Origin of the sequence: Nocardia jiangsuensis (genome assembly GCF_042650385.1) — a bacterium.
Classification (GTDB): Bacteria; Actinomycetota; Actinomycetes; order Mycobacteriales; family Mycobacteriaceae; genus Nocardia; species Nocardia jiangsuensis.
In genome coordinates, this window is record NZ_JBHSAX010000004.1 from 146482 (window position 1) to 203272 (window position 56791).

51 protein-coding genes (1 of these 51 cut by a window edge) are annotated in these 56791 nt (G+C 72.3%); 20 read left to right on the plus strand and 31 right to left on the minus strand.

The genetic code is table 11. The annotated features are described in order from the left end of the window. Window positions 1-20: 20 nt before the first annotated feature. The 10 genes from gatB to ACFO0B_RS04525 form a co-directional block, all read right to left on the minus strand. Window positions 21-1526: an Asp-tRNA(Asn)/Glu-tRNA(Gln) amidotransferase subunit GatB gene (gene gatB, locus ACFO0B_RS04480; protein WP_378610994.1), complete on the minus strand. Its 1506-nt coding sequence runs from the start codon at window positions 1524-1526 to the stop codon at window positions 21-23. A 20-nt stretch (window positions 1527-1546) separates the two neighbouring features. Next, window positions 1547-2917: an alpha/beta hydrolase family protein gene (locus tag ACFO0B_RS04485; RefSeq protein ID WP_378610995.1), complete on the minus strand. Its 1371-nt coding sequence runs from the start codon at window positions 2915-2917 to the stop codon at window positions 1547-1549. Window positions 2918-3053: 136 nt separating this feature from the next. Further along, complete coding sequence (locus tag ACFO0B_RS04490; RefSeq protein ID WP_378610996.1) at window positions 3054-3497, minus strand: hypothetical protein; 444 nt, start codon at window positions 3495-3497, stop codon at window positions 3054-3056. Window positions 3498-3561: 64 nt separating this feature from the next. After that, entirely contained in the window at window positions 3562-4596 is a 1035-nt protein-coding gene (locus tag ACFO0B_RS04495; RefSeq protein ID WP_378611132.1) for an ATP-dependent 6-phosphofructokinase, read from the minus strand. 68 nt (window positions 4597-4664) lie between these two features. Continuing rightward, entirely contained in the window at window positions 4665-5552 is an 888-nt protein-coding gene (locus ACFO0B_RS04500; protein ID WP_378610997.1) for a serine hydrolase, read from the minus strand. A gap of 117 nt (window positions 5553-5669) precedes the next feature. Beyond that, window positions 5670-6092: a DUF7144 family membrane protein gene (locus ACFO0B_RS04505; protein WP_378610998.1), complete on the minus strand. Its 423-nt coding sequence runs from the start codon at window positions 6090-6092 to the stop codon at window positions 5670-5672. A 30-nt stretch (window positions 6093-6122) separates the two neighbouring features. Continuing rightward, entirely contained in the window at window positions 6123-7226 is a 1104-nt protein-coding gene (locus ACFO0B_RS04510) for an AI-2E family transporter (RefSeq protein WP_378610999.1), read from the minus strand. A gap of 184 nt (window positions 7227-7410) precedes the next feature. Then, on the minus strand, window positions 7411-10110 hold the full coding sequence (locus tag ACFO0B_RS04515; RefSeq protein WP_378611000.1) for a serine/threonine-protein kinase: 2700 nt from the start codon (window positions 10108-10110) through the stop codon (window positions 7411-7413). Between the two features lie 56 nt (window positions 10111-10166). Next, window positions 10167-10853, minus strand: coding sequence for a response regulator (locus tag ACFO0B_RS04520; RefSeq protein ID WP_378611001.1), 687 nt, complete (start codon window positions 10851-10853; stop codon window positions 10167-10169). Between the two features lie 28 nt (window positions 10854-10881). After that, window positions 10882-12162, minus strand: coding sequence for a sensor histidine kinase (locus ACFO0B_RS04525; RefSeq protein WP_378611002.1), 1281 nt, complete (start codon window positions 12160-12162; stop codon window positions 10882-10884). Window positions 12163-12415: 253 nt separating this feature from the next. Here ACFO0B_RS04525 and ACFO0B_RS04530 point away from each other — a divergent pair, with 253 nt between their 5' ends. Then, a complete protein-coding gene (locus ACFO0B_RS04530; RefSeq protein ID WP_233019843.1) occupies window positions 12416-13120 on the plus strand; it encodes an ABC transporter ATP-binding protein in 705 nt (234 codons plus the stop codon). 70 nt (window positions 13121-13190) lie between these two features. Continuing rightward, entirely contained in the window at window positions 13191-15683 is a 2493-nt protein-coding gene (locus ACFO0B_RS04535) for an FtsX-like permease family protein (RefSeq protein WP_378611003.1), read from the plus strand. Between the two features lie 3 nt (window positions 15684-15686). On the opposite strand, the gene ACFO0B_RS04540 is transcribed toward ACFO0B_RS04535, so the two are convergent. Then, window positions 15687-17906 carry a serine/threonine-protein kinase gene (locus ACFO0B_RS04540; protein WP_378611004.1) on the minus strand — a complete coding sequence of 740 codons (2220 nt, stop codon included), beginning with the start codon at window positions 17904-17906 and terminating at the stop codon, window positions 15687-15689. 265 nt (window positions 17907-18171) lie between these two features. Here ACFO0B_RS04540 and ACFO0B_RS04545 point away from each other — a divergent pair, with 265 nt between their 5' ends. Then, window positions 18172-19014: a hypothetical protein gene (locus tag ACFO0B_RS04545; protein ID WP_378611005.1), complete on the plus strand. Its 843-nt coding sequence runs from the start codon at window positions 18172-18174 to the stop codon at window positions 19012-19014. Between the two features lie 4 nt (window positions 19015-19018). Here the strand turns inward: ACFO0B_RS04545 and ACFO0B_RS04550 are convergent, their stop codons facing one another. Continuing rightward, complete coding sequence (locus tag ACFO0B_RS04550) at window positions 19019-19681, minus strand: response regulator (RefSeq protein ID WP_233019847.1); 663 nt, start codon at window positions 19679-19681, stop codon at window positions 19019-19021. A 53-nt stretch (window positions 19682-19734) separates the two neighbouring features. Then, complete coding sequence (locus tag ACFO0B_RS04555) at window positions 19735-20916, minus strand: sensor histidine kinase (protein WP_378611006.1); 1182 nt, start codon at window positions 20914-20916, stop codon at window positions 19735-19737. 204 nt (window positions 20917-21120) lie between these two features. Between ACFO0B_RS04555 and ACFO0B_RS04560 the strand changes: the two genes are divergently transcribed. Genes ACFO0B_RS04560 through ACFO0B_RS04570 form a run of 3 tightly spaced genes read left to right on the plus strand, consistent with a single transcriptional unit; the run spans window position 21121 to window position 23615 of the window. Further along, a complete protein-coding gene (locus ACFO0B_RS04560) occupies window positions 21121-21807 on the plus strand; it encodes a hypothetical protein (RefSeq protein ID WP_378611007.1) in 687 nt (228 codons plus the stop codon). After that, the gene (locus tag ACFO0B_RS04565) at window positions 21804-23147 is read left to right on the plus strand and encodes an alpha/beta-hydrolase family protein (protein ID WP_378611008.1); all 1344 of its coding nucleotides are present in this window, start codon (window positions 21804-21806) and stop codon (window positions 23145-23147) included. The genes ACFO0B_RS04560 and ACFO0B_RS04565 overlap by 4 nt, the downstream gene beginning before the upstream one ends. 21 nt (window positions 23148-23168) lie before the next feature. Continuing rightward, the gene (locus ACFO0B_RS04570; RefSeq protein ID WP_378611009.1) at window positions 23169-23615 is read left to right on the plus strand and encodes an SRPBCC family protein; all 447 of its coding nucleotides are present in this window, start codon (window positions 23169-23171) and stop codon (window positions 23613-23615) included. An 80-nt stretch (window positions 23616-23695) separates the two neighbouring features. On the opposite strand, the gene gatA is transcribed toward ACFO0B_RS04570, so the two are convergent. Then, window positions 23696-25168: an Asp-tRNA(Asn)/Glu-tRNA(Gln) amidotransferase subunit GatA gene (gene gatA / locus ACFO0B_RS04575; protein WP_378611010.1), complete on the minus strand. Its 1473-nt coding sequence runs from the start codon at window positions 25166-25168 to the stop codon at window positions 23696-23698. Next, window positions 25165-25464, minus strand: a complete 300-nt coding sequence (gatC, locus tag ACFO0B_RS04580) for an Asp-tRNA(Asn)/Glu-tRNA(Gln) amidotransferase subunit GatC (protein WP_378611011.1) — start codon at window positions 25462-25464, stop codon at window positions 25165-25167. The genes gatA and gatC overlap by 4 nt, the downstream gene beginning before the upstream one ends. A 263-nt stretch (window positions 25465-25727) precedes the next feature. Between gatC and ACFO0B_RS04585 the strand changes: the two genes are divergently transcribed. Further along, entirely contained in the window at window positions 25728-26375 is a 648-nt protein-coding gene (locus ACFO0B_RS04585) for an amino acid-binding protein (protein ID WP_378611012.1), read from the plus strand. Here ACFO0B_RS04585 and ACFO0B_RS04590 read toward each other — a convergent pair. Beyond that, on the minus strand, window positions 26372-26695 hold the full coding sequence (locus ACFO0B_RS04590; protein ID WP_378611013.1) for a hypothetical protein: 324 nt from the start codon (window positions 26693-26695) through the stop codon (window positions 26372-26374). The genes ACFO0B_RS04585 and ACFO0B_RS04590 overlap by 4 nt on opposite strands. 31 nt (window positions 26696-26726) lie before the next feature. Next, window positions 26727-27938: an AAA family ATPase gene (locus tag ACFO0B_RS04595; protein ID WP_378611014.1), complete on the minus strand. Its 1212-nt coding sequence runs from the start codon at window positions 27936-27938 to the stop codon at window positions 26727-26729. Between the two features lie 125 nt (window positions 27939-28063). Between ACFO0B_RS04595 and ACFO0B_RS04600 the strand changes: the two genes are divergently transcribed. Then, entirely contained in the window at window positions 28064-28447 is a 384-nt protein-coding gene (locus ACFO0B_RS04600; RefSeq protein ID WP_378611015.1) for a hypothetical protein, read from the plus strand. Here the strand turns inward: ACFO0B_RS04600 and ligA are convergent. The 4 genes from ligA to ACFO0B_RS04620 all read right to left on the minus strand — a co-directional run bounded on the left by ligA (window position 28444) and on the right by ACFO0B_RS04620 (window position 34069). Then, complete coding sequence (gene ligA / locus ACFO0B_RS04605) at window positions 28444-30534, minus strand: NAD-dependent DNA ligase LigA (RefSeq protein WP_378611016.1); 2091 nt, start codon at window positions 30532-30534, stop codon at window positions 28444-28446. The genes ACFO0B_RS04600 and ligA overlap by 4 nt on opposite strands. A gap of 171 nt (window positions 30535-30705) precedes the next feature. Continuing rightward, a complete protein-coding gene (locus ACFO0B_RS04610; RefSeq protein WP_378611017.1) occupies window positions 30706-31743 on the minus strand; it encodes a methionine synthase in 1038 nt (345 codons plus the stop codon). Beyond that, window positions 31740-32840 (minus strand): tRNA 2-thiouridine(34) synthase MnmA, encoded by a 1101-nt coding sequence (mnmA, locus tag ACFO0B_RS04615; RefSeq protein ID WP_378611018.1) that lies wholly within the window; start codon window positions 32838-32840, stop codon window positions 31740-31742. The genes ACFO0B_RS04610 and mnmA overlap by 4 nt, the downstream gene beginning before the upstream one ends. After that, window positions 32840-34069 carry a cysteine desulfurase family protein gene (locus tag ACFO0B_RS04620; RefSeq protein ID WP_378611019.1) on the minus strand — a complete coding sequence of 410 codons (1230 nt, stop codon included), beginning with the start codon at window positions 34067-34069 and terminating at the stop codon, window positions 32840-32842. The genes mnmA and ACFO0B_RS04620 overlap by 1 nt, the downstream gene beginning before the upstream one ends. A 1024-nt stretch (window positions 34070-35093) precedes the next feature. On the opposite strand from ACFO0B_RS04620, the gene ACFO0B_RS04625 reads away from it, so the two are divergent. After that, on the plus strand, window positions 35094-36362 hold the full coding sequence (locus tag ACFO0B_RS04625) for a cytochrome P450 family protein (protein WP_378611020.1): 1269 nt from the start codon (window positions 35094-35096) through the stop codon (window positions 36360-36362). A gap of 119 nt (window positions 36363-36481) precedes the next feature. On the opposite strand, the gene ACFO0B_RS04630 is transcribed toward ACFO0B_RS04625, so the two are convergent. Together ACFO0B_RS04630 and ACFO0B_RS04635 are read right to left on the minus strand one after the other, a co-directional pair. After that, entirely contained in the window at window positions 36482-36796 is a 315-nt protein-coding gene (locus ACFO0B_RS04630) for a DUF5994 family protein (protein ID WP_378611021.1), read from the minus strand. Between the two features lie 265 nt (window positions 36797-37061). Continuing rightward, on the minus strand, window positions 37062-37901 hold the full coding sequence (locus tag ACFO0B_RS04635) for a SigB/SigF/SigG family RNA polymerase sigma factor (protein ID WP_378611022.1): 840 nt from the start codon (window positions 37899-37901) through the stop codon (window positions 37062-37064). A 568-nt stretch (window positions 37902-38469) separates the two neighbouring features. Between ACFO0B_RS04635 and ACFO0B_RS04640 the strand changes: the two genes are divergently transcribed. Beyond that, entirely contained in the window at window positions 38470-39192 is a 723-nt protein-coding gene (locus ACFO0B_RS04640) for a GAF and ANTAR domain-containing protein (RefSeq protein ID WP_378611023.1), read from the plus strand. 79 nt (window positions 39193-39271) lie between these two features. Beyond that, complete coding sequence (locus ACFO0B_RS04645; protein ID WP_378611024.1) at window positions 39272-40021, plus strand: GAF and ANTAR domain-containing protein; 750 nt, start codon at window positions 39272-39274, stop codon at window positions 40019-40021. A 32-nt stretch (window positions 40022-40053) separates the two neighbouring features. Here the strand turns inward: ACFO0B_RS04645 and ACFO0B_RS04650 are convergent, their stop codons facing one another. Further along, the gene (locus tag ACFO0B_RS04650) at window positions 40054-40449 is read right to left on the minus strand and encodes a hypothetical protein (RefSeq protein WP_378611025.1); all 396 of its coding nucleotides are present in this window, start codon (window positions 40447-40449) and stop codon (window positions 40054-40056) included. A gap of 223 nt (window positions 40450-40672) precedes the next feature. Here ACFO0B_RS04650 and ACFO0B_RS04655 point away from each other — a divergent pair, with 223 nt between their 5' ends. Together ACFO0B_RS04655 and ACFO0B_RS04660 are read left to right on the plus strand one after the other, a co-directional pair. Then, window positions 40673-41815, plus strand: a complete 1143-nt coding sequence (locus ACFO0B_RS04655; protein WP_378611026.1) for a N(5)-(carboxyethyl)ornithine synthase — start codon at window positions 40673-40675, stop codon at window positions 41813-41815. 44 nt (window positions 41816-41859) lie between these two features. Beyond that, complete coding sequence (locus tag ACFO0B_RS04660) at window positions 41860-42552, plus strand: SanA/YdcF family protein (protein ID WP_378611027.1); 693 nt, start codon at window positions 41860-41862, stop codon at window positions 42550-42552. Between the two features lie 20 nt (window positions 42553-42572). Here ACFO0B_RS04660 and ACFO0B_RS04665 read toward each other — a convergent pair whose 3' ends face one another. Beyond that, window positions 42573-43334, minus strand: a complete 762-nt coding sequence (locus ACFO0B_RS04665) for a GAF and ANTAR domain-containing protein (RefSeq protein ID WP_378611028.1) — start codon at window positions 43332-43334, stop codon at window positions 42573-42575. Between the two features lie 374 nt (window positions 43335-43708). Here ACFO0B_RS04665 and ACFO0B_RS04670 point away from each other — a divergent pair, with 374 nt between their 5' ends. The 3 genes from ACFO0B_RS04670 (at window position 43709) to ACFO0B_RS04680 (ending at window position 46636) form a co-directional block, all read left to right on the plus strand. Further along, window positions 43709-44407, plus strand: a complete 699-nt coding sequence (locus tag ACFO0B_RS04670; RefSeq protein ID WP_378611029.1) for a DUF998 domain-containing protein — start codon at window positions 43709-43711, stop codon at window positions 44405-44407. 232 nt (window positions 44408-44639) lie between these two features. Beyond that, complete coding sequence (locus ACFO0B_RS04675; RefSeq protein WP_378611030.1) at window positions 44640-46010, plus strand: ice-binding family protein; 1371 nt, start codon at window positions 44640-44642, stop codon at window positions 46008-46010. Beyond that, window positions 46007-46636 (plus strand): class F sortase, encoded by a 630-nt coding sequence (locus ACFO0B_RS04680; RefSeq protein ID WP_378611031.1) that lies wholly within the window; start codon window positions 46007-46009, stop codon window positions 46634-46636. Before ACFO0B_RS04675 ends, ACFO0B_RS04680 begins: the two co-directional genes overlap by 4 nt. Here the strand turns inward: ACFO0B_RS04680 and ACFO0B_RS04685 are convergent. The 3 genes from ACFO0B_RS04685 to ACFO0B_RS04695 form a co-directional block, all read right to left on the minus strand. Further along, window positions 46600-47610, minus strand: a complete 1011-nt coding sequence (locus tag ACFO0B_RS04685; RefSeq protein WP_378611032.1) for a lysophospholipid acyltransferase family protein — start codon at window positions 47608-47610, stop codon at window positions 46600-46602. The genes ACFO0B_RS04680 and ACFO0B_RS04685 overlap by 37 nt on opposite strands. 5 nt (window positions 47611-47615) lie before the next feature. Beyond that, window positions 47616-48431 carry a GNAT family N-acetyltransferase gene (locus tag ACFO0B_RS04690; protein ID WP_378611033.1) on the minus strand — a complete coding sequence of 272 codons (816 nt, stop codon included), beginning with the start codon at window positions 48429-48431 and terminating at the stop codon, window positions 47616-47618. A gap of 203 nt (window positions 48432-48634) precedes the next feature. Beyond that, window positions 48635-49984, minus strand: coding sequence for an NAD(P)/FAD-dependent oxidoreductase (locus tag ACFO0B_RS04695; protein WP_378611034.1), 1350 nt, complete (start codon window positions 49982-49984; stop codon window positions 48635-48637). Between the two features lie 140 nt (window positions 49985-50124). Between ACFO0B_RS04695 and ACFO0B_RS04700 the strand changes: the two genes are divergently transcribed. Continuing rightward, entirely contained in the window at window positions 50125-50982 is an 858-nt protein-coding gene (locus tag ACFO0B_RS04700; protein WP_378611035.1) for a LysR family transcriptional regulator, read from the plus strand. A gap of 99 nt (window positions 50983-51081) precedes the next feature. Here ACFO0B_RS04700 and ACFO0B_RS04705 read toward each other — a convergent pair whose 3' ends face one another. After that, entirely contained in the window at window positions 51082-52038 is a 957-nt protein-coding gene (locus ACFO0B_RS04705) for an electron transfer flavoprotein subunit alpha/FixB family protein (RefSeq protein WP_378611036.1), read from the minus strand. 45 nt (window positions 52039-52083) lie between these two features. Continuing rightward, on the minus strand, window positions 52084-52869 hold the full coding sequence (locus ACFO0B_RS04710) for an electron transfer flavoprotein subunit beta/FixA family protein (protein ID WP_233019882.1): 786 nt from the start codon (window positions 52867-52869) through the stop codon (window positions 52084-52086). A 160-nt stretch (window positions 52870-53029) separates the two neighbouring features. Between ACFO0B_RS04710 and ACFO0B_RS04715 the strand changes: the two genes are divergently transcribed. Genes ACFO0B_RS04715 through ACFO0B_RS04725 form a run of 3 tightly spaced genes read left to right on the plus strand, consistent with a single transcriptional unit; the run spans window position 53030 to window position 56584 of the window. After that, a complete protein-coding gene (locus ACFO0B_RS04715; RefSeq protein ID WP_378611037.1) occupies window positions 53030-53806 on the plus strand; it encodes a class I SAM-dependent methyltransferase in 777 nt (258 codons plus the stop codon). Next, entirely contained in the window at window positions 53803-55320 is a 1518-nt protein-coding gene (locus ACFO0B_RS04720) for a 1,4-alpha-glucan branching protein domain-containing protein (protein WP_378611038.1), read from the plus strand. Before ACFO0B_RS04715 ends, ACFO0B_RS04720 begins: the two co-directional genes overlap by 4 nt. A 10-nt stretch (window positions 55321-55330) precedes the next feature. Then, a complete protein-coding gene (locus tag ACFO0B_RS04725; protein WP_378611039.1) occupies window positions 55331-56584 on the plus strand; it encodes a glycosyltransferase family 4 protein in 1254 nt (417 codons plus the stop codon). A 3-nt stretch (window positions 56585-56587) separates the two neighbouring features. Here the strand turns inward: ACFO0B_RS04725 and ACFO0B_RS04730 are convergent, their stop codons facing one another. Further along, on the minus strand, window positions 56588-56791 hold the end of the coding sequence (locus ACFO0B_RS04730) for a DUF1697 domain-containing protein (protein ID WP_378611040.1). The gene runs 336 nt beyond the window's last position; the window shows 204 of its 540 coding nt (coding positions 337-540); the start codon falls outside the window, past its right edge — the gene reads right to left on this strand; the stop codon is at window positions 56588-56590.

A 56791-nucleotide genomic window follows, 5' to 3' on the forward strand; every position in this document is an offset into this window, starting at 1 on the left:
TACCGGGGCAGCGAACTACCTCAGGCGCAGGCGGCGAGGACGAGTTCGCGGACTCGGGCGGCGTCGGCCTGGCCGCGCGTCGCCTTCATGACGTCGCCGACGATCTTGCCCGCCGCCTGCACCTTGCCGGAGCGGATCTTGTCGGCGATGTCGGGGTTCGCGGCGAGCGCCTTCTCCACCTCGGCCCGCAGCGCGCTCTCGTCGCTGACCATGCCGAGCCCCCTGGCCTCGACGATGGCGGCGGGCTCGCCCTCGCCGTCGATGACCAGGTCGACGACCTGCTTGGCCACCTTGTTGTTCACCGTCTTCGCCTCGACCAGCCCGATCACGGCGGCCACCTGGGCCGGGGTGATGGGCAGCTCGTCCAGCGCGACCCCGCGTTCCTTCGCCTTCTCGGTGAGGTAGGCGACCCACCAGGAGCGCGCCTCGTTGGCGGGGGCGCCCGCGTCGACGGTGGCGATGACGAGGTCGAGCGCGCCCGCGTTCACCAGGTCGCGCATGACCTCGTCGGAGAGCCCCCAGTCGGACTGGATGCGGGCCCGGCGCAGCCACGGGTACTCCGGGATGGTGCCGCGCAGCCGCTCGACCCACTCCGCGTCCGGCGCGATCGGCTCGAGATCCGGCTCGGGGAAGTAGCGGTAGTCCTCGGCGGTCTCCTTGCGGCGCCCCGGCGAGGTGGAGCCGTCGGCCTCCAGGAAGTGCCTGGTCTCCTGCACGATCTCGCCGCCGTCGGTGAGCACGGCGGCCTGCCTGCGCATCTCGTAGCGGACGGCGACCTCGACGCTGCGCAGCGAGTTCACGTTCTTGGTCTCGGTGCGGGTGCCGAAGACGTCGGCGCCGATCGGCATGAGCGAGACGTTGGCGTCGCAGCGCAGCGAGCCCTGGTCCATCCGCACATCGGAGACGTCCAGCGATTTCAGCAGGTCGCGCAGCGCGGTGACGTAGGCGCGGGCCACCTCGGGGGCGCGCTCCCCCGCCCCGGTGATCGGCTTGGTGACGATCTCGATGAGCGGCACCCCCGCCCGGTTGTAGTCGAGCAGCGAGTGGCTGGCGCCGTGGATGCGCCCGGTCGCGCCGCCGACGTGCAGCGACTTGCCGGTGTCCTCCTCCATGTGCGCGCGCTCGATCTCGACCCGGAAGGTGCTGCCGTCGTCGAGCACCACGTCCAGGTAGCCGTTCTGCGCGATCGGCTCGTCGTACTGGCTGATCTGGTAGTTCTTCGGCTGATCCGGGTAGAAGTAGTTCTTCCTGGCGAACCGGCCCCACGGCGTGATCGTGCAGTTCAGCGCGAGCCCGATCCGGATGGCGGACTCGACCGCCTTCTGGTTCACCACCGGAAGCGCGCCGGGCAGCCCGAGGCACACCGGGCACACCTGGGTGTTCGGCTCGGCACCGAATTCGGTGGGGCAGCCGCAGAACATCTTGGTCGCGGTGGACAACTCGACGTGGACCTCCATGCCGAGCACCGGCTCGAAGCGGGAGAGGACGTCGGCGTAGTCCAGCAGATCGACCGTGGGTGCGCTCATGGGCCCAGTCTAAATAAGGCTCAGCGCGGCGGAATCCGGGTGGTCAGCCAGTCGGTCACGAAGGTGAGCGCGGCCGGGTCGATGGTGGTCTCGATGGCCGCGTACTCCGACGGCGAGCCGGTGTTCGCGGGCTGCAGCAGGTGGTTCAGTCCGGGGAAGGTGCGCACGGTCGGGTCGGGGGCTCCGGCGAGCAGGTCGCGCATGGGCTGCTCGCTCTGCGCGGGCGGCACCTGCAGGTCCTTGCCGCCGAAGACGGCGAGCGTCGGCACCCGGACGGCGCGCAGCGCGGGCGCCGGATCGTAGGCGAGGAAGGAGCGCATGACCGGCGCCTCCTGGGCGTCCAGCGCGGCCGGGGTGCTGCGCTGCTCCGGCGGCAACCCCGCCTCCTGCCGCTCGGTGGCGGCCCGCGCCCCCGCGGTGTCGCCGGCGACGAGCAGCGCCGACCACTCGGCGACGTACTCCTGCTGCGCCCGCGCCTCCTCCGGGGTGGCGCCTGCCGCGGTGAGCAGCAGCCCGTTCTGCTCGATCAGCACGTCCCGGCCCGGCACCGACGGCCCGGCCATGAGGACGAGGAAGTCGATCTGCTCGCCCTGCTTCGAGGCGGCCAGCGGCGCGAGGTAGCCACCCTCGCTGTGCCCGAAGAGCCCGATCCGGCCCTGATCGATCTCGGAGCGGCCGCGCAGGAAGGCGGTGCCCGCGGCGATGTCGTCGGCGAGCACGTCGTAGGTGGCCGTGTTCAGGTCGCCGCCGGTGCCGCCGACGCCACGGTCGTCGGTGCGCAGCACGGCGTACCCGGCGCGGGTCAGGGTGTCGGCGACGAGCAGGAAGACCCGGTGGCCCATGAGCTCCTCGTCGCGGTCCTGCGGGCCGCTGCCGGTGATCAGCTGTACCGCGGGGAACGGGCCGGTGCCATCGGGCAGCGTCAGGGTGCCTGCGACGGTGATGTCGCCGCTCGAGTAGCTGACGTCCTCGGAGCGGTACGGGAACGGCGGCTTCGGCTCCTGCGGCCGGGCGGGCGGCGGCAGCGCGCCGCGCTCCAGGTTCAGCGGGAAGCTCTGCCCGGCCTGGGTGAAGTCGCCGGTGATCCGGTCGTCGGCGTAGCGGCCCGCGAACACCGGGTCGCCGGGGATGTTCCGGAGTTCGAAGCCGACGTTCTCGGGATCGGTGGTGACCTCGGTGAGCGGCGCGTCCTGGACACCCTGCACCGGGATGTCGATGGTGGCGCCGCCGTCGGCGAAGGTGACCCCGACGGGCAGCGGCTGCCCCGGCACCTCGATCGAGCCGTGCCACTCCCCCGAGACGGGATCGGCGGGCGCGCTGTCGCCGGAGCACCCGGCGACGAGGGCGAGGACTGCGAGCAGGACTATCGGGAGCAGCCGTCGATCGCGCATGCCTCCAGTCATACCCGTTCCGAGCCGGCCCGGGCGAGCGTGGTGCACGCTCGGGCGCGGCGCGAGAGCCCGCGTCCCGGCCCGAGCGCGGCGCGGAGCTCGAGTCCGTGCCGGGCGCGGGAGCACGGGTCCGGCTCTACATCCCGCGCGCGTACGCGATGGACTCGGCGATGGCGTCCATGTCCATCCGCAGCGATGGATCCTGCTCCCGCACCTCGGCGAACTCGAGCAGCGCGTCGGCGACGGTGCTGCGCCCGGCGACGCCGATCAGCTCCTGCCGGACGTACTCGCCGAGCGGGAGCCCGGCGGCCTCGGCCCTGCGGGCGAAGACCGCGACCGCCTCGGCGGGCAGGCCGTAGTGGCTCCACAGCGCGACGGCGTCCGGCTCGGCGAGGCTCGGCTCCGGCACGCCGCGCTCGGCGCGGAACTCGACCACGCCGTCGATCGGCACCCGGCGGCGCGCCAGCGCCAGCAGTTCCTGGCGGAGGTGCTGCTCCGGCGAGCGGCCGTCGGCCCTGGCCCGGCGGCGCAGCACCGCCGCGGCCGGCTCCGGTAGTTCGTCCACACGCAGATCGACCATGGCGGACAGGCTAACGGCCCCGGCCGCGGCGCGCAGCCCCCGGTCCGCCAAGCCCCCTGCGCGCTCAGCCGAAGAAGGCCTCGGCCTCGCGGTAGCGATCGGCCGGAACCCGCTTGAGCTGTTTGGTCGCCTCGGCCAGCGGCACCAGGTCGATGGCGGTGCCGCGCAGCGCCACCATCTGGCCGAATCGGCCCGCGTGCACCGCCTCGGCGGCGTGCAGCCCGAACCGGGTGGCGAGTACCCGGTCGTACGGGGTCGGGCTGCCGCCGCGCTGCACGTGGCCGAGCACGGTGGTGCGCACCTCCTTGCCGATGCGCCGCTCGATCTCGACGCCGAGCTGCTGCGCGACGCCGGTGAAGCGTTCGTGCCCGAACTCGTCGATGCCACCCTCGCGCAGCGCGAAGCCGGAGTCCTCGGCCGGGTGCGAGCCCTCGGCGACCACGCAGATGAAGTGCTTGTCGCCGCGCTGGAAGCGGCGCTTGATCATGGCGCAGACCTCGGCCACGTCGAACGGCTCCTCCGGGACGAGGGTGAGGTGCGCGCCCGCCGCCATGCCAGCGTTGATCGCGATCCAGCCCGCGTGCCTGCCCATGACCTCGACCAGCATGACGCGCTGGTGCGATTCCGCGGTGGTGTGCAGCCGGTCGATGGCCTCGGTGGCGATGGAGAGCGCGGTGTCGTGGCCGAAGGTGACGTCGGTGCAGTCGATGTCGTTGTCGATGGTCTTCGGCACGCCGACCACGGGGACGCCCTCGTCGGCGAGCCAGCTGGCGGCGGTCAGGGTGCCCTCGCCGCCGATCGGGATCAGGGCCTCGATGCCGTTGTCGTCCAGCGTCCGCCTGATCTGGCCGAGCCCGGCGAGCAGCACGTCCGGGTTGGTGCGGGCGGTGCCGAGGATGGTGCCGCCCTTGGTGAGCAGCCGGTCGGTGCGGTCGTCGTTCTGGATGACGATCTTGCGGTCCTCCAATAGCCCGCGCCAGCCGTCCTGGAAGCCGACCACCGCGTCCCCGTAGCGGCCGTTCGCGGTGCGAACGACGGCTCGGATCACGGCGTTCAGTCCCGGACAGTCCCCGCCTCCGGTCAAGACTCCGATGCGCATGGCGTTCATCTTGCCCGGCAGCGACATCCGGCGCCGCTCCGCCCCCGTGAACCCTGGGTAACGCCGGATCAGCGCCTGCACTTCCCGCTCGGCAGCTCCCTCAGGTGCGCGGCGAGCACCGCCGCCATCCGGTTCAGCGTCTGCATGCCGTCGCTGAAGGCGCCGGAGTCGGGCTTGGCGGCGAAGGCCACCGCGACCTGCCCGGCCGGTCCGTCGACCAGGCCGAACTGGCGCACCAGGTAGCCGCCGGACGGGTCGGGGCCCCAGCCGCCCTTGAAGTCGGCGCCGGCGATGCTGCCCATCCCCCAGCGGTGCGCGGGCACGATCTCGGCCATCAGCGAGGTGACGCCGGCCGAACCGCTCAGGCAGGGCAGCTCGGAGGCGAATTTGACCTGGTCGGCCAGGCTCCACTCGGCCTGGCCGAAGGCCGAGTGCTCGGCGCGGGGGCGGGTGGCGGGCACCGTGGTGGTGGTGTCGCCGCCCTCGCGCAGCACCGCCTCGACGGCGCTGGCCGCCTCCTGCCCCGAACCGAGCGACTGCCAGAGCGCGTCCGCCGCGGTGTTGTCCGACTCGGTGATCGCGGCGGTGGCGGCGTAGGTGTTGGTGCCGGGCGCCCTGCGCTGCGCGGCCAGCACCAGCGGAACCTTGATGGTGGACCAGGCCGGGCCGGTGCTCCAGGTTCCGAAGCTCAGCGCGGAGGTGCCGCCGACCGGCATGGCCGCGAGCCCGATCGTGCCGCGGGTGCTCGCCTGGAGCTCGGCGAAGTCGGCGGCGAGGGTGCCGGGCAGCGTGTACGACAGGTCGTGCTGCTCGGTGCGGGCCGCGGCCTCGGTGATGGTGGTCTCGTCGGTCCCGGAGACGTTCGTACCGGTCGCACACGAGGTGAGCAGGGCGGCCGCCGCAAGCACGGCGCAGCCGATGGCCGCGCGGACACGGCCGGATCGATCAGCAGACATTCCTCGACACATTCTCGTTGCGAAACTTCCGCACAACGTACTGTGTCCGCGCCCGGCACGCCGCATCTATCGGCGGCCGGGCCCGCCCTCCGGGATGTGCTCGCGGATCGCTCGGCCTCAATCGCGCAGCGGCCGCCAGGTGGCCACGCCCCAGATCACCACCACGTTCAGCGCGATGACCAGGATCGACCACCACGGGTAGTAGGGCAGCCAGAGGAAGTTGCCGACGATCGAGACCGCCGCGATCACGATCGCCGTCGCCCGCGCCCAGCCCGCCCCGGTGACCAGCCCGAGTCCGGCGATCACGAGCAGCACGCCGAGCACGATGTGGATCCAGCCCCAGGTCGTGAGGTCGAAGGCGTAGACGTACTCCGGGCCCGCGACGAACACCTCGTCGTCGAGCACCGCCGAGATGCCCTCCAGCAGCGAGAGCGCGCCGACGGTGAGCAGCAGGATCGAGGCGCCGATGGAGGTGCCTGCGGCCAGGCCCTGCCGCAGTGTGTGGTCCTGCTCGTTGTGGGTTTCGGTCGTGTGCGTCATCCGCGACCCCTTCCGTTGGTGGACGCGCCCTCACCCTCCCGCCGGGGCCGGTCCCGGCGCCTCATCCGTTTCGGGTGAATCCGGGGCGCGCCCGCTGCTGCCGATGAGCACGTCCACCCAGCGGGTGGACGGATCGATGTCGAGCAGCAGCGCCTTGGCGAGCAGGGTGAGTGGCACCGCGAGCAGCGCACCGAGCGCGCCGAGCACCCACCCCCAGAACACCAACGAGAGGAAGGTGACGGTGACGCTCAACCCCACCGCGTCGCCGACGAACTTGGGCTGGATGATCGACTGGATCACGAAGTTGATCACCGAGTAGACGACGAGCACCCAGAGCATGAGGGTGGGGCCGCCCTCCAGCAGCGCCAGCGCGGCGGGCGGGATCACCCCGATGACGAAGCCGATGTTCGGGATGTAGTTGGTGACGAAGGAGACCAGCGCCCAGAGCACCGGAAGCGGCACCCCGAGCAGCCACAGCGCCGCGCCGTCGAAGACCGCGACCACGAAGCCGAAAATGGTCGAGACGACCAGGTAGGAGCGGGTGCCGTGCACGAAGGTGGCGAAGGCGGCGGCGATGTCGGGGCGCATCCGGGTGACCACCGCCATGCGCGGGCCGATGCTCATGCCGTCGAAGGCCATGAACATCAGCAGCGCCAGCACGAACACCAGGTTCGTGAGCACGCCGAGCAGCCCGCCGAGCACGCCGTCCACCGTGGCGACGACGGTGCCGACGTCGATCTCGCTGAGCGCGGCATGGATCCGGTCCTGCGAGATGCCCGCGTTCGCCAGCTGTTCGCGCGCGGTGTCGAGCAGGGCGGTGAGCTCGTCGGCGTAGCGCGGCAACTCGGAGCCGAGCTGCGCTGCCGAGAAGAGCAGCGCGGCGACCAGCGCGACCAGCACCACGACGACGGTGCCCAGCGCGGCGAGCAGCCCGAGCCAGGCCGGGCCGCCGCGCCCGCGCACCCAGCCCTGCACCGGCTGCACCGCGACGGTGAGCATGAGCGCGAGGAAGACCGGGCCGAGCACACCGGCGAAGGCCCGCATGCCGACCACGACGACGACGGCGCCCGCGCCCGCGAGCAGGACGATCAGCCCGCGGGGGATCGACCAGCCCGCGGCCTCGTCCGGGGACACGGCGGAGCACCTACCCCGCGGCGATCGGGTCGGGCCGGCTCGGTGCGGCGCGAGAGCAGTCCACCCGGTTTCCGGCCACGGGAGCGTCCTTTCGTCCGCGGACGCGCTCCGGTGGCGCACCCGCGGCCGAGGCTAAGCGCGGCGCCGGTGCCGCCGCCTCGCCCGAATCGGGTGAAATCCCCGGTCAGTACACGTAGACCACGGCATTGTCGCCGCCGGTGCAGGTGACCACCTTGCCGTCCGGGGTGCAGGTCATCGTGTAGCGGCGGCCGGTGACCGGGCTGATCGCCTCCACCGACTGCGGGGTACCGCCTGCCGCGCTGTACGCCTCCTGCACCGCCTCGGCGAAGCCGCAGCTGGTGGCGCCGCTCCCGGTCGCGGTCCGGGAGTACGGCGTGCTCGCCGAGCCCTGCTCGCACGGCGAGGCGCCCGCGGGCAGGCTGACCGCGCCCGCGCTGGTGGTCGCGGAGGTGGTCGAGGTGCGCGAGGCCGAGGTGGTGCTGCTCCCGGTCGTCGTGCTGCTCTTCGGCGCGGTGGTGGTGGTCGGGTCCGGCCTGGTGGTGGTGGCCGGGCCGGTGGGGGCGGCGGCGCCGGTGAGCCCGGCGGTCGGGGCGACGGCGGTGGCGTTCGGGCCCGCCGCGGAGGGCACCGCGCTGTCGCCGCCGGCGAAGCGCTGCCAGCCGATGGTGCCGACGACCGCGATCGCGAGCAGCACGACGACGGTGGCGAGCACCGGCCCGAGCGCCGCGCGGGCGCGCGACCTCGGCTTCGGCTCGTCCTCGTAGTACCCGTCGTCGGCGTAGCCGTCGGGGTCCTGCGGGCCGTACGGGTCGTAGGAGCCGTAGCGGTCGTCGTCGTAGTTCGGGTCGCCGTACCCCTGCTCGGAGTACCCCTGCTCGCCGTAGCCCTGCTCGCCGTAGCCCCGTTCGCCATAGCCCTGCTCGGGGTAGCCGCCGCGGTCGGCATAGCCGTCGGCGTGGCCGGGCTCGGCGTACCCGGCCGGGCCGAGGTACTCGGTCCGCGGGTTGTCGCGGTCGTAACCGACCGGGTCGACGGCGGGCTCGACGGCGGAGTACGCCTGCTCCGGGATGTAGCGAGTGGTCTCGGCCGCCGGTGGGGGCGGCTCAGCGGCGTAGCGCGTCGTCTCGGCGGCCGGCCGTGGTGGCTCGGCGGGGTACCGGCGGGTCTCCGGGGCGGCGCCGGTGACCGGCGGGATGTACTGGGTGGTCTCGTTCGCCGTCGCGTCCGGGGGCTGGTAGCTCTCCGGCGGCAGGTACTGCTGGCCGCCCGCGTACAGGTGCGCGTCCGGGAAGGCGCGCATCTGGCCGCTGCCAGGCGGGGGCTCCGGCGCCGGGTCCGGCTCCGGCGGGAGCGAGAACTGCACCTCGCCGAGGCGCACCTCGGTGGCGCCGCTCGGCCGCACCACCTTGTGCTCGCCGGTGGCGTCGGCCTTGCGCTCGGATTCCGGGAGCAGGTGGTCGGGCACCCGGACCACGAGCGTGGCGCCGGTGGCCGGGTTCGGCACCGGGGTGCCTGCCGGGACGGGCCTGGCCTCGGCCGGGTCCGCGGCGGCGTCCGGCGGGGTCGGCTGCGGCGGGATGGGGTGGCCGCCGGTGGGCGGGCGGCCGGGGCCACCGGGGTAGGGGCGTGGGCCGGGCGGGGTGATCGGATGTCCTCCGGTACTCGAAAGGTGCGGCGGGGCCGGCGCGGGGCCGGTGCCGGTGCCGCGGAGCGCGGCGGGGGGCTGTGCGGCGTCGTCCGGCGCGCTGTCGCCGCCGGAGGGGGCGCCGGGACGTTGCGCGGAGACCGCGGCGGAGCCGAAACCGGGTGATCCGGCAGCGGCGGCAGCGGCGGGCCCGCCGGCGCCGAAGCCGGCGGCGGGCGTGGCGAACGGGTTCACGGTGCCGTTGCCGCGGAGGGCGGCCGGCTCGGGTTCCGGCTCGCCGAAGGCGGAGAACTGCGGTGCGGCGGCGGGCTCGGGCGGCGGCGCCTCGGCGGCTCCGGTCTCGAACCAGGACTGCGGGGCCGCGGCGGCCGGGCGCACCGATCCGGCCGCGCCGCCGACGGCGGCGCGCGCGGCGCGGGCCAGGTCGAGCGCGCCCGCGTACCGCTCCTCGGGCCGCTTGGCCAGCCCGCGCGCGATGACCTCGTCCAGCCCGGCGGGCACACCGGCCCGCTGCGGGCTCGGCCGCGGCGGCGGCTCGGTGAGGTGCGCGCGGATGAGCGCGTTCAGGGAGCTCGCCGGGTACGGCGGCGCCCCGGTGAGGCACTCGTACAGCACGCAGGTCAGCGCGTAGATGTCGACGGCGGCGGTGACCGGACCGGCGTCGAAGCGCTCCGGCGCGGTGTAGGCGTAGGAGTCCAGCCCGACCCCGACCATGGTGACGGCGGCGTCGCCCTCGGTATCGGCGATGCCGAAGTCGGTCAGGTAGGCGAAGTCGGTGGCGGTGAGCAGGATGTCGGAGGGCTTGACGTCCCGGTGCACCAGCCCGGCGGTATGCGCGGCGTCCAGCGCGGCGGCGATCTGCTCGACGACGCCGACCGCGCGCTCCGGCGCCATCGCGCCGTTCGCGGCAAGCACGGCGCGCAGGTCGACCCCGGCGATCAACCGCATGTCGAGGAAGAGCGTCCCGTCGATCACGCCCCAGTCGTGGATCGGGACGACGTGCGGGTCGGCGAGCCGGGCCGCCGCCTGCGACTCCCGGCGGAAACGGACCTGGTAGACCGGGTCGCGCGCGAGCTCCTCGGTGAGCAGCTTGACCGCGACCGTGCGGTTCTTGACGGTGTCGAAGGCCTCGTACACCTCGCCCATACCGCCGCGGCCGAGCACCGACCGCAGTTCGTACGGCCCGAAGCGGGTGCCCGTCCGTGTTCCGTGTGCCACGCCGTCGGTCTCCACCCCGTCCTTCCCTCACCGTCCGGTTCCAGACGCGCCGCGCGTCAACCTGTGGATTCTCCTGGGGAAACCACCCCGTGGTCAAACGCGAAGACGATAGCGGCCGCGCGGTCGCGCAGGGCGAGCTTCCCGAAGATGTGTCCCACATGACTTTTCACCGTGACCTGGCTGATGCCGAGCGCCCGCGCGATCTCGCCGTTGGCGAGGCCGCGGCCGATCAGCTGCAGCACCTCGTACTCGCGGGCGGTGAGCTCGGCCAGCCGCCCCGCGCCCCGGTCCACCGCGGGCCGGACCCGCCGGTACCCGTCGAGTACGCGGTCGGTGACCGACGGATCCAGCCAGGAGCCGCCCGCGGCGACCGTACGCACGGCTCGGATCAGGTCCTCGGCGGGCGAGTCCTTGAGCAGGAACCCGGCCGCGCCGGCGCGCAGCGCGCCGGAGAGCAGCTCGTCGTCGTCGAAGGTGGTGAGCACCAGCACCGGGGGCGCCGCGGGGTCGTGCCGCAGCGCGCGGGTGGCGTCGATGCCGCCGACGCGCTTCATCCGCAGGTCCATGAGCACCACGTCCGGGCGGGCGGCGGCGACCGCGGCAGGCACCTCGTCGCCGTCGGCGCACTCGGCGAGCGCGAAGCCGTCCCTGCGGCGCAGGATGCGGCGCAGCCCGCCGCGGACCAGTTCCTGGTCGTCGACGACGAGCACGGTGACCGGATCGTCCGGTCCGGCCGCCGTCATCGCCGCTCCCGGCCAGCGCGCCCGCCGCTCATCGGCCCTCGAGGGCGCCGCGCACCGGGCAGCAGCCGCCGGAACGCGCCTCGGCCAGCGGCACCCTGACCCTGACCGTCCAGTACCCGTCCCGCGCGCCCGCGCTGAGCTCGCCGCCGAGCAACTCCGCGCGCCTGCGCATGCCGGTGACGCCCATGCCTGCGGGGTCGCCTGCCCGGCCGGACGGCAGCGAGTTGCGCACGGTGAGCGTGACGTGCCCGGCGCCGATGGTGAGCCGCACCGCGCCGCAGGCGCCCGGCGCGTGCTTGGCGACATTGGCGAGCGATTCCTGCCCGATCCGGTAGAGCCCGAGCCCGGCCGCCGCGGAGACGGCGTCCGGATCGCCCTCGGTGCGGAAACTCAGGTCCAGCCCGGCCCGGACGAAATCGCCGACCAGGTCGGCCAGCTCGCCGACGCCCGGTTCCGGCGCCGGGGAGGCCGGGCGGGTGTCGAGCAGCCCGACCGTGCGCCGGATGTCGGCCATCGCCTGCCTGCCGAGCCGCTCGGCGTCGACCAGCGCCTCGGTCGCCTCGGTGACGTCCTCGTCGGTCTGCAGCGCGCGGCGGGCCGCGGTCAGGTGCAGCAGGGTGATGCTCAGCGAGTGCGCGATCACGTCGTGCACCTCGCGGGCGATCCGGCGGCGCTCCTCGTCGGCCGCCTGCGCACTGCGAATGGCCTGGTAGGCCCGCTCCTGATAGAGGAACCGGCGCTGGTTGCGCAGCATCTCGCCGCACATCCAGCCGAGCAGGACGCCGACGCAGTACATCGGCAGCCCGGCCAGGCCGGTGTCGATCCCGGCCCAGCCCAGGTTCCCGGCCAGGTCGAAGCCGATCAGCAGCGCCAGCGCCACCAGCGCGCTCGGCACGCTCAATCGCTTCGGGGTCACGGCGGCGATCTCGCCTACCGCGACCACCAGGATGAACGGCGCGAAATCGCCCTCGACGGGCTGTGCGAGCAGCGCCGCGGTGGCGGCCAGCGCAGGCAGCCCGAGCGTGGCCGGGGTCGGCTCGACGGCGGTGAAGGTGAACAGCGCGAGCGAGCCGAGCAGCAACCCGACCGCGATCACCGGCAGCACCGTCGGCAGGTAGGCGTGCCGCTGGAACCCGGCGGCGATCGCGATGGAGAGCATGGCCGCGTCGGCGAGCAGGATCACCGAGGGCGGGTAGTCGACCGGCGGGTTGCCCAGCCTGGCCCGGATCGCGGCGACCGTCCGGTCGCGTAGCGCGGGCAGCCGGTCGCGCACCGCGGCACTCCGCCGCACCGGCCCGGGCACTCCCATCCGCCCAGGTTACCGCCGGAGTGACGGCTCGCACATCGTGCCCGGGCCGGAGCCGCCTCCACCCGTGGGCGGAGCGCGGAAAACGTCCCGGGGCACGAGGACCGGCGGGCGCCGCGCACCGTACGGTGGAACGGCACCGTCCCGATCAGGGGGACCCATCCGGCCCGATCCGCCGCCCGACCGGCTCCCGGATGCTTCGATCGGAGGGGAACGGGCAACACGCGGGGAATCCCCCCGAGCGAGGGAGTACGCGATGACGCAGCCGGCCATGCTGGAGCTGAGCGGAGTCGGCAGGCACTACCGGGTCGGTGATCAGGTGGTGCGTGCCCTCGACGGCATCGACCTCCAGTTGCGGAGCGGCGAGTTCACCGCCATCGTCGGGCCGTCCGGCTCGGGCAAGAGCACGCTGCTGCACCTGCTCGGCGCGCTGGACCGTCCCGACACCGGATCGATCCGGTTCCGCGGCACCGAGATCGGGGCGCTGGACGAGGAGAAGCAGGCCGAATTCCGGCGCAGCCAGGTGGGTTTCGTCTTCCAGTTCTTCAACCTGCTGCCCACGCTGACCGCCTGGGAGAACGTCGCCATTCCGAAGCTGCTGGACGGCACCGGGTTACGCCGGGCCAAGCCGCGGGCGCTGGAGCTACTGGACCGGGTCGGGCTGGCGGACCGCGCCGAGCACCGTCCCGCGGAGCTCTCCGGCGGGCAGATGCAGCGGGTCGCGGTGGCGCGGGCGCTGGTCATGGAGCCGCCGCTGATCCTCGCCGACGAGCCGACCGGCAACCTCGACTCCCGCACCGGCGCCGCCATTCTGGAGCTGCTCGGCGAGATCGCCGGGAACGGGAACGCCGTCGTCATGGTGACCCACGACCGGAGCGCGGTGGCCGCGTGTGATCGCGCGATCACGTTGCGCGACGGGCGGATCGGGTCCGACGAGCGGGCCGGGGCGATCACGGCATGAGCGCGTCAGGCCCGGAGGCGGGAGCGGAGCGTACCCACGCAGGGCCCGCGTCCATGCCAGGAGACGCATCGTGAGTGCTGGGTGGGATCGGCTGCGGCTGTTCAATCTGGGGGAACTGCTCGCGCATCGGGGGCGGACCGCGCTCTCCCTGATCGTCATGGCCGTGTCGGCGGCGCTGCTGGTGGCGGTGCTGAGCATCTCCGGCTCGGTCACCGGGTCGGTGGACTCGCTGACCAGGAGTCTGGCCGGCGCCGCCGAGCTGGAGGTCACCGGCGTGACCGACGCCGGGTTCGAGCAGTCGCTGCTCCCCCCGATCGCCGCGACGCCCGGCGTGGCGCACGCGGTCCCGATGCTGCGCACCCAGGTCGGCACCGGCGCGAACCGGCAGCTGCTGATCGGCGCCGACGCCAGCATCGGCGCGCTGGACAGTGCGCTCACCGCGCCGCTGGCGGGTCAGGCGAGCAAGTTGCTCACGGTCCCGCGCGGCGTCCTGGTCGGCGCCGCCACCGGCCACGCCGAGGGCGACTCCTTCCCGCTCGGCCTCGGCGAGGTCACCGTCGCCGGGGTCCTCGACGACGACACCTCCGCCGAGCTGAACGGCGGCCACCTGGTCGTCGCCCCGCTCCCGCTGGCGCAGCTGGTCACCGACCGGCAGGGCAGGCTCGACTCGATCCAGGTCGTGCTCGCCCCCGGCACCGACCCCGCCGCGGTGCGCTCCGCGCTCACCGACGCGGTCGGCGGCCGTGCGGTGGTCGCCGATCCGGGGCTGCGCACCGTGCAGGCCAGCGGCGCCATCCAGATCGTGCGCTACTCCACGCTCATGTCGTCGGCGGCGGCGCTGATCGTCTCGGCCTTCCTCATCTACAACGCCATGAGCATGGCGGTGGCACAGCGCAGGCCCACGCTCTCGCTGCTGCGCGCCATGGGCGCGGCACGCGGCCCGATGGTCCGCGACCTGCTCGCCGAGGCGGCGGTCATCGGCCTGGTCGGCGGCGCGCTCGGTGCCCTGCTCGGCACCCTGATCGGGCGCGGCGCCATCGCGGCGCTGCCCGCCGCCATCCTGGAGTCGGTCGAGGCGCGCACCGAGTACCTGGTGCCCTGGTACGCGATTCCGCTCGCCGTCGCAGCCTGCGTCATCGCCGCGGTCGTCGCGGCGGCGGTCGCGGCGCGGCAGGTCTACCGGGTCGCCCCGGTGGAGGCGCTGGTTCCGCTCGACGCCGGGACCGCTGAGGCGGATTCGCGGGGGCTGCGGATCGCGGCGGGAGTGCTCGGCACCGTGCTGGTCGCGCTCGCGATCGTGGTCGCCACCACCGACCTCGGGCGGTATTCGCTGGCGGCGGTCTCGCTCTCGTTCACCGCCTCGGTGCTGCTCGCCTTCGCCGCGACCCGGCCGATCGTCCGGGCCACCGCCGCGGTGGCCGGCCTCTTCGGCGCCCCCGGCACGCTCGGCGCGACCACGCTGGAGCGGGCGCCGCGCCGGGTCTGGGCCACCGCCATGACGGTGCTGATCGGCGTCGCGGCCACGGTCGCGGTGGGCGGCGCGGGCACCAACATGGTCGACTCGGCCACGACGACCTTCGACCAGCTCGCGGAGAACGACTTCTACATCAGCCCGGCCTCGCTGGAGCAGTTCCCCACCGGCCCGCTGCTCCCCCCCGCGGTGCGCGACGAGGTGGCGCGGCTGCCCGGAGTGGCCGGTGTGCGCCCGGCCCAGATGGCCTTCGCCACGCTCGGCACCGGCCGGATCATGCTGCAGGGGTACGCGGCCACCGACCCCGGCTCGCCGAACTGGCGCGGGGTGCGCCCCGACGTACTGCCCCGGCTGGCTACCGGCGACGGCGTGGTGATCTCGCGCGATATCGCCCGCACGCTCGGCGTCGGCGCGGGCGACCGGATCACCCTGCCGACGCCGAGCGGCGCCCGCAGCGTCACGGTGCTGGAGGTGATCCCGTACTTCTCCGCCATCTCCGGCGTGGTCATGCTCGACCTCGACCACATGCGCGACTGGTACCAGCGCCCCGGCGAGACCATCCTCGCCGTCGACCTCGCACCGGGCGCCGACCCCGCGGCGGTACGCGCGGAGCTGGAACGCGCGATCCCCCCGGAGCTGTACGTGACCTCGGGGGACGACTCGGTGGCGGCGATCTCGTCGAGCATGCGCCAGGGGTCGGCGCTGAGCACCATGATCCTGTGGATCGTCGTCCTGGTCTCGACGGTGGCGCTGCTCAACACGCTCATGCTCTCGGTGCTGGAGCGGCGCAGGGAGCTGGGGGTGCTGCGGGCCATCGGCACCGGACGCCGCTTCCTGCTGCGCTCGGTGCTCGCCGAGGCGGCCGGGATCGGGCTGGTCGGGGCGGTGCTCGGGCTCGCGGTCGGGGCGGCGGTGCAGTACCTGGCCACGCTGGCCATGGGGCACGCCATGACCATCGACATCGTCTACCGGCCCGGCCCCATCCCGGTGCTCTACGGGGCGATCGCGCTCGGGCTCGCTATGCTCGGGGCGATTCCGCCCGCGCTGCGCGCGGCCCGGATGCCGGTGGTGGAGGCGCTGGCGGTCGACTGACCGCTACAGCGGGGCCCCCTCCCACCAGTCGTCGACCACGGCCTGCGCGGAGGGTCCGGGGCCGGTGCCGCTCGCCTCGCCGTGGTTGGCGACGGAGATCAGGAAGCCCGCGCGCTGCGGGTCGTCGCCGAAGCTCACGATCAGCCTGGCGGTGCTCTTCGGCTGGGTGAACGGGCCCGCCGGGTCGGGGCGGAGCCAGCGGTGCAGCGTCACCGGGGCGCCGTCCTTGCGCTCGACGGACCTGGCGTGCGCGGGCAGCGAGTCGATCACCGCGCGGGCCGCGGCGGGGGCCGGGAACTGCAGCACCACGTAGCTCAGCGAGCCGGGGTCGGTGCCGTCGCGGTCGCAGCGCCAGGCGCGGGTCCAGGTGCCGACGCTCAGCGCGAGCTCCTCGAAGCGGATCCGGTCCTCGTCCGGGGTGATCAGGACGCAGCGGGCGCCGAGGTACCCGGTGCCGTCCTCGTCCCTGCCCGCCGGGACCAGCCGCGGGAAGGCGCGGCGGCTCACCGCCAGCGGGTCGGCCTCCGCCGTGGCCGTCTGCGTCGGCTGCGTCGTCTGGGCCGGGGTCGGGGCGATCGCACGGCCCTGGGTGGTCGACGAGCCCTCGTCGCCGTCGGTGCGCAGGACCACGAACAGGATGCCGACGAGCACCAGCAGGGCCACGACGACGACCACGAGCCAGCCGAGGAGCAGGGTGCCGATGATCCGGCGCCCGCCACCCCGCCGCCGTGGGGGTCGTGGGCCAGGGGGGATCCCCTGGCTGGGTCCCGGCGGAAGTGCACCGCCGTTCCCGTTCCGCGGGGGCCCGTCTCGGGTAGGTCCACCTCGGAGAGACCCGCCTTGCGGCGCGCCGGCCTGGGGAGGGCCGCTCTGCGGAGGTCCGGCCTGCGGGGGCCCGCTCTGCGAAGGTCCGCCTCGCGAGGGGCCGGCTTGCGGAGGTCCGCTCTGGGCGGGGCCGCCTTGCGAGGAGACACCTTGCGCAGCGCCGGCCTGCGGAGGGACACCTTGCGCAGCGCCGGCCTGCGGAGGGACGCTTTGTGCGGGTCCGGCCTGCTGGGGACCACCTTGCGGGGGTGCACCCTGCGGAGAGCCGCCTTGCGGCGCGCCGGGCACGTTCGGCGCAGGGGCTCCGGGGGGCACCGCACCCGCACCGGGTGCGTTCGGCGCAGGGGCCGCCGGTATCGGTCCGACGGCTGGGCCGTTGGGCGGTACCGGCCCGCCCTGAGCCGGGCCGGGCGCCCCCGGCGGGATCGCTCCCCCCTGCCCGAGCGCACTCGGCGGAGGCCCCGCGGGCACCGGCCCGGCCTGCGCCCCCGGCGCACCCGCGGGAACTCCCCCGAACCCTGCCGCGGCGGCAGGCGCCACCGCCGCGAAACCGCCACTCCCCGGCGCGTTCAACGCCGCCCGCGCCGCAGCGGCGAACTCCCCGCAACTCCCGTACCGGTGCGCCGGATGCTTCGCCATCGCCTTGGCGATCACCAGATCCATGGCGGGCGTGATCCCCGGCCGCCGCGGCGCGATCGGCGCGGGAACCAGGTTGAGGTGCCCGTGGATGATGTCCGCCGGGTTCGGCGAGTCGAACGGCCCGATCCCGAGCAGCAGCCAGTACAGCGCGCAGGCGAGCGAGTACTGGTCGGTGCGGTGATCGAGCGGATTGCCGGTCATCTGCTCCGGCGAGGCGTAGGCCAGGGTGGCGGTGAACATCCCGTCCTGGGTGAGGTGCGTGGAGTCCTCGCGCAGCCGGGCGATGCCGAAGTCGGTGAGGAACACCCGCTCCCCCTGCCCGCCCTGGGAGCGGGCGAGCATGATGTTCCCCGGCTTCACGTCCCGGTGCAGGATGCCCATGCTGTGCGCGTAGTCGAGCGCCGCCGCGACGCCCTCGATGATCTGCACCGCGCGCTCCGGCGGCAACTCGGTGACGTCGACGGTGCCCGCGTCCACCCCGTCCACGTACTGCATGGAGATCCAGAGCTGCCCGTCCTCGGTGCCGCGGTCGTACACCGCGACGATCGAGGGGTGGTCCAGCTGCGCCACCAGATCGGCCTCGCGCTCGAAACGCGCCCTGACCTCGGTGTGCGTGAACAGCTCCCGGTTCAGCAGCTTGAGCGCGATCAGCCGGTCCATCCTCGGCTGCCGCGCCAGGTACACCGAGCCCATGCCGCCCGCGCCGAGCAGCCGCTCCACGCTGAATCCCGCGAACACCTCACCGCGCTCCAGCAACACGCCCCCTTCCGGTGACACCCAGGCTGAGAGCCTACCCGCAGCCCCCACCACCACGGAGTTTCGGTTTCGAGCGAAAATCGGTGAAACTGATTCCGCGGGGCGTGCCCCGCGAGTTGTCGAATGGCTTGTCGTGCACCGCCGGAGATCGAACGCACTACGCGGGTGGCAGTTGGTGGTGGGGAGGACGCGCGTGGTGTGGTCGAAGTGGCGGGCCGGTGGCCGAGGGCGACTACGGCGCAGCGCCGGGTGGTCGATCCGGACCCTGATGGTGACGGTCGTCCTGGTGAGTTCCTCGTGCGCGCTGCTCTCCGGCAGAACGGATTCCTCGCCCGTCACCGTGGCCACGCAGACCGGCGCGGCCGACTGGCGGGCGCGGGTCACCTACCGCCCGAACGCGCTGGTCGCGGACTTCAACCGGCTCGAAGCGGATCTCCCCGGCGAGGTCGGGCTCGCGGTGCTCCCGGTCGGCGGCGGCCGGATGACGGTGCTCGGTGACTGGACCTCGGGTGTCGCCTGGTCCACCATCAAGGTCCCGCTGGCGCTGGCCGCGCTGCGCAGGGACGAGGACGCCGCGTACGAGGCGGCCGAGGCCGCGATCACGGTGTCCGACAACGACGCCGCGTGGGAGCTGTGGCAGCAGCTCGGCGACGATGCCGAGGCGGGCGCCGCGGTGCAGGAGGTGCTCGACGAGGCCGGGCACTCCGCCACCGGCAACGCCGTCACGCACCCCGAACTGGACGGCTCCTCGTACGGCAGCACCGAGTGGAGCCTGACCGATCAGGCCATATTCGCCGCCCAGCTGCCCTGCCTCTCCGGCAGCGAGATGGTGACCGCGCTGATGGGGTCGGTCACCCCCGACCAGTCGTGGGGGCTCGGCCGCTTCTCGACCGCCCAGTTCAAGGGCGGCTGGGGCCCGGACGACGACACCGGCGAGTACACCGTGCGCCAGTTCGGCACGGTCGGCACCGTCACCGGACAGGTCGCGGTCGCCATGGCGGCGCGCGCCGACTCCGGCAGCTACGAGGACGGCACCGCGCTGCTCGACACCCTGGCCCAGCTACTGGCCAGGCACATCGGGACGCTGCCGAGCGGCGGCTGCTCGCACTGAGCGCTCACCCCGGGGTGACCAGCCCGGATTCGTAGGCGAGCACGACGGCCTGCGCCCGATCGCGCAGGTTCAGCTTCGAGAAGATCTTCGACACATGGGTTTTCACCGTCTGCTCGGCCACGAAGAGCGTCTCCGCGATCTCGGTGTTGGACATGCCGCGCGCGACCAGCTCCAGCACCTCGCGCTCGCGCGGAGTGAGCTGCTTCAGGTGCGGCGCCGGCTTGACCCGGCCTGCCCGGCGGCGGGTGACGTCGGCGATCAGCCTGCGGGTGACGGTCGGGGCGAGCAGCGCCTGCCCTTCGGCGACCACCCGGACCGCACGCACCAGCTCCTCGGCGGGCGCGTCCTTGAGCAGGAAGCCGCTGGCGCCGATGCCGAGCGCCTCGTAGACGTAGTCGTCGATGTCGAAGGTGGTCAGCATGAGCACCCGGACCGGCGGGTCGAACCCGGCGGCCAGGATCGCGCGGGCGGCGTCGAGGCCGTTCATCTCCGGCATCCGGACGTCCATCAGGACCACGTCCGGGCGCAGCCGGGCGGCCTCGGCCACCGCGGCCCTCCCGTCCGCCGCGTCACCGACCACGCTGATGTCCGGCTGGGCCGCGAGCAGAGCGCCGAACCCCTGCCGCACCATCGCTTGGTCGTCGGCGATCAGCACCGTTATTGCCACGTGCCCACCCTAATTGCCCCGGGGTGCGCGCCCCCGTTTCCGGGGGTCCCGGTTCACCGCTTTCCGAGCGTCGCCGGCTGCGGTGCCACCGTCACCCCCGCGGCGAGCGGAAGCCGGGCCCGCACGTCGTACCCGCCACCGGGGCGTGCCCCCGCCACCAGTTCGCCGCCGACGGCGACCGCGCGGGCGTGCATCCCGGCGACTCCGTGCCCGCCGTTCCCGGTGGGGCCGGGCGTCCCCGGCCCGTTGCCGATCCACACCGCGAGTTCGGTGCCGCACACCACGTCCACCTGCACATCGGCCCCGGCCGCGTGCCTGGACGCGTTCGACAGCGACTCCTGCACGATCCGGTAGAGCGCGAGCCCGACCGTCTCCGGCACCCCGCTCAGCTCGCCCCGCACCGTCCAGGTGAGCGGCACACCGGCCCGCCGGGTGGCGTCGAGCAGGGCGGGCAGGTCGGCGGCGCTCGGCTGCGGCGCGTGCTCGGGCAGCTGGCCGTCGCTGCGCAGCACGCCGAGCATGCCGCGGATCTCGTTCAGCGCCTCGCGCGCGGTGGCGCCGATGGACTCGAACTCGGCGCGCGCACCCTCGCTCACCCCGTCGACCCGGTACGGCGCGGTCTGCGCCTGCACCACCACCAGCGACATGTGGTGCGCGACCACGTCGTGCAGGTCGCGGGCGATCCTGGCCTTCTCCTCCAGAACGGCCCGCCTGGCCCGCTCCAGCTCGTTCTCCTCCTCGAAGGCGGAGAGCTGCCGCCGGGAGAGCACCAGCCAGCGGATGAGCAGCGCGAAGAGGACGAGCGCGCCGAACCCGAGCGGCCAGCCCAGCTCCGCCCCCGGACCGGGCATGGTCGCGCCGACCAGCAGCGACGTCGCCAGCCACGCCACCCCGACCAGCGGCAGCGGCGCGCGCAGCCCGACCGCGAAGAGCAGCACGATCAGGCAGATCAGCTGCACCACCTGGAACGGCAGGTCACTGCCCGGCTGGTGCGGCACCGCCGCCGCGATGAGCAGCGCGGAGCCCGCCGAGACCGCCCAGCCCAATGCCGGGTTCACCCGGACCAGCAGGATCGGGAAGGCGGCGAGCGCGGCGAGGAACGGCTGCACCGGCGGCGTGACCACGTGCGTGACGTGCAGCGTCGGCCAGGCCACGGAGTAGAAGGTGACGACGACGATCGCGGTGCAGGCGTCGACCCACAACTCGGCGGGGATACCCCGAATCCGCCGTTTCACGCCGTGCTCCGCCGCGCGGTTACCCTGATTTCCCTCATGATCTCGACAGTAGGAACTCCGGTGGGGACTGTCCTCACTCCGGCGGATGACGCAGCCCCCCTACCCGGGTACGGGCCCCCCGACCCGCTCCCCCACCGGAACCGGGGCGGGAAGCGACCCGAGCGGGAGGTTACGGCCGGATCGACGTCCCTAGCGTCGACCGGCATGAGCAGATGGAAGCGCAGCACCCCGCATCGACGGCTCGCGGCGGTCACCGCGACCGGGGCGGTGCTCGCCCTCGTGGTCGCGCCGGCGCTGACCCTCACCGCGGGCGAATCGGCGGCCAGCGCACCCGCGCCCGCCGAGGACACCGAGGCGGCCGCCGCGGTGCTCGCGCTGAGCGCCGACGAGCTCGACATCGCCGTGCCGCAGGGGTTCCCGGAGCACTTCGGCTACTTTCCCGCCCTGCTCGACGGCCTCGTCGTGCGCCCGGACGGCGGCTGCTCCTCCCCCGTCACGCTCCCCGCCGAGTTCGAACTGCCGTGCAAGGGCCACGATCTCGGCTACGACCTGCTGCGCTTCGCCGACCGGCGCGGCGCCCCGCTCGGCCCGTGGGCGCGCCGCGACCTGGACGCCGCGCTCACCGCCCACATGCACCGGGCCTGCGACGTCCGCCCGGACGAGTTCTCCCGCACCCGCTGCCACTTCATGGCCGACGTGGCGAGTGCCTTCGTCAGGGCCAACTCGCACCGGCAGGACTTCGGGGTCCCGGTGGTCGAGGAGGTCACGGTGCCGGACCCGGAGGGGAACAATGCCGGCATGCTCGCCGGAGCCGGGGTGCTCGCCTCCGGCGCGGTGGCGCTGCGCTTCTCCCGCCGCGGGACGAAGCACGGTGCGGAGGTGCGGCCGTGATCGTCGAGTACGCACCGCGGGTCGCGGCCGTCGCGCTCCCCGACCGCGCCGATGCGCTGCCGCGCGTGTCGGCAACGCTCGCGACGGGCTTCGCCGTCGTGGTCTCGCTGGCCCCCGGCCTGCTGCCCCGCAGCCCGCTCACCCAGGCGTTCCTCACCGCCCTGTTGGTCGCGCTCGCGCTCGGCGCACGGGCGGTCCGGTACCGCGACAGCACGCCCGACGACCCGTCCGAGGTGGCCGATCGCGGCGCGGTCCTCGCGCTCACGGGGTGCGCCGTGCTCGTCGGCTGCACGGCGGCGGGGCTGTGGCAGAACACGCTGCGCGCCGCCATGGACGCGCCCCCGATCACCCCGGTGCACTGGGCCCTGTGGGCGCTGTTCAGCACCGCGCTGCTCGCCGCACCGGCGCTGCTCGTGCGCGGCGTGCGCCTGGCCCCGCGCCGCGCCGCCGTCGGCGCACTCGCGCTCGGCGTCGCCACCGTCGTCCTGGTTCCGCTACCGCACGGCGCCCGGGCCGCGGCGACCCCGAATGCACCCCTGCCCTACACCCGCTCGGGCTCCGCGCACTCCACCGTCCCGTGGGACTCGCTCGGCACCCAGGGCCGCCGCTTCGTCGCCGACGGCAGCGCCGACGCGGTCCGCGTCTACATCGGCCTCGACTCCGCCCCCACCCTGGACGACCGCGTCACCCTCGCACTCCGCGAACTGCGGCGCACCGGCGGCCTGGCCCGCCGCCACCTGGTGCTCGCCGTCCCCACCGGCTCCGGCTGGCTGGACGCCAGGGCCGCGCAGGGCATGGAGACCCGCTTCGCCGGCGATGTCGCGGTCGTCGCCCTGCAGTACTCCGCCGCACCGAGCTGGGTCACCTTCGTCACCGGCCGGGAGCGGGCGGCGGAATCCGCGCGCGCCCTCTTCACCGCGCTGGAGCGCGAGCTGACCGCGCTCCCCGACCCGCCGCGGCTCTACGTCTACGGCCAGAGCCTCGGCGCCTGGGGCGGCAGCGCCGTCTTCGCCGACGATGCCGACCAGCAGCGCCGCACCTGCGCGGTGCTCTGGGCCGGCCCACCGGCGGGCGCGGTGCACCGCTCGGGCGCCACCGTCCTCGCCAACCGCTCCGACCCGGTCGTGCACTGGTCACCCCGATTGCTCTGGCACCGCCCCGATCTCACCGCCACCCGCCCGGACGCCCCGGTCCCCGAGTGGCAGCCGGTCCTGTCCTTCCTGCAGACCGGAGCCGACCTGCTCGGCGCCCTCGACGCCCCCGCGGGCCACGGCCACCGCTACGGCACCGACCAGGGCACCGCACTCGGCGACTGCACCGCGCACCTTGCCCCGAAGTGAAACTTGTTCTAGTTTCGCCGCATGGCCTTCGTCCTCGATCACGTCGTCGAGATCGACGCCCCCGCCGCACTGGTCTGGGATGTCGTCACCGACCTGCCGCGCTACGGCGAGTGGAACCCCTTCGTCCCGGAGTGCCGCAGCACCCTGGAGCCGGGCGACCCCATCGACATGCACGTCCGGCTCCGCGGCGCGAAGCCGCGCAGGCAGCGCGAGTGGATCGTCGAGCACACCCCGGGCAGCATGCTCGCCTACCGCATGAAACCGGTCCCGCTCGGCACCCTGCACAGCCTGCGCTCGCACACGGTGACCGCGCTGGACGCCGGGCGCACCCGCTACGCCTCGCATTTCCAACTCGACGGCTGGCTGCACCCCGTCGTCGCCACCCTGCTCGGCGCCGACCTGCGCCGCGGTTTCAGCGGCATGACCGACGGCGTCAAGACCCGCGCGGAGGCCCTCCGCGCGGGCTGACATCGCGGCGATCGCGGCAGCGACATCGCGCGCCCGACCCGCGGTCGACGGGGCACCGCCTGGCGCGGGCGGACCCGCCGTCAGGCGATCGGCCCGCGCGCGACCTCGTACGCCGCGCCGACCCGGTACAGCCGGTCGTCGGCGAAGGCGGGCGCCATGATCTGCAGCCCGACCGGCATGCCGTCCTCCGCGCTCAGCCCGGACGGCACCGACATGGCCGGGTGCCCGGCCAGGTTGGTGGGCAGGGTGCAGAGATCGGAGAGGTACATGGCGAGCGGGTCGTCGACCTTCTCGCCGAGCTTCCACGGGGTGAACGGGCTGGTCGGCGAGATCAACACGTCGACCTGCTCGTAGGCACGGTCGAAGTCCTGCGCGATCAGCGTGCGCACCTTGAGCGCCTGGCCGTAGTAGGCGTCGTAGTACCCGGCGGAGAGCGCGTAGGTGCCGAGCATGATGCGCCGCTTGACCTCGGGGCCGAACCCGGCCGCCCTGGTCAGCGCCATCACCTGGTCGGCGCTGTGCTTGCCGTCGTCGCCTGCCCGCAGGCCGTAGCGCATGGCGTCGAAGCGGGCCAGGTTCGAGGAGACCTCGGACGGCATGACCAGGTAGTACGAAGACAGCCCGTACTCGAAGTGCGGGCAGGACACCTCGACCACCTCGGCGCCCAGATCCTTCAGCACCGCGACCGCGGCGTCGAAGGAGGCGAGCACGCCGGACTGGTAGCTGTCCGAGTGCAGCTCCCGCACCACGCCCACCTTCACCCCGGTGAGATCGGCGCGCGCGCCCTCGCGGGCGGCGGCGACCACGGCCGGGATCGGCACGTCGCGGGAGGTGGAGTCGCGCGGGTCGTGCCCGGCGATGACCTCGTGCAGCAGCGCGGTGTCGAGCACGGTGCGGCCGCACGGGCCGCCCTGGTCCAGGGAGGAGGCGCAGGCGACGAGGCCGTACCGGGAGACGGTGCCGTAGGTCGGCTTGGTGCCGACGGTGGCGGTGACCGCGGCGGGCTGCCGGATCGAGCCGCCGGTGTCGGTGCCGATCGCCAGCGGCGCCTGGTGCGAGGCGAGCGCCGCCGCCGAGCCGCCGCCGGAGCCGCCGGGAATCCGGCTGGTGTCCCAGGGATTCCGGGTCGGTCCGTAGGCCGAGTTCTCGGTGGAGGAGCCCATGGCGAACTCGTCCATGTTGGTCTTGCCGAGGATCGGGATGCCCGCGGCGCGCAGCTTGGCCGTCACCGTGGCGTCGTACGGCGAGATCCAGCCCTCGAGGATCTTCGAGGCGCAGGTGGTCGGCATGTCCGTGGTGGTGAAGACGTCCTTGAGCGCCAACGGGACTCCGGCCAGCGGCGAAGCCGGCTCCTCGCCCGCGGCCAGGCCCGCGTCCACCACCCGGGCGGCGGCCAGCGCCGCCTCCGGCGCGACGTGCAGGAAGGCGTGGTACTCACCGTCCACCTCGGCGATCCGATCCAGGTGCGCGCGGGTGACCTCCTCCGAGGAGAGCTCGCGGGCGTGGATCCTCGCGGCCAGCTCGGCGGCGGAGAGCTGCGTGGCGTCGCTCATTCGCCCTCCCCCAGGATCTGCGGCACCAGGAAGCGCTGCTCCTCGACGGCGGGCGCGCCGGAGAGCGCCTGCTCCGGGGTGAGGCACGGCCGCACCTCGTCCAACCGGGTGACGTTGGCGACCGGGTTCGGCGTCGCGGTGGCCGGGACGTCCGCGGCGGCCACCTCGGAGATGGTCCGCACGTGGCTCAGGATCGAGTCCAGCTGTCCGGCGAACTGATCCAGTTCGTCGTCGGACAGCGCGAGCCGGGACAACCGGGCGAGGTGTGCGACCTCGTCGCGGGAGATGGCGGGCACCGCGGGACCCCTTTCGGCGTCGGGGATGGTGGGTTCGAGCAGGTCGTCCCCGGCACGTGGCGCCGGGGGCGAGAAGACCCGTCCAGCCTAGTCCGCGCGGTTCCGCGAGTTCCCGCGCCCCGGCCTACCAGCGCCCCCCGGCGAAATCGACTGTGGCGTACATCACTGCGCCGAGTTCGGGTCGATAACCGCGCCTCCCGGGTGTAAGTATTGCGTGACCCGGGTATCCGTACAGAGCCTCGGCTACCACGAAAGGAACGCGCGTGTCTTACCTGCTCCGCGTGCAACTTCCGGATCGCCCGGGAAGCCTCGGTGCACTCGCGCTGGCACTGGGATCGGTCGGGGCCGACATCATCTCGCTGGACGTGGTCGAGCGCGGTGCCGGGTTCGCCGTGGACGACCTCGTGGTCGACGTTCCGCCCAACGCTCTCCCGGACACCCTGATCACCGCCGCCGAATCGATCGGCGACGTCATCGTCGACTCGATCCGCCCCTACTCCGGCCTGCTCGACACGCACCGCGAGCTGGAGCTCATCGACCAGGTGGCCAGCGCGCGCGACGACCGGCTGCAGGTGCTCGTCGACGGCGTCCCCCGGGTGCTGCGGGTCGGCTGGAGCACCATCATCGACACCGGGCTGCAGGGTGCCTACCGGGTGGTCGGCAGCCAGAGCGCGCCGCAGACCCAGGCGGGCTCAGCGCCGTGGCTCCCGCTGGACAAGCCGACCGTGCTCGACCCGGAATCCGAATGGGTGCCGGAGATCTGGCGCGACATGGACACCAAGCTGGCCGCCGCGCCGCTCGGCCACCACGGCCGTGCGCTGCTGCTCGGCCGCCCCGGCGGCCCGGACTTCCGCCCCTCCGAGGTGGCCCGGCTCGGCTACCTGGCCGGGATCGTCGCCGGGGTGCTCTAACCCGGCCCGACGATCTGCCAGCGGTCCGGTTTGCCCGCCGGGTAGATCACCGGGAGCGTGTCGCCGATCGCGGGCCAGTAGGCGCCGTCCCACACCAGCCGCCGGTAGACCTGCGTGCTCGCGACGCCGGGGCCGGTGAGAGTGCCGGTCACGGTCACGAACTGCTCGCCGAAGGCCTCCGGCCGCGGGCTCACCCCCGTGATGTGGAGCGAGCCCTGCTCGGGCTCGGCGATCGGCATGCCGCGCCTGCCCCGCCGGTAGAGCACCACCAGCGCGACCAGGGTGGCCGCCATGATCAGCAGCATCGCGAACTCCAGCACGCCACCCACCGTACCCGGGCATTCCGGGCGCTCAGCCGGCGGCGAGCTCGCTGGTGCCGCGCTCGGTGCGACGGATGGTCCAGCCGCGCCCGGTGTCGAGCGGCTCGCGGCTGGTGAAGATCAACTGGGCGCCACGGGAATTGATCTCGGGGGCGCGGAAGAGCCCGATCAGGCGCCGCGCGGTGGCCGCGGGGAGCGCGGCGTCGAGGTCGTCGACGGCGAGCACCCGGCCGGTGTCGATCGCATCGAGCACGGCGGGAAGCAGCCGCAGCAACGCCAGCGCCGACGCCGGTTCGTCGGCGAGCGCGAAGGGCGCGTCGATGCCGGCGTGCAGCAGCCGGACGCCGGGGCCGGAGCGCGCCGCCATCCGGGCGAAGAGCGCGTCGCGGGCGCCGCGCAGCGCGGTGAGCTCCCTGGCCAGCCCGGTCTCGGTGAGCCCGTGCTGCTGCAGCAGCAGGTCGGCGTGGCCGGGGCGGGTGGCGCAGAGCTCGAGCTGTTCGGCGCCGCCCGCGAGATCGCGGTCGAGTTCGGCGAGGTACTCGGCGTAGCGCGGGTCGGGCTCAGGCAGCAGCAGATCGGTGATGCCGAGCCCGGCCTCGCCCGCCAGCTCCAGCAGCCGCACCGCCCCGCGCGGCTCCCGGGAGAGGTAGCCGCCGAGCCGCAGCGCGACCGCGGCCGGGTCGAGCGGGCCGCGCTGCACCTCGAGCAGCGCGGCGAACCAGCGGTAGGCGGGCACCAGCGCCTCGGCGTTCAGCTGCCCGGCCAGCGCGAGCAGCAGCGCGTTCGGCCGGACCAGCGGGACCAGCGCGCCGAGGCCGAAGCGCGCGGCCTCGAACGTCGGGCCGATCCGCACCTGCTCGCCCTCGCGCTCGAAGACGATGCGCCTGCGGCCCCGCGGGTGGGTGTGCAGCCACTCGGCCGCGACCTCGGCGTCGCTGAGCCGGAAGCCGTAGCTGTACGGCACGCCCTCGGCGACGAAGCCCGCGACGAACTCGGTGGGGCGCTCCGGGAAGGCCGGGTGCGGGGTGCGCGGCGGGCCCGCGTAGGGGTCCCAGCCGGTGACCGAGTGCAGCACCGCGTCCCGCATGCGGTCCAGCGCGTCGATCAGGTTCGACTTCCCGGCGGCAGGCGCGCCCGCGATCCCGGTGACCGGCACCGCGACCGGGCCGCTGCCGCGGGCCGGCCGCAGCTCCTGCGGATCGGCCAGCGACCTGTGGTTCGTCACCAGGAAACTGCGCAGCATCGGGCTATCGTCGCAGCCTGTGCCCGGCGGGCAGCGGCCGGGCGGGGTAGCATCCCCGGTGCCACGGCCGGTGCCGCTCCCGTGGCTGCATCCTGCCGGACCCGTCGCGAACAGGTGGTCGCCCCATGAATCGAAATGCTGCCGTCACCGCCGTTGCCGCGCCGCGGCCGGATTCCGCCGCGGTGCGCGTCGTCGCCGGTGGCTGCGCGGTCGCCGCCGTCGCGCTCGGGCTCGTGCTCGCCGCCCCGGACGCGAAGGCCGATTTCGAGTGTCCCGAAGGCAATGCCCGCATCTTCTTCCACGACTCGACCTACACCTGCCAGTCCGGCAGCACCGGCTACGGCATGAGCCCCGCGGTGGTGAAGGTCTGCTCGAACAACGGCTCGAATGTCGTGGTCGAGGTGCAGAGCGAGCGCAAGAAGCTGCGCCGCACCGTCGAGCTGAGCAACAACCACTGCGCCAAGTTCGACCCGCGCGGCACCACCGGCGTCACCGTCTCCGTGAGCTAGTCCGCCGCGGCCGGGCGCACCGCGTCCGGCCCGGCCGCGAGCAGGGTGCGGAAGCCGTCCTCGTCCAGGATCGGCACGCCGAGCTCCTCCGCCTTCGCCGCCTTGCCGCCCGGCGCCTCGCCGACCACGACGAACGCCGTCTTCTTCGACACCGACCCCGCCGCCTTGCCGCCGCGCGCCAGGATCGCCTCCCTGGCCTCGTCCCGGGAGAAGCCGTCGAGCGAGCCGGTGACCACGATCGACAGCCCGGTCAGGTTCCGCTCGATCCCGGCGTCCCGCTCGTCCGCCATCCGGACCCCGGCGGCGCGCCACTTGTCCACGATCGCCCGGTGCCAGTCCACGGTGAACCACTCGGCCACCGCGGCCGCGATGGTCGGGCCGACGCCGTCGGCGGCGGCGAGCTCCTCGAGTGTGGCGGCCCCGATCCGCTCCATGGTCTCGAACTCGGCGGCCAGCGCCCGCGCCGCGGTGGGCCCGACGTGCCGGATCGACAGCGCGACCAGGACCCGCCAGAGCGGCCGCTCCTTGGCCGCGTCCAGATTCTGCAGCAGCCGCCTGCCATTGGCCGAGAGGCTGCCGTTCTTGTTGACGAACAGCGGCGTGCCGAGCAGCCGCGGCTCGTCCAGGTCGAAGAGGTCGCCCTCGTCGGTGATGGCGCCGGAGCGCAGCAGCTCGACGGCGGCCTCGTAGCCGAGCGCCTCGATATCGAAGGCGCCGCGCCCCGCCACGTGGAAGACCCGCTCCCGCAACTGGGCCGGGCAGGAGCGGGTGTTCGGGCAGCGGATGTCGGCGTCGCCCTCCCGCTCCGGAGCCAGCACCGTGTCGCACTCCGGACAGCGCGTCGGCATCTCGAACGCGCGGGCGTCGGCGGGCCTGGCGTCCACCACCGGGCCGAGCACCTCGGGGATCACATCGCCCGCCTTGCGGATGGTGACCGTGTCGCCGATGAGCACGCCCTTGCGCACCACCTCGGCGGCATTGTGCAGCGTTGCCATGGAGACCGTCGAGCCAGCGACCGAGACCGGCGCCATCACCGCGAACGGCGTCACCCGCCCGGTGCGGCCGACATTCACCTTGATGTCGAGCAGCGTGGTGGTCGCCTCCTCCGGCGGGTACTTGAAGGCGATCGCCCAGCGCGGCGCGCGCGAGGTGGAGCCGAGCCTGCGCTGCAGCGCGACCTCGTCGACCTTGATGACCTGACCGTCCAGCTCGTGCTCGATATCGTGCCGGTGCTCGCCCCAGTAGGCGACCCGCTCGATCACCGCGTCGATCCCGCGCACCCGCCGGGTGTGCGGGGAGACCGGCAGCCCCCAGGCGGCCAGCGCGTCGTACGCCTCGGACTGCGAAGCGGGCGCGTAGCCGCGGATCCGGCCGAGACCGTGGCAGATCATCCGGAGCCCGCGGCGCGCGGTCACCGCCGGGTCCTTCTGCCGCAGCGACCCGGCGGCGGTGTTGCGCGGGTTCGCGTAGGGCGGTTTGCCGTCGGCGACGATGGCGGCGTTGAGCGTCGCGAAGTCCGCCAGCCGGAGGTAGACCTCGCCGCGCACCTCCAGCAGCTCCGGAATCGGGAACGCCTCGCTCGGCGTGAGCACGTGCGGGATGTCGTCGATGGTGCGCGCGTTGAGCGTGACGTCCTCGCCGGTCCGGCCGTCACCCCTGGTGACGCCGTGCTCCAGCGTCCCGTTCCGGTACACCAGGTTCAGCGCGACGCCGTCGATCTTGACCTCGCAGAGGTAGTGCAGGTCGGGCCCGGTCTCCGCCTCGATCCGGCCCGCCCAGGCGCGCAGCTCGTCCAGGTCGAAGACATTGTCCAGCGAGAGCATGCGCTCCAGGTGGTCCACCGGCGTGAAGTCGGTGGCGAAGCCGCCGCCGACCAGCTGCGTCGGCGAATCCGGGGTGCGCAGGTCGGGGTGCTCGTCCTCGATGGCCTCGAGGCGGCGCAGCAGCGTGTCGAACTCGCCGTCGGTGATGATCGGCGCGTCCCGCACGTAGTAGCGGAACTGGTGCGCACGCACCTCGTCCGCGAGCTGCTGCCAGGCGCGCTGCTCCTCGGCCGTGGCCGGAGCGGGGGCCTCGGGTTCGGTCACAACTGGCACGATAGTCCAGGGGTATGACCTCGCCCGGGCGGATCGCCGCACGTCGGTGCGGTGCGAACCGATCAGCTCGACGATGCGCGAACCAGGACTACGAGATCTTCAGCCGATCGCAAGGCGGAAAATCAGTCGAGCGCGAAGCAGGCGACATACGCGTACGCGGACCTACTCCGCCTCCAGCGTCTCCGGTTCCTCGGTGTAGGCGCGGGCGATATCGGCGGTGAGATCCAGTGCGCGGCGCGCCCACTCGGGGGTCGCGCCCGCCAGCCCGCAGGCCGGACTCACCAGCACCCGCTCGGCCAGCGTGCGGCGCGGGAACCCGAGCCGATCCACCAGCCGGACCCCGCGCGCGGCGAGTTCCCGCCAGCCCGGCTCCCCCGCGGGCGCGGTACTCGGCACCAGCCCGAGAACCAGCAGCTTCCCGGCATCCAGCGTTTCACCGATGCCGTCCAGATCGGCCGTCCGCAGCACCGCGACATCGAGCGCGAGCGCCGCCGCCGCACTGCGGCGGAACAGCGCGAGCGGCGGCGCGGCACAGCTGTGCACGATCACCGGCGCGGACTGCGCCCGGATCACGGTGTCGAGCAGGTCGAGCGCCTCCGGTTCGGGCAGCGGGCGCACCGAGTCGAGCATGCTCGTCCCCGGCAGCGACCCTTCCAGCACCGCGGCGGCGGAGGGTTCGTCGAGTTGCAGTACCACCGGCGCGTTCAACCGCTTCGCCACCTCGGCGGCGTGCCTGGCCAGCCCCTCGGCCAGTGATTCGGCGAGGTCGCGGCGGGCACCCGGGTCGGTGAGCACCCGGTGCCCGTTGACCAGCTCGACCTCGGCAGCCAGCGTCAGGGGACCGGCCACCTGCAGCTTCACCGGTCGCCCGATGCCGGGCGATCCGGCCCGCTCCCACGCCTCCTCCAGCGCGTCCAGATCGGCGCGCAGCAGGTCGCGCGCGTGCCGGGCGACACCACCCGGCCTGGCGGCGAAGCGGTATCCCCGCGGGGTGGTGTCGAACGGCAGATCCACCAGCAGGGCACACCCCCGCCCGAGCAGATCGGCCCCGACCCCGCGCTCGGGCAACTCGACCAGGTGCGCCAACCCGGGCAACTCCCCCACCACGGTCGCCGCCGCCTCCCGCGGATCGGTCCCCGGCCAGGACCCGACCCCGGTGGCGACCCCGCCACGCAGCACGGCCTCGACGGCGGCGCTCACCGCGCCTCCGCCAGCGGCGCGGCGCTCTCGGTGCCCGCGATGGTCCCGCTGCCGATGACCTCGTCACCGGCGCTGTCCGGCCGGTAGAGCACCGCCGCCTGACCGCGCGCCACCCCGGTCAGCGGCTCGCGCAGCCGCACGGTGAGCCCGGTCGCGGTGGCCTCGGCCACCGCGGGCGCCGTCCCGCCGTGCGCCCGCACCTGCACCACGCAGTCGATGGCCCGGTCCGGCGCGGCGCCGGAGGTCCAGATCGCCCGCTCGGCACGCACCGTCCAGACCTGCAACTCCTCGGCCGAGCCGACCCGGACCTCACCGGAGTCCGGATCGATCCCGGTGACGTAGCGCGGCTTTCCGTCCGGTCCTGGCCCGGGCAGCCCGAGCCCCTTGCGCTGGCCGATGGTGAAGCCGTGCACCCCCTCGTGCTCCGCGAGCTTCCGGCCGTCGGCGTCGACGACGGCGCCGGGGCGGATGCCGATCCTCGCCCCGAGAAACGCCCTGGTATCCCCCGACGGGATGAAGCAGATGTCGTGGCTGTCCGGTTTGTCCGCGACCGCGAGCCCGCGCGCGGCGGCCTCGGCGCGGATCTCCGGCTTCGGAGTGTCACCGACCGGGAACATCGCCCGGCTCAGCTGCTGCGCGGTCAGCACCGCGAGCACGTAGGACTGGTCCTTGTCGGCATCGACGGCCCGCCGCAGCACCCCGTCCGCCAGCCGCGCGTAGTGGCCGGTCGCGACGGCATCGAAACCGAGCGCGACCGCCCGATCGGCCAAGGCCGAGAACTTGATCTTCTCGTTGCAGCGCAGGCAGGGGTTCGGCGTCTCACCCGCGGCGTAGGAGGCGACGAAATCGTCGATCACGTCCTCCTTGAACCGATCCGCGAAATCCCACACGTAGAACGGAATCCCGAGCACATCGGCGGCGCGCCGCGCATCCCCCGCGTCCTCCTTCGAGCAGCAGCCCCGCGACCCCGTGCGCAGCGTGCCGGGGGTGGCCGACAGCGCCAGGTGCACCCCGACCACGTCGTGCCCGGCGTCGACGGCGCGCGCCGCCGCCACCGCGGAGTCGACACCGCCGCTCATCGCGGCGAGAACCCGCATCAGTACGCTCCCTTCGCGCTCGTGAGCCCGGCCGCCCTGGCCCGCTCCACCACTCCCGGCAACACCGTGAGCAGCGTCTCCACATCGTCCTCGGTGGAGGTGTGGCCGAGCGAGAAGCGCAGCGAGCAGCGCGCCTGCCACGGCTCGACCCCCATCGCCACCAGCACGTGGCTCGGCCCCGCGACCCCTGCGGTGCAGGCCGAGCCGGTCGAGCACTCGATCCCGGCCGCGTCCAGCAGCATGAGCAGCGAATCGCCCTCGCATCCGGGGAAGGTGAAGTGGGCATTGCCCGGCAGCCGCAGCGCCCCGGCCGGGCCGTTCAGCACCGCCTCCGGATCGACCGCGCGCACCCCGTCGATCAGCGCGTCCCGCAGCGTCCACAGCTCCTTCGTGCGCGCGGGCAGCTCCGCCGCCGTCTGCCGCAGCGCCGCCGCCAGCCCGACCGCACCCGGAATATCCGAGGTCCCGGAGCGCAGATCGCGCTCGTGCCCGCCACCGTGCAGCAGCGGAACACACGGCACCTGCCTGCCGAGCAGCAGCACGCCGACCCCGTGCGGCCCGCCGACCTTGTGCCCCGCGAAGCTCGCCGCGGCCAGCCCGACGGCACCGGTGTCGATCGGCAGCTGCGCCGCCGCCTGCACCGCGTCGCTGTGCAGCGGAACGTCGAACTCCCGCGCCACCGCCGTCAGCTCGGCGATCGGCGCGATCGTCCCCACCTCGTTGTTCGCCCACATCAGCGTGACCAGCGCGACCTCGTCGCCCTGCTCGTCCAGCGCCGCCCGCAGCACCGCGGGCGTCACGAACCCCTCGCCGTCCGCCGCCAGCCAGGTGACCTCCGCGCCCTCGTGCCGCTCCAGCCACTCCACCACGTCCAGCACCGCGTGGTGCTCGGTGGCGCCGACCAGGATCCTGCGCCGCCGCGGCTCGGCATCCCGCCGCGCCCAGTAGATGCCCTTGATCGCCAGATTGTCGCTCTCGGTACCCCCCGAGGTGAAGATCACCTCGGACGGCCGGGCGCCCAGATCCGCCGCGATCGACTCGCGCGCCTCTTCCAGCATCCGGCGCGCCGCCCGCCCCGATCCGTGCAGCGAGGAGGCGTTTCCGACCCGGCCGAGGGCAGCGGTCATCGCCTCGAGGGCGGCGGGGTACATCGGTGTGGTTGCCGCGTGATCGAGGTAGACCGTCTTGGGCACCGCGCGTGCGGGGGTGCCCGGGCAAGCCGACTTCATGACCAATAAACCCTATCCCACCACGACCTGGGCATCTGTGGCGTATCCCCCGGTCCTCTACGATCTGTCTACGATTCGGCCCACTGTCTGTAAGCGGATGCGGTCACGACGATATTCCCCGCGACTTTCGGCAACCTGCAACCTCGGGGCACCTGCACTGCCCTTCTCCAGCCCAGGGCGAAGAAACCGACGATCCGGCCGAGGAGAACAAGCGGCTGCGCGAACAGGTCACCGAACTCGAACGGGTCAACGGCATCCTGCGTTCTACGAGTGCCTATTTCGCCCAGCCCTCGGGCACCTACGGATCACTGCGGGTCCACGCGATGCTCACCCGGCGCGGGACCGGGGTCGGGCGGGTCACGCGCGGCGCCGGCCCGGTCCACCACAGCGGCCGTGGCTCGACCTGTACCGCGCTTCGTTCGCGAACCGGTTGACCGACAACGGGATCGCCCGATCCATGGGCTCGGTCGGTGACAGCTACGACAACGCCCTCATGGAGAACTTCTTCGGCCGGCTCACCCGACGGGTTCGAAGCCATCTACTACCACCCGGTCCCGACCTCCGACAGAAGCGGGAGAACCTCACATGCCGACTGTTGCGGCGATTCGATACACAACCCAAAAAGGGGATTTACGGGGGGTCGAGACTGGAAAACAGTTCAGGACCGGGCCTGACCTGCTATTTGAATGGAGTTGAGGGGACTCGGACCCTTGACCCCCACACCACCAGGCACCTACCATCCCCCGAGGGCTCGTCCCGCTCCGTTCACGGCAATTCACCTCTCGCACCCCGAACTTGCACATGACTGCGTCACGGGTTGGAGGTTCAGTGGACAGCGGCCACGGCTAGCCTGCAGGGGCTCCCTGGTTCACCCGATCGACACTGCTCGACCTCTCGCTGATGCACTCCTGATCGATTACTCGATCCGGACGGCATCGCGCGCAAGTCAGATCGTTCGCCGAAAGGACTGAGGGACTGTGCACTACATGGACTCGAGCTCGGCCGCCTTTTCACCCGGCGGTAGGTGGTGACCGGCGCGATGGAAATCCTCGAATTGACCGACGACTTCTACCAGGATCCGCATGCGACCTACCGGGCGCTGCGTGAGCGCGGTCCCCTGCACCGAATTCGATTGGACGGTGTACTCGGCTGGTTGATCGTCGATCACGAGGTAGCCAAACAGGCCTTCGCGGAGCCGACCATCAGTAAACGCATCGGGTCGCCCGAGGGACAGGCTGTGCTGGCCAAGAACGGTGCAGCCGAGTTGTTCAACACCGCCATCAGCGACAACATGTTGTTCGCCGATCCGCCACAGCACACCCGGCTGCGCCGTCTCGTGGTCAAGGCATTCGCCGGTCCCGCCATCCGCGATCTCCAGCCGAGAATCACCTCGATCGCCGACACCCTCCTCGATGACATCAGCGGTCGAACGAGCGTCGACCTCATCGACAGCTACGCATTCCGGCTGCCGACCGCGGTGATCTGTGAACTGCTCGGAGTCCCCGACGCCGACAAGGAAGAGTTCCGCTCGTGGACCGCCGTGGTCGTCAGCGACTCGGCCACGATCGAGGAACGCACCGCCGCCGGGGTCAGCTACCTGACATACCTGACGAATCTGATCGCCGAACGCACCGACGACCCCCGCGACGACCTGCTCTCCCAACTGATCATCGCGAAAGACCACGAAGACCGCCTGGACGAGCACGAACTCATCGCCATGCTGCTCCTGCTGTTGATAGCCGGGCATGAGACCACCGTCAATCTCATCGGCAACTCGGTACTGGAGCTGCTCCGCGATCCGGCAACGGCCGAGCGGTTGCGCACCGATCCCGAAGCGATTCCCGCCTATCTCGAGGAGATCCTGCGCTGTCACGGGTCGTTGCACGTGGCGACGGCTCGCTACACCACCGCCCCGATCACACTGAGCGGTACGGATATCGACGCGGGCGAATTCATCCTGATCTCGCTCGCCGCCGCCAATCGCGACCCGGCGCGGTTCGCCGATCCGGACCGGATCGACCTCGAACGACCCGAAAGCAGGCACATCGCCTTCGGACACGGCATCCATCACTGTCTCGGCGCCACCCTGGCCCGCGTGGAGGCCACCACCGCGATCTCGCGACTGCTGGCCAAGTTCCCGGAGATATCGCTCGACGGGGAATTCAGCGATCTGAGGTGGCGAAAGAGCCTCCTGATCCATGGCTTGACCAGCCTGCCGGTCCGACCGGCCGCACCCACTGGACCTCATCCCGTGTCCAGCGCCGACGCGGACCGCCGCCCGTTGTTGGTCTGACCCCGGTCGTCGAGACAAAACAGGTCAGGCCCGGTACCAGACCGAGCCTGACCTGTGGTTTCAGGGAGCACCGAGTCAGCGGACAACGGCGGCTTCGTCGGCGAGCGCTCCGAACCGGCCTAGGCGGGGACGACCAGCACCACGAGGACGATGCCGTCGGCTCCGTAGACGTACATGGTGTCGGACAGCTCGAAGGTGTACGGATCCAGCCGGACCGTGGCGCCGTCCACCACCAGGTGCGGCGGCGCCGACGACCAGGCAGCCGGGTCGTAGACCACCCGCGAGATCGGCCAGGATTCGGGCTGGAGCGCGGTGATCAGATCGGGCAGTTCCGCGCCGAGGTCGCCGGATCGCGGCCACCAGGTGGCATCGACATAGCCGCTCGGGTCCGGATGCTGAGCGAAACGGGACGCGGGGGCAGGTGGCGGCGTCATCGGACGCTCCCGTCGGGGCCGGGGGGAAAGGCCGGTTCGTCGATCCGGCGACGACGCAGCCTCTACTGGTCAGCGCGCGGGTTGCCGCCGGATACCGCCGACCCTACGCCTCGCGCGCGGCGGGTCGGGGCACCGACAGGCGGGGAGGCCGATGGTGTCCGGGAGGTTTCGCAGGAGAACTCGGGCCTCGTCGTCGAGACGGTGACTCGTCGTTCTCCGACCGGACCACAGCACCTGTGGCCGAGGGCTCGGCACGAATCGGCGGTCAGTCCCGTAATGCCTGCTCGCGCAGTCGGTTCAGCGTCCTGGAGAGAATACGGGAGACGTGCATCTGGGAGACTCCGAGTACTTCGGCGATCTCGTTCTGGGTGCGGAACTCGAAGAAGCGCATCCTCAGCACCCAGCGGTCGCGCTCGGAGAGCGCCGCGATCAAGGGCTCGACCGCGAGGTAGTCCTCCACAACCTGGTACTCGGGCTCCTCGGCACCGAGCGCGCCTGCCAGGGCCCGGGGCGGCCCCTGATCGTCGTCGAGGGCAGCCGCGTCGATCGGCACCGACCGGTACGCGTTGTGGGCGATCAGGGCGTGGGTGACCTCGACGGTGTCGACACCGAGTTCCGCGGCGATCTCGCGCGCCTTCGGCGGCCTGCCGAGCCGGTGGGTCAGGGCCTCGGTCACGGGGCCGAGCGCCTGGTGGATTTCTTTCACCCGGCGCGGAACCCGGATCGCCCAGGCGTGGTCGCGGAAATGCTTGCGGACCTCGCCCATCACGGTCGGCACCGCGAAGGCGAGGAAATTCGCGCCGCGCTCGGGATCGAAGCGATCGATCGCGTACAGGACCCCGATCCTGGCGACCTGGACCAGGTCGTCGAGGCTCTCCCCGCGGCCGGAGTAGCGGCGGGCGATGTGCTCGGCCAGCGGCAGGCACCGCCGGATCGCCAGCTCCCTGAGCATGGTCCGGCGCGGGTCGGCGGCCGCGAGGGCGGCCACTTCGGCGAGCAGCGGCTCGAGATCGTCGTAGCTGTCGCTGCCGCGGTGCCTGCGCGACGCGGGAGCCGGCGCCGCCAGGAATTCCGAACCCGTGTGGGTGTCGACGCCGGGGCTCATCGGCCTGCCTCCTCGGCAGCGCGGGCGAACACAACCGTGTCCGAGGGTCGATATCTGTTATCCGATGGCGGTTTCCGCATCGTGTACTCCCTGCGAGAGCAGCATCCGGCGCGCCGAATATCTGGGCGGCGGAAACTGTCGAACGTCCGGTGAGGGAGGCGGTCTCGCTGTTGAATCCGGCGTCCCGGTGACGGCGTCGGCAGGCTCGCGGCGAATGATCGACGCCGCGTCGTCTACCGTGCGGAGATACTCGATCTGTCCCGCAATGACACCATCTGTAGTCGTGCGTTGTACGACTGCCGGGGTCACGGACAGTGAGGAGAATTTCGGAATGTGAGGAACAGCCGTGTCCTCGAGGTCAGTCTAACAGCGATCGCCCCGGTATGTGAGACAGCGCCGATCGGGGGTACAGCTCGTCGGGTAACCGGCGATCGACGCCGGTACCCCGACCCTCGCTGGACGCGGCTCGGTTCCGGTCGCGTCGTCAGGGAGGGGAAACAGTGCGAGCAAGGAACGGGCGACACGACGGAGATCGAGGTCGCACGCCCCTGCGGAGAGGTCCCTGCCGGTGACCGGGAGTGACCGGGCGAACAGCGCGGGCGACGACCTCCGCGCCGCTCTGCTGCGCGCCATGGGCGAGAGCGGCGGCGGCCTGGCGGCGGTCACGCGATTGGCCCGGCTGGCGCTGGAGTCGTTGCCGATCGACGGGGCCTCGGTCTCGCTGATGGCCGACACCGGGAACCGCGAAACCCTCTACACCAGTGACGACGTCATCGCGGAGATCGAGAACCGCCAGTTCGGCCTCGGGGAGGGGCCGTGCTTCGAAGCCTTCGAGACCCGCCGCCCGGTGCTGATCGCCGATCTCGATTCCCCCGATGGCGCCCGGTGGCCGATCTTCGCCGCCGAGCGGGGCGAGCGCATCGCCGCGGTCTACGCCTTCCCTCTGGTCACCGGCGCGACCTGCCTCGGAGTCGTCGCCCTCTACCGCGCGCGGCCGGGATGGCTGTCTACCGCCGACCTCGCCGTCACCCTGCGCATCATCGACGCCGTCACCGTCGCGCTGCTGGAAATGGGCGCCGAGCACCGCACCGCGCCCTGGACCGACCTGCCTGCCAACCACCCGCACATCCACCAGGCGACGGGCATGCTCATCGCGGCCTTCCAGATGCCGGCCCAGCACGCCCTGGCGCGGCTGCGCGGCTACGCCTTCAGCACCGGACGCCCGCTCGCCGAGGTCGCCGACGACCTCGTCACCCGCCGGCTCGACCCGCACGACCTCGATCAGTGCTGAACCGGCCCGGACACCCGACAACGACTCGGACGACGTGAGTTGCCGAGCACTACGCTCGACACAGAGGAAGGAGACCCGGATGCCTGAGACGATCAAGACATCTGGCGAACGAGAAGCCAGGTTGGTCGACGCCTTCGTGCGGATGGCAGACACCCTGGTCGACGACTACGATATCGCCGACGTCCTGCACGAACTGGTGTCGCACTGCGTCCGCCTGTTCGACGCCGCCGCCGCCGGTATCGTGCTGTCCGACCAGCGCGGCAGCCTGCGGGTGCTGGCCTCGTCCACCGAACAGACGCGAATGCTGGAACTGTTCCAGCTCCAGACCAGCGAAGGGCCGTGCTGGGACTGCGTGCACACCGGGCAGCCGGTCTCGATCGCCGACCTCCGCGCCGAACGCGACCGCTGGTCCTCGTTCGTGCCGCGCGCGCTCGACTACGGATTCGTCTCCGTGCACGCCATCCCGATGCGACTGCGCCGCGACACCATCGGCGCGATGAACCTTTTCGGCCGCGAACCCGGCCACCTGCCCGCCAGGGACCTGCGCACCGCCCAGGCCCTCGCCGACACCGCGACCATCGGCATCCTGCAGGAACGCGCCATCCACCGCGGCGAAGTCCTGACCGAGCAACTCCAGGCCGCCCTGACCAACCGCATCGCCATCGAGCAGGCGAAGGGAGTGCTCGCCTACGCGGGCGGCGTCGACATGGACCAGGCGTTCCAGGCGCTCCGCGGCTACGGCCGCAGGCGCAGCATCCGGCTCTCCGACATCGCCAGGCAGCTGGTCACCGGAGCCGTCACCCCCGACACCGTGCTCGCCGACCTGTGACCGACACCGAACCCGGTCGGTAGCGGGCCCCGCTACACACCGCCGATATGGGGCCACGAGAAGACGACGGTCACCGCGTACCCGCCGCGCCCCGGATCCGGCGGGCCGCAGTCGAGCACGACGCCGCCTGCCAGCGCGCGCACGATGTGCCAGCCCAGTCCGCCTGCCACGGGCTCGACGCGGGTGTCGGCGGTGATCCGAACCCCGATCACGGTGTCGTGCCCGGTGTACTCGCAGCGCACGACGGCATCGGGCGTCGCCGCCGCGACCAGCAGCGAGGCGATCTCGTGCACGGCGAGCTCGAGATCGGCGGCCTCGCTGACCGCCACTCCGAGCCCGAGGCCGACAGCCCGGTTCAGTGCGCGCCCGATCCCCAGCTGCTCGGGTCGCGCGTCGAACTCCACCGCTACGACCGAACTCGACGCCACCACACACCAATCTCCACGACCTGACGAACCGTCGGCATCGTGCTACCCCGTCGGCCACCACAATCCTGCTCCGGCCCGACCTCTGCGCTTTCCGGCTATCCGGAGACCGAGCGGGCACACCGGGCCCCCGACGCCCCGAACCATGACCGATCCGCTTCGCGGCGGCGGCCGCGGCCCAGTGCTGACCTGCGGATTTCTCTCTGCCGGTAGGTAGACTGGTTCGGTGAAGCAACTGACCATCGGTGTAGTTGCGACCTCCCGCAAAGAGGACGAGCACCGGTTGGCGATCCACCCCGCGCACTTCGATCGGATCGACGTCGGGTTGCGCGCCCGCGTCTTCCTCGAAAACGGCTACGGTTCCCGGTTCGGCTACTCCGACGCCGACCTGGCGCCGCTGGTCGGCGGCTCGCGGACGCGCGCGGAGCTGTTCGCCGAGTGCGACGTGCTGCTGCTGCCGAAGCCGGCGGCCGAGGATCTGCAGAACCTGCGGCCCGGCCAGGTCGTGTGGGGGTGGCCGCACTGCGTGCAGGACGCGGAGATCACGCAGCTCGCCGTCGACCGCGAGCTGACCCTGATCGCCTGGGAGGAGATGCACCACTGGACGAAGGAGGGCAACTTCAGCGTCCACGTCTTCCACAAGAACAACGAGCTGGCCGGCTACTGCTCGGTCCTGCACGCGCTGCAGCTGCGCGGCTCCACCGGCGACTACGGGCGGCGGATGCGCGCCGCCGTGATCAGCTTCGGCGCGACCGCCCGCGGCGCCGTCCGGGCGCTCTCGGCGCTCGGGATCAGCGATGTCACGGTGTTCACCCAGCGCAGCGTCGCCGCGGTCGCCTCGCCGTTCGCCTCGGTGCGGATGCAGCATTTCCAGCGGGATCCGGCCGATTCCGGCCGCGTCCTGGCACTGAAGGCGCCGGACCCGGGCCCGCTGGCCCAGGTGCTCGCCCAGTACGACGTGATCGTCAACTGCATGCTCCAGGACACCGACGAGCCACTGGTGTTCGTGCACAACGACGATCTGGAGCTGTTCGCGCGCGGCACCCTGTTCGTCGATGTCTCCTGCGACGCGGGCATGGGCTTCGAATGGGCCCGCCCGACCTCGTTCGCCGACCCGATGTTCACCGTCGGCGCCGACCTGCACAACTACGGCGTCGACCACAGCCCCTCCTACCTGTGGAACTCCGCCACCTGGGAGAACTCCGAGGCGCTGCTGGAGTACCTGCCGACCGTGCTGGCCGGCCCCGACGCCTGGGACGGCAGCGAGACGATCCGGCGCGCGATCGAGATCCGGGCGGGGCGGATCCGGAATCCCCGGATCCTCTCCTTCCAGGGCCGCGCCGCGGCCTACCCGTACGCCGTCGGGTGAGCCGGGTGTCCCCGCGTACCAGGCCGGACACGCACACTGGACGCATGGAGAAACGAGGGGACGCACGGCGGAAATGGCCGCGGCCGCGGACGCTGGTGCGCGCGGGAGCGATCTCGGCCCTGGCGGTCGCCGTGGTGGCGGCGAGCTCGATCGGCTGGGTGCGGTGGCGCGGGGCCGGGACGGACCACACGGTCGCCTCGGTGCCCGCGGCCGATGTGGCGATCGTGTTCGGGGCACAGATCTACGAGAAGGCGGGCGAGCCGTCGCCGTATCTGGCGGCGCGGCTGGATATCGGGCGCGAGCTGCTGGCGGCGGGCAAGGTGAAGGCGCTGCTGGTCACCGGCGACAACGGGACGCCGGAGCACGACGAGCCCACCGTGATGCGGGACTACCTGGTGCGCACCGGGGTGCCGGAGCGCAAGGTCGCGCTGGACTACGCGGGGTTCGACACCTACCAGTCCTGCGTGCGGGCCAGGGAGATCTTCGGGGTCACGAGCGCGATCGTGGTGACCCAGGACTTCAGCATGCCGCGCACCATCGCGCTGTGCCGCACGGCGGGGATCGAGACCGATGGCGTCGCCGACAGCGGGCAGCCGCGCAATGGAATCTGGTGGAAGTGCTGGGTGCGTGACCAGTTGGCGGCGGGCAAGGCGGCGATCGCCATGATCACGCGGCCCGCACCTCGTTTCCTCGGGGACCGGGAGACGAGCGTGCGGGACGCGATGAACGCCCCGTAGCGGGTCACCCGGCGCGGCCGCTACCCGCCGATGTAGTGCTCGCCGAGCACGGCTTCGGGGCTTACCCCACCGGTGACCAGATGCTTCGCGATCTCGGAGAGCCGGGCGCCGCGACGCCTGCCGTAGCGCCGCAGTGCCTGGAACGCTTGGTCCATATCGATGTCACCGGCGTGCACCAGCACGCCCTTCGCCTGCTCGATGGTGGTGCGGTTGGCGAGTGCGGTCTTGAGTTGTTGGGCCAGTACCTCGCCGCGACGGATGGCCCGGTCCTGGAGGATTCCGATCGTCGCGGTGTCGGCGAGCGCCTGGACCGCGCGGAGGTCCTGCTCCGGCATGGCGCCAGGCACGCGGCCGAACAGATTGAGCGCGCCGATGGTCTCGCCGCGCAACCGCATCGGGATGGCGTGCACGGACGCGAACCCCTCGTCGAGGGCGCGGGGAACGAACAGCGGCCAGCGCCCCGCCGCGGCGGTGAGGTCCGGGATCAGGACCGATCCGCCGGTGTGCACACAATCCCAGCACGGCCCCGCGCTGGTCTGCAGCTGGTAGAGCTCGAGTACGCGCGTCTGCTCGGTCGATGACGCCAGCACCTGCAGGCTGCCCCGCTGGTCGGACAGGACGATGCCCGCGGTGGCGGCGTCGAAGAAGCGCACGCAGTGGATGACGAGATCGTGCAGGACGTCGACCACGTCGTAGTCGTCGACCAGGGTGTCCGCCATGTGGACGAAGGCGTCGACGAGCCGCGCTTCGCGCTCGTCCGTCGACAACGGGGTACCGGTCATCTACGGTGACTCCTTCGTTCGTGCCGTGCGCTCGGTGATCGGGCTGTCGTCGATATCGAGCTCTTGCCGCTTCCCCCGGCGATCGTCGGCACCACTCTCGACCATAGGGGCATACCCACGAAATGGGCACCTACATGCGGAGACGCGCGATTTCCTCGTGCTTCTGACGGCGGCGGCGGCATGTCGAACGCCGGTCGGAGGGCCCGCCCGGCGAGACGTGGCGCGGCAGTGCGAACGATGTCGAGCGGCAGATCGCACCGGAGGCTCTAGACTGGTGGAGTGGGGCTTCGCCCCTCGCTCTCCTGTCCCTGACCCCGGCAGTCGAACACCGTGTGGCACCGAGACCACACCCATCTCGATCTGCAGGAGTACGGATGCGGACACACCGCGATCAGTGGCCGGTTTCTCCCGCTCTGCCCGGCCGCCGCCTCGCGGCCGGCCTCGCGTGGAGCCTGGTCTGCACCTATCTGATCGCGGAGATCGTCACCGCCACCGCGTGGCAGCAGATGCCCTACAGTTTCCGCCACGACACCATCAGCGATCTCGGCGTCACCAGTTGCACGCAGCATGCCTGCTCCCCGCTGCATCTGATCATGAACGCGACCTTCGTCGCGCTGGGATTGGTGACCATCGCCGGAGCCATCGGTTTCCGTGACTACATCCCGCACGGCCCGCGGCAGTGGTCGATCGTGGCCCTCGCCGTCGTCATCGGCACGAGCACGGCGGCGACCGGCATCTTCCCGTCCAACGACGGCATCGTGGTGCACGCCCTCGCGGTGCTGCCCGCGCTGGTCTCCCGGCACATCGTGCTGATCCTGCTCGCGGTCTGGCTCTGGAAACAGCGCAGGCTCGCGGCGGTGTGGTCGGCCTGCTGCGCCTCCGTCGGGATCGCGGGCACGGTCCTGATGGTCGTCGGGCTCGAGATCGGCGTCACCGAGCGGCTCGTCTTCTATCCCCTGCCGACCTGGATGGTCGTCATCGGGGCGGCCATCGTGATCGTATCGCTCCGAGACGCGGTGCGGCGGCGCCCCGATCGTGTCCCCGTGAATCCGGTCCGCACTTTACCGACCTGAAGTTTTATTTGGTTCCGAACTCTGGACGGCGTAATGTCGAATTCATCGGAACGCGACGCTTCGCTACGAGGCCGGTCGCTGTCAGATAATTCTCGGGTGCCATGACCCAGCATCCCTTTTCAGGCCAGTCGATGCGAGCCTCTTTTCGCATACCCAGGCCGATCCGCGTTTTTTCGCACTGAGTTTTTACCTCCGGGTAATTTCACTGTCAAGGGATGTGTTTCCTATGGTCATGCCGAATCATGCTGCTCCACCGCCACGAGCTTCGACGCGCAGGCGAATAGGGCTGCTCCTCACCGGTGGTGCGCTGACCGCGGCGGTCGCCGTCTTCGGCGCCCTGGGCGAAACCCCCCTCGCCGGCGCCGCGCAACCGCCCGTGGGGCTGGGCACGGCGACGTCGTTCGCGGTACTGGCCGGCGCCGCCGTCACCAATACCGGACCGTCGGTGATCTCCGGCGACCTCGGGGTCAGCCCGGGAACGGCGGTCACCGGTTTCCCGCCCGGCGAGGTGAACTCCGGCACCATCCACGCCGCCGACGCGGTGGCTCTGCAGGCTCAATCCGATCTCGTCACGGCCTACAACGACGCGGCAGGCCGCACCCCGCCGAATATCGTGACCAGTGATCTCGGTGGACAGACCCTGGTGGCGGGGGTGTACAAGGCCGCTTCGGCGATGTCGCTCACCGGCACCGTCACCCTGGACGCGCAGGGCGATCCCAACGCCGTCTTCATCTTCCAGGCCGGATCGACGCTGATCACCGCATCCAACAGCACCGTGGCGCTGATCGGCGGCGCTACCGGGTGCAACGTGTTCTGGCAGGTCGGCAGCTCGGCCACCCTGGGTACCAACACCACCTTCGTCGGTACCGTGATGGCCCTGACCTCGATTTCGGTCCAGACCGGCACCAATGTCAACGGGCGGATGCTGGCCCGCAACGGGCAGGTCAGTCTCGACACCAACCGGATCGTCAGGCCGCTGTGCGACACCCCGACACCGACGACGACAACCACGACAACGACAACGACAACCACGGCGACGACGACGCCCGACGTACCGACCACCACGGTGGTGCCAACGGTTCCCGGCCTGCCCGGGGTGCCGGTGCCCACCATTCCCGGTGTGCCGACCATTCCGGGGCTGCCCGGCGTTCCCGCCATCCCCGGACTGCCCGGCGGACCCGGCGGACCCCCGATTCCCGGTCTCCCGGGGACCCCGGGTGGACCGGGTGGACCCGGCGGGCCGGGTGGACCCGGCGGACCTGAAGGACCCGGCGGACCCGAAGGACCCGGCGGTCCTGAGGGACCCGGCGGACCTGAAGGACCCGGCGGACCCGAAGGACCCGGCGGACCCGAAGGACCCGGCGGACCCGAAGGACCCGGCGGACCCGAAGGACCCGGCGGTGAAGGCGAGCAGGGCGGACCGGAGGTCGCGCCGGGACCGGGAGCCACCCCGAGGGGTGCACCCGACACCGGTGAGGGCGGCACAGCGAACCAGCTGATGGGGCTCGGCCTGCTCGTCGTACCCGGCGTCGGTCTGGCAGCGAGCCGGATCGTCCGCAGGCATCGGACCCCGCCCCCGCAGCACGGCCGGAACCGACGGTGATCCGATCCGCCTCGCCCGAGCACGCGCGCCGCTCGCCGGTGTCCCAGCGACACCGGCGGGCGGCGGTGGGGCTGCTGCTCCTCGCCGCGACCGGTCTGCTCACGGGCCTGCGGCAGGCTCCGCCGCCCGCGCTCGAACCCGGCCGGATCGCCCCGGTGTCACTCGCGACAGCGGTGCCGGTGAACCTGGATATCCCGGCTATCGACCTCACCGGGCCGGTGATCGAGATCGGCCTCGATCCCGATGGCACCGTCGAACTTCCACCCGCCAACGAGATCACCGGCTGGTACCGCTACGGCCCCGCGCCGGGCGAACCGGGCGCCGCGGTCATCCTCGGGCACGTCGACTCCTACACCGGGCCCGCGGTGTTCTTCCGGCTGTCCGCACTCCGCCCCGGGGATCAGATCCATGTGACCAGGGCGGACGGATCGGTCGCGCATTTCCTGGTGCACAATGTGTCCAGCTACCCGAAGTCGGAATTCCCGACGCGGGAGATCTACGAGTCCAAGGGCTTCAGCGCGCTGCACCTGGTGACGTGCGGGGGCGAATTCGACACCACCGCACGGAGCTATCTCTCGAACGTCGTCGTCTACTCCGCCCTGATCGGGATGACCCCACCTCGGTGACCCGGCCGCGGGGCGCCGAGCTCCGGGTCCCGTACCCGCGTCGAGCCCGCCTCGATCCAGTCGCGGTGCGGGGAGCCGCTTTCCCCGCGTACCGCGCGCTCGACCCGGCGGGCCAGCTCGCGGCGGTCGGAGCCGGGCAGTTCGCGGGGTTCCAGCACCACCTCGGCGACCAGGCCGCGGGCGCGCAGCACCCGCGCGGCGGAGGTCGTGAAGCCGTCGTCGCCGATGAAGGCGGGGACGGTGCAGGAGGCGCCGCTGCCGTCGCGGTAGGCGAGGCGGACCGGCTGGACGGGGGTGCCCGCGTCGATGGCGGCCTGGAAGAGGGCGGGGCGCAGAGAGCCGTAGGCACGGCCACACCAGGTGGTGCCCTCGGGGAAGGCGGCTACGCGGTCGCCCGCTCGCAAGCGGTCGCGGAGCCGGGCGACGACCCCGGGGAGTTCGCGGAGGCTCTCGCGCTCGATCGGGATGACGCGCATCCGGATCGCGAGTTTGCCGAGGAGGGGCCATTCGAGCATGTCGGCTCGGGCTACGAAGCCGAGGGGCTGGACCGCTGCCAGGACCAGGACGTCGGACCAGCTGACGTGGCCTGCGATGATCAGCGCGCCCTGGGCGGGTTCGGCGAATCGCGTCCGCTTCGCGGCTCGACTGGGTTCGCTGCCCGCGGTGGGGTGCGGAGCGTTCGGGTCCGGCTCGGTGTCGGCGAAGCGGTTGTCGATCACCGACAGCCGGATGCCGAGCACGCTCAGCATGGCGCGGGCGTACCCGCGGTGCAGCGGCTCCCGGCGGCCCGCGGGGGTGAGGCCGTTGACGACCGGAAAGCTCAGCAGCAGCCCGGCGACCCCGGCAACCCTGGCCGCCACCCGGACGCGGCCGACTCGATCCCCCTCGTCGATGCACCCGCTACCGCACGGGCAGGCGGGCATCCAGGCGTGCACGGGCGCCGACTTCGGCGCGGCGAAGATCTCGGTCACCACGGCGATCAGCCTCCGAAGCCGGCGGCCGCGTCCTGCAGCCGATTCAGGTAGCGGGTGTTGATGGTCGAGAGGCCGAGCATCACGACGAAGTCCGCGACGGCGAAGTCCGGGTCGTGCGCGGGCTCGCCGCAGACCTCGGCGCCGAGGCGCAGGTAGCCGCTCATCAGCGGCGGCAACTTGGGGCGGCGGGGGGCGGGCAGCTCGTCCAGCGTCCGCCCGTCGACCACCACCGGGTTGTACGGCCGGACCCGGCGCTCGCTCGCGTGCTTCGCCATGACCTGGTCACGCACGCCGCGCACGTTCACCCCGGCCGGGTCTTCCGGGCGGTCCCGCATCGGGACCGAGACGCAGCCCATGACCCATTCGTGCCCGGTGAGCTGGATGTAGTGCAGGATGCCCGCCCACATGAGGGTGACCACCGAGCCGTTGCGGTGCGCGGGCAGCACGCAGGCGCGGCCCATCTCGACGATCCGGTTGCCGTGCGGGTCGAGCGCGCTCAGGTCGAATTCGGTGGCGGTGTAGTAGCCGCCCGCGGCTTCGGCCTGCTCCGGCGGCAGCATGCGGTAGCAGCCGACGTACTCGCCGGTGGCCTCGTCGCGGACCAGCAGGTGGTCGCAGAATTCGTCGAAGCGGTCGGCGTCGAGGCCGGTGCCGGTGTCGGGGATCGAGAAGCCGGGCTCGTCGGCGAAGACGCGGTAGCGCAGCCGCTGCGCGGCCTCGCGGTGCTCGGCGTCGGAGGAGACGACCAGGGCGTAGCGGGCTCTCTCCACCCCCGCGTCCGACGGTCGAGCCGGGGCTGTCAGCACGGACGAGATTGTCATGTACCCGATGAACTCACCCGGAAACCGCGTCGCGGCGTCCGCGTGGTGTCAGGAGCGTGCCCGTTCGGTTAACGAGATATTCGTCACTCCGGCTGTTCACCGGCCCGTCGGTGCCGGTTCGCCCGTCCGTGCCGCCGCCGATGCCGGGTGCCCGAAATGCGACGATCGCGCCGCCCAGGGGACGGCGCGATCGGTCGCGTGGGTCAGGCGGCCAGGCGTTCCCGCTCCAGCGCGGCGATCTCCTCCGGCTCGACCTCGTCGAAGCCGGGGCGGCCGGTGCCGATGAAGGCGATCAGCCAGGAGACGACGGCGGCGAACCGGTTGCGGAAGCCGACCAGATACAGCAGGTGCACCGCGAGCCACATGAACCAGGCGATGAAACCGCGGAAGGTGATGCGCTCGTTGAGCTTCACCACGGCGCTGAACCGGCTGATCACCGCCATGCTTCCCTTGTCCCAGTAGTGGAACGCGGTGCCGGGCTGCTTGCGCCTGGCGATGACGTCGGCGACGTGCCTGCCCTCCTGCATGGCGACCGGCGACTGCCCCGGGTAGCCGTTCAGCGAGGTCATGTCGCCGATGGCGTAGATGTCGGCGTAGCCGGCGACGGTCAGGTCCGGGTTCACCAGCAGCCTGCCCGCGCGGTCGGTGGCGACGCCGGTGGCCTCGGCGAGCACCGTCGCGAAGCCGCCCACCTGCACGCCCGCCGACCAGACCACGGTCTCGGCCGGGAGCGGGCGCTCCACCCCCGCCTTGTCCTTGACGGTGACCTCGCCGTACTGGATATCGGTGACGAAGGTGCCGAGCAGTACCTCGACGCCGCTCCCGGCGAGCGTCTCCTTCGCGTACTCCGAGAGCCCGCCGCCGAAGGGCGGGAGCACGGCGCCCGCACCCTCGACCAGGGTCACCGAGATCTCCTGGTGGTAGTGCCGCGCGGCCAGCTCCTTCAGCTGCCCGGCGACCTCGACGCCGGTCGCGCCCGCGCCGACCACGACGAAGCTGAGCAGCTTGCGCCTGGTTTCGGCGTCGGCGTGCTTCGCCTCCGAGAAGACCCGCTCGATCTGGGCCCGCAGCGCCTTGGCGTCGTCGATGGTCTTGAGCGAGAACGTCTTCTCCGCGAACTCGTCGCGGCCGAAGTAGGACTGGCTGGCGCCGGTGGCCGCGATGAGCGAGCCGTAGCGCAGCCTGCGCTGGATGCCGTTCGGGGTGGCGTAGGTGAGCACCGCGGTGGCCGGGTCGACGGCGACGACCGTGCCCTGCCTGACATCGGCCTCCTCGTGCCTGCGCAGCACCGAGGCGATCGGCGGGGCGATCTCGCCGGACTCCAGCACGCCGGTGGCGACCTGGTAGAGCAGCGGCTGGAAGAGGTGCTCCCTGGTGCTGGAGATCAGCACGAAGTTGATGCCCGCCTTGGCGAGGCGCTTGGCGGCGGCCAGGCCGCCGAAGCCCGAGCCGACGATGACGACATCGGCGTGTTCGACGTTCTCGGTGCCGAGCGGAGTGGTGTCCGCCCCGCCGGCCAGGACGGGTGTGGTGTCGGCCAACGGCTGTTCCATGATCGGTGTCCCCTCACCAGGTGCGGTGTTCGTTTCCTTCTCTCATTACCAACCGTCATTCATATCGGAGATATTTCACCCGATGGGGCGCATAATCGGGATGACTCTTATCTGACTCGCTCATGAATAGGGGACTTTGCGTGGAGCTGCGTCAGCTGGCATACTTCGTCGCCGTCTGCGAGGAGCTGAGCTTCAGCCGCGCCGCCGCGCGCTGCTTCATCTCGCAGTCGGCCATCAGCCACCAGATCGCCCGGCTGGAGCGCGACCTCTCGGTCCAGCTCTTCGAGCGCACCACCCGCGCCGTCGTGCCCACCGACGCCACCACCCGGCTGTTGCCGCTGGCCAAGCAGATGCTGAGCCTGGAGTCGGCGATCAGGGCGGCGGTGCGCACTACCGGCAGCCGGATCCGGCTGGCGGCGAACATGTCGTTCGCCACCCGTTCGCTCTCCGCCATCGCCGGGGCGCGGGAGGCGCATCCGGGGGCGGAGATCGAGTTCGTGATCAAGCCGTTCCGGCAGCGGATCTCCGCGGTCGCGGACGGGGACTGCGATCTGGCGCTCATCCGCGGGTCGGTGGACCAGCCGGGGATAGCGGTGGAGCAGTTATGGGTCGAGGAGCTCATGCTGGCGGTGGCGCCCGCGCATCCGCTGGCCTGGCGCACCAACGTGACGTTGCGCGAGCTGAGCGACTTCCCCCTGCTGTTGCCGCCGGAGTCGGAGCAGGTGCTGCTGCACACCGTCATCCGCTCGGCCTTCGCCGAGCTCCCGGTCGGGCCGACCTTCGGGCCCCCGATCCCCGCGGACCACACCGCCACCATGGAGCTGATCAACCACCCGGACGCGTGGACCGTGCTCTACGCGCACAGCCCCACAGACGGGATCGCCACCGTCGAGCTCGCCGACCACCGGCTGCGGGTGCCGGTGAACGCGGTGATCCGCACCGAAGCGAGGAAGTCCCCGGTTCTCGAGACCCTGCTCGCGGCGCTGCACAGCGCGTGATCCGCACGCCGCGTGCGGGGGTCCCGCATGCCCGGCCGACCCCCGAACGGCCGGAAGGCCCGGCTCCACAGCGGAGCCGGGCCTTCCCAGGGCGAAAATTCAGCCCCTGTGCTTCTTCACCTCGTCGGTGAGCTGCGGCGCGACATTGAACAGGTCGCCCACGATCCCGTAGTCGGCGATCTCGAAGATCGGCGCCTCTTCGTCCTTGTTGACGGCGACGATGGTCTTCGAGGTCTGCATGCCCGCCCGGTGCTGGATCGCGCCGGAGATGCCGAGCGCGACGTACAGCTGCGGGGAGACCGTCTTGCCGGTCTGCCCGACCTGGAACTGGCCCGGGTAGTAGCCGGAGTCGACGGCGGCGCGGGAGGCGCCGACGGCGGCGCCGAGCGAATCGGCCAGCGCCTCCACCACGGAGAACTTGTCGGCCGAGCCGACACCGCGGCCACCGGAGACGACGATGCTCGCCTCGGTGAGCTCCGGGCGGTCGCCACCCTCGATGGGATCGCGCGAGGTGATCTTGACGACCCCCTCCTCCTGCGCGGGCACCTCGACGGTGACCTTCTCACCGGCACCGGCCTGCGGGGCCGCCTCGATGGCGCCGGGGCGCACCGAGATCACCGGCACGTCGCCGGTGGCCTTGGCGTCGACGGTGAAGGCGCCACCGAAGATGGAGTGCACCGCGGAGCCGTCGGAGTTCACCGCGACCACGTCGCAGAGCAGCCCGGAGCCGATCCGGGCGGCGAGCCGGCCGGACACCTCCTTGCCCTCGGCGCTGGCGGCGGTGATGATCGCGGCGGGCGAGGCCGACTCCGAGAGCGCGGCGAGCACGTCGACCTTGGGGGTGACCAGGTAGCCGTCGGCGTCGTCGGACTCGGCGACGTAGATCTTCTCGGCACCGGCCTGGGTCAGCGCGTCGGCCAGCTTGTCGGCGGTGCCGGGGGCGGCGACCACGACGGCGGCAGGCTCGCCGAGCGCGCGGGCGGCGGTGATGAGTTCGGTGGTGACCTTCTTCGGGGCACCCTCGGCGTGCTCGACCAGCACGAGTACTTCAGCCATGTCTTCTCTCTCCTGAAAAGTCCGTGTGCGGGCGGGTGACCCGGATCAGATGACCTTCTGCCCGACCAGGTACTTGGCGATCTTGGTGCCGCCGTCGCCCTCGTCGGTGACCTTCTCGCCCGCGGTGCGGGGCGGCTTCGGGGTGGCCGCGGTGACCGTGCTGCCCGCGTTCGCCACGCCGACCGTGTCCGCCTCGACGCCCAGGTCGGCGAGGGTGAAGGTCTGCACTTCCTTCTTCTTCGCGGCCATGATGCCCTTGAAGGAGGGGAAGCGCGGCTCGTTGATCTTCTCGTTCACGCTGACGATGGCGGGCAGGTTCGCCTCCAGCTTGAACACGCCCTCGTCGGTCTCCCGCTCGCCGGTGACCTTGTCGCCGTCGACGGTGAGCTTGCGGAGGTGGGTCAGCTGCGGCAGGCCGAGGTACTCGGCGATGATCGCCGGAACCGTGCCCATGCGGCCGTCCGTTGCCTCGTTACCGGAGATGACCAGCTCGACGCCCTCGATCTGGCCGAGCGCCGCGGCGAGCACGTACGAGGTCTGCACCACGTCGGAGCCGTGGATCGCCGGATCGTTGATGTGGATGGCCTTGTCGGCGCCCATGGAGAGCGCCTTGCGGATGGCCTCGGTGGCCCGGTCCGGACCGGCGGTCAGCACGGTCACCTCGCCACCCTGCGCCTCCTTGATCAGCAGCGCCTCTTCGACCGCGCGCTCGTTGATCTCGTCGAGGACGGCGTCGGCGGCTTCGCGGTCGAGGGTGTAGTCACCATCGCTGAGCTTGCGCTCGGACCAGGTGTCGGGGACCTGCTTGATGAGTACGACGATGTTCGGCATCGGTCTTCGTCGACCTCCTTCTGGGGCACGGGTCGGCGGTCGCCCGGTCTGGCGGCGCCTTTCGAATGGCTCGATCGAGGAGATTACCCTACGTTAAGTTACTCGTGGGTAACTTACTCCGAGCGTACCTGTGGAATGCCCGACCAGTAACGTCGGAACGATGACCGAGGCTGTGATCCCTGCCGCATCGGACGCCGATGCGCCCCTGCCGCTCACCGGCGAGCGCACGGTGCCCGGAATCGCGGAGGAGAACTACTGGTTCCGCAGACACGAGGTGGTCTACGCGCGGCTGCTCGACCGCTGCGCGGGCCGCGAGGTGCTGGAGGCCGGCTCCGGCGAGGGGTACGGCGCGGACATGATCGCCGGCGTCGCGCGCCGGGTCACCGGCGTGGACTACGACGAGTCGGCGGTGGCGCACGTCCGCGCGCGGTATCCGCGGGTGGAGATGGTGCGGGGAAACCTGGCCGCGCTGCCGCTGCCGGACGCGTCGGTGGACGTGGTGGTGAATTTCCAGGTCATCGAGCACCTCTGGGATCAGGGGCAGTTCCTGCGCGAGTGCCTGCGGGTGCTGCGCACCGGCGGCGAGCTGCTGATCAGCACGCCGAACCGGATCACCTTCTCGCCCGGCCGGGACACCCCGCTGAACCCGTTCCACACCCGCGAACTGAACGCGGCCGAGCTGACCGAGCTGCTGGTCGAGGCCGGGTTCACGGTGGCCGAGATGACCGGCGTACACCACGGCTCCGCGCTGAAAGCGCTGGACGCCAAGCACGGCGGCTCGTTCATCGACGCGCAGATCGAGCGCGCGCTGGCCGGTGAGCCCTGGCCGGAGACGCTGACCGCCGACGTCGCCGCGGTCGGCATCGACGACTTCGCGCTGCGTGCCGACGACATCGACGCCAGCCTGGACCTGGTCGCCATCGCGGTGAAACCGTGACCGCTTCCGTCCCGGGGCAATTCACGCTGGTGCTGCACTCGCACCTGCCGTGGCTGGCCCACCACGGCCGCTGGCCGGTCGGCGAGGAGTGGCTGTACCAGTCCTGGGCCGCCTCCTACATTCCGGTGCTCCGGGTGCTCGAAGAGCTTGCCGCCGAGGGCCGTTCGAGCCTGCTCAGCCTCGGCGTGACGCCGGTGCTCGCGGCCCAGCTGGACGACCCGCACTGCCTCGCGGGCATGCACCACTGGCTCGGCAACTGGCAGCTCCGAGCCGACGAGGCGGCGCTCGCGGGCAAGGTGGCGCTCGGCCGGTACGAGCACCTGCTGGCCACCGCCGCGCTCGCCGACTTCGAGACCCGCTGGCGGCACGGCGCCGCGCCGCTGTGGCGCGCGCTGGCCGGGGCCGGGACGGTGGAACTGCTCGGCGGCCCGCTGGCGCACCCGTTCCAGCCGCTGCTCGAGCCCCGGCTGCGCGCCTTCCAGCTGGACGAGGGGCTGGCCGACGCCCGGCTGCGCTGGGGACACCGCCCCGCGGGCATCTGGGCGCCGGAGTGCGGCTTCACCCCGGGCATGGAGCAGGGGTACGCCACCGCCGGTGTGACGCATTTCATGGTCGACGGCCCCGCGCTGCGCGGCGACAGCAGCCTGGGCAGGCCGGTGCTCGACTCCGACGTGCTCGCGTTCGGGCGCGACCTGCCGGTCAGCTACCGGGTCTGGTCGCCCAAGTCCGGCTACCCCGGACAGGCCGCCTACCGGGACTTCCACCACTACGACCACGGCACCGGGCTGAAGCCGGCCAGGGTGACCGGCAAATCGGTGGCCGGACCGGACAAGGCGCCCTACGACCCCGCGCTCGCGACCGTCGCGATCGAGCGCGACGTGGCCGATTTCGTCGGCACCGTGCGCGAGCGGCTGATCGCCGAATCCGACCGGATCGGGCGCCCCGCGCTGGTGGTCGCCGCCTTCGACACCGAGCTTTTCGGACACTGGTGGCACGAGGGGCCGCAGTGGCTGGCCGGCGTGCTGCGCGCGCTGCCCGAGGCCGGCGTGACCGTCGGGACGCTGGCCGACGCGCGGGCGAACGGCTACGTCGGGGCGCCGGTCGAACTCGCGGATTCTTCCTGGGGATCGGGCAAGGACTGGCGGGTATGGGCCGGTGAGCAGGTGCGGGACCTGGTCGAGCTGAACGCCGACGTGGTCCGGCTCACCCTCGACACGCTGGACAAACTGCATGCCGGGCGCGGCGGGCACGGGCTGCGCGACCGGGTCGCCGACCAGCTGGTGCGCGAGGCGATCCTCACCGTCTCCAGCGACTGGGCGTTCATGGTCAGCAAGGACTCCGCGGCGGGCTACGCGCGGGAGCGGGCACACCGGCACGCGCACGCCGTCCGGGAGATCGCGGGGGCGGCCACCGCGGGACAGCTCGCCAAAGCCGACCGGTTGGCGGCAGGATGGAACGCGGCCGACGGGCTCTTCCCCGCTCTCGACGCGCGACGCCTGGCCGGCCGGGCCTAGAAGGACGTATATGAAGATCTTGATGGTGTCGTGGGAGTACCCGCCGGTGGTCGTCGGCGGGCTCGGCAGGCACGTGCACCACCTGGCGGTCGAGCTGGCCGCCGCGGGCCACGAGGTGGTCGTGCTCTCCCGCCGCCCCACCGGCACCGACGCCACCAGCCACCCCACGCACTCGTTCGTCGCCGAGGGCGTCCTCGTGGTCGCGGTCGCGGAGGACCCGCCCAGCTTCGACTTCGGCACCGACATGCTGGCCTGGACGCTGGCCATGGGGCACGCCATGGTGCGCGCCGGGATCGCGCTGCACAAGCCCGGCATCGGCGAGGGCTGGGTGCCGGACGTGGTGCACGCGCACGACTGGCTGGTCGCGCACCCGGCCGTCGCGCTGGCCGAGTTCTACGACGTCCCGCTGGTGAGCACGCTGCACGCCACCGAGGCGGGCAGGCACAGCGGCTGGGTCGCGGGCCGGGTGAACAAGCAGGTGCACTCGGTGGAGTGGTGGCTGGCGAACGAGTCGGACGCGCTCATCACCTGCTCGGGCTCGATGCAGGACGAGGTGGAGCGGCTGTACGGGCCGGAGCTGCCGCCGGTCACGGTCATCCGCAACGGCATCGACGTGGCGGCCTGGCAGTTCCGCGCCCGCGCCCCGCGCACCGGCCCGCCCCGGCTGCTCTACGTCGGGCGGCTGGAGTACGAGAAGGGCGTGCAGGACGCCATCGCGGCGCTGCCCCGGATCCGCCGCGCGCACCCGGGCACCACGCTCACCGTGGCTGGCATCGGCACCCAGTTCGAGTGGCTGCGCGAGCGAGCAAGGGTGCACCGGGTGGCGCGCGCGGTCAGCTTCACCGGGCAGCTCGGCCACCAGGAGCTGCTCGGCTGGCTGCACGGCGCGGACGCGATCGTGCTGCCGAGCCGCTACGAGCCGTTCGGCATCGTGGCGCTGGAGGCCGCCGCGGCCGGTATTCCGCTGATCGCGTCCAGCGCGGGCGGGCTCGGCGAGGCGGTGCTGGACGGCGTCACCGGCGCCTCCTTCGAACCCGCCGACGTGGACGGCCTCGTCGACGCGGTGCGCGCGGTGCTGGACGATCCGGCCGCCGCGCAGAGCCGCGCCGTCGCGGCGCGGGAGCGGCTCACCGCCGACTTCGCCTGGGACGTGGTGGCGACCGAGACCGCGCAGGTCTACGCCACGGCCAAGCGCCGGGTGCGGATTCCCCTCGGCCGCCCCTCGATCGTGGAGCGGCCGCTGCCGGAGCGCGACCCGGAGTAGCGGCTAGGACTCCATCTTCTTCACGACGCGCTGCACCGTGAGCCAGGTGCGGGTGGTGATGTCCTTGCCGTAGGCCTTCTCCAGCCAGACCATGAAGTCCGGGGTCTTGCCGGGCTCACTGTTGTCGATCACGGCGAGGAAGGCGCGGGCGTCCGCGTCGTACCCGATCACCTCGGTGCGCGGATCGTCCAGCTCGGGTAGCTCGGT

Coding starts and splice junctions, on each gene's coding strand:
- ACFO0B_RS04520 (WP_378611001.1), bottom strand. CDS start 10,853: ATGACGGCGGCCGGACCGGACGATCCGGTCACCGTGCTCGTCGTCGAC.
- ACFO0B_RS04695 (WP_378611034.1), bottom strand. CDS start 49,984: ATGGAACAGCCGTTGGCCGACACCACACCCGTCCTGGCCGGCGGGGCG.
- ACFO0B_RS04635 (WP_378611022.1), bottom strand. CDS start 37,901: ATGAGCCCCGGCGTCGACACCCACACGGGTTCGGAATTCCTGGCGGCG.
- ACFO0B_RS04490 (WP_378610996.1), bottom strand. CDS start 3,497: ATGGTCGATCTGCGTGTGGACGAACTACCGGAGCCGGCCGCGGCGGTG.
- mnmA (WP_378611018.1), bottom strand. CDS start 32,840: ATGCGGGTTCTCGCCGCGATGAGCGGCGGTGTCGACTCCGCGGTGGCG.
- ACFO0B_RS04595 (WP_378611014.1), bottom strand. CDS start 27,938: ATGCTGCGCAGTTTCCTGGTGACGAACCACAGGTCGCTGGCCGATCCG.
- ACFO0B_RS04600 (WP_378611015.1), top strand. CDS start 28,064: ATGAATCGAAATGCTGCCGTCACCGCCGTTGCCGCGCCGCGGCCGGAT.
- ACFO0B_RS04665 (WP_378611028.1), bottom strand. CDS start 43,334: ATGACCGGTACCCCGTTGTCGACGGACGAGCGCGAAGCGCGGCTCGTC.
- ACFO0B_RS04500 (WP_378610997.1), bottom strand. CDS start 5,552: ATGTCTGCTGATCGATCCGGCCGTGTCCGCGCGGCCATCGGCTGCGCC.
- ACFO0B_RS04570 (WP_378611009.1), top strand. CDS start 23,169: ATGGCCTTCGTCCTCGATCACGTCGTCGAGATCGACGCCCCCGCCGCA.
- ACFO0B_RS04710 (WP_233019882.1), bottom strand. CDS start 52,869: ATGCCGAACATCGTCGTACTCATCAAGCAGGTCCCCGACACCTGGTCC.
- ACFO0B_RS04705 (WP_378611036.1), bottom strand. CDS start 52,038: ATGGCTGAAGTACTCGTGCTGGTCGAGCACGCCGAGGGTGCCCCGAAG.
- gatA (WP_378611010.1), bottom strand. CDS start 25,168: ATGAGCGACGCCACGCAGCTCTCCGCCGCCGAGCTGGCCGCGAGGATC.
- gatB (WP_378610994.1), bottom strand. CDS start 1,526: ATGAGCGCACCCACGGTCGATCTGCTGGACTACGCCGACGTCCTCTCC.
- ACFO0B_RS04560 (WP_378611007.1), top strand. CDS start 21,121: ATGAGCAGATGGAAGCGCAGCACCCCGCATCGACGGCTCGCGGCGGTC.
- ACFO0B_RS04620 (WP_378611019.1), bottom strand. CDS start 34,069: ATGAAGTCGGCTTGCCCGGGCACCCCCGCACGCGCGGTGCCCAAGACG.
- ACFO0B_RS04675 (WP_378611030.1), top strand. CDS start 44,640: ATGCCGAATCATGCTGCTCCACCGCCACGAGCTTCGACGCGCAGGCGA.
- ACFO0B_RS04545 (WP_378611005.1), top strand. CDS start 18,172: ATGGTGACGGTCGTCCTGGTGAGTTCCTCGTGCGCGCTGCTCTCCGGC.
- ACFO0B_RS04670 (WP_378611029.1), top strand. CDS start 43,709: ATGCGGACACACCGCGATCAGTGGCCGGTTTCTCCCGCTCTGCCCGGC.
- ACFO0B_RS04660 (WP_378611027.1), top strand. CDS start 41,860: ATGGAGAAACGAGGGGACGCACGGCGGAAATGGCCGCGGCCGCGGACG.
- ACFO0B_RS04530 (WP_233019843.1), top strand. CDS start 12,416: ATGACGCAGCCGGCCATGCTGGAGCTGAGCGGAGTCGGCAGGCACTAC.
- ACFO0B_RS04505 (WP_378610998.1), bottom strand. CDS start 6,092: ATGACGCACACGACCGAAACCCACAACGAGCAGGACCACACACTGCGG.
- ACFO0B_RS04525 (WP_378611002.1), bottom strand. CDS start 12,162: ATGGGAGTGCCCGGGCCGGTGCGGCGGAGTGCCGCGGTGCGCGACCGG.
- ACFO0B_RS04725 (WP_378611039.1), top strand. CDS start 55,331: ATGAAGATCTTGATGGTGTCGTGGGAGTACCCGCCGGTGGTCGTCGGC.
- ACFO0B_RS04690 (WP_378611033.1), bottom strand. CDS start 48,431: ATGACAATCTCGTCCGTGCTGACAGCCCCGGCTCGACCGTCGGACGCG.
- ACFO0B_RS04715 (WP_378611037.1), top strand. CDS start 53,030: ATGACCGAGGCTGTGATCCCTGCCGCATCGGACGCCGATGCGCCCCTG.
- ACFO0B_RS04485 (WP_378610995.1), bottom strand. CDS start 2,917: ATGCGCGATCGACGGCTGCTCCCGATAGTCCTGCTCGCAGTCCTCGCC.
- ACFO0B_RS04645 (WP_378611024.1), top strand. CDS start 39,272: ATGCCTGAGACGATCAAGACATCTGGCGAACGAGAAGCCAGGTTGGTC.
- ACFO0B_RS04630 (WP_378611021.1), bottom strand. CDS start 36,796: ATGACGCCGCCACCTGCCCCCGCGTCCCGTTTCGCTCAGCATCCGGAC.
- ACFO0B_RS04495 (WP_378611132.1), bottom strand. CDS start 4,596: ATGCGCATCGGAGTCTTGACCGGAGGCGGGGACTGTCCGGGACTGAAC.